General features: G+C 37.5%; 34 protein-coding genes, 3 tRNA genes and 1 pseudogene (1 of these 38 running past the window's edge). 17 read left to right on the top strand and 21 right to left on the bottom strand.

The window, feature by feature from the left end; genetic code table 11:
• The 3 genes from BP861_RS08180 to BP861_RS08170 form a co-directional block, all read left to right on the top strand.
• Positions 1-1,178, top strand: the end of a protein-coding gene (locus BP861_RS08180; RefSeq protein WP_292374286.1) for a PKD domain-containing protein. 1,774 nt of this gene lie to the left of the window's left edge; only the last 1,178 of its 2,952 coding nucleotides appear in the window; its start codon lies beyond the left edge, outside the window; it ends in the stop codon at positions 1,176-1,178.
• Positions 1,179-1,632: 454 nt separating this feature from the next.
• Positions 1,633-4,026: a PKD domain-containing protein gene (locus BP861_RS08175; RefSeq protein ID WP_292374285.1), complete on the top strand. Its 2,394-nt coding sequence runs from the start codon at positions 1,633-1,635 to the stop codon at positions 4,024-4,026.
• A 3-nt stretch (positions 4,027-4,029) separates the two neighbouring features.
• Positions 4,030-4,368 carry a PKD domain-containing protein gene (locus tag BP861_RS08170; protein WP_292374328.1) on the top strand — a complete coding sequence of 113 codons (339 nt, stop codon included), beginning with the start codon at positions 4,030-4,032 and terminating at the stop codon, positions 4,366-4,368.
• 570 nt (positions 4,369-4,938) lie between these two features.
• Here the strand turns inward: BP861_RS08170 and dgt are convergent.
• A complete protein-coding gene (gene dgt, locus BP861_RS08165; protein ID WP_292374284.1) occupies positions 4,939-6,609 on the bottom strand; it encodes a dGTP triphosphohydrolase in 1,671 nt (556 codons plus the stop codon).
• A 298-nt stretch (positions 6,610-6,907) separates the two neighbouring features.
• On the opposite strand from dgt, the pseudogene BP861_RS08160 reads away from it, so the two are divergent.
• Positions 6,908-7,171, top strand: a pseudogene (locus tag BP861_RS08160) (ISH3 family transposase); the annotation flags it as partial.
• A gap of 220 nt (positions 7,172-7,391) precedes the next feature.
• Here the strand turns inward: BP861_RS08160 and BP861_RS08155 are convergent.
• Positions 7,392-7,476 (bottom strand) — tRNA-Leu (locus BP861_RS08155).
• A gap of 93 nt (positions 7,477-7,569) precedes the next feature.
• Between BP861_RS08155 and BP861_RS08150 the strand changes: the two genes are divergently transcribed.
• Both BP861_RS08150 and BP861_RS08145 read left to right on the top strand, forming a co-directional pair.
• On the top strand, positions 7,570-8,325 hold the full coding sequence (locus tag BP861_RS08150) for an MBL fold metallo-hydrolase (protein ID WP_292374282.1): 756 nt from the start codon (positions 7,570-7,572) through the stop codon (positions 8,323-8,325).
• Positions 8,326-8,619: 294 nt separating this feature from the next.
• Positions 8,620-8,964: a hypothetical protein gene (locus tag BP861_RS08145; RefSeq protein WP_292374280.1), complete on the top strand. Its 345-nt coding sequence runs from the start codon at positions 8,620-8,622 to the stop codon at positions 8,962-8,964.
• Positions 8,965-9,074: 110 nt separating this feature from the next.
• On the opposite strand, the gene BP861_RS08140 is transcribed toward BP861_RS08145, so the two are convergent.
• The 3 genes from BP861_RS08140 to BP861_RS08130 all read right to left on the bottom strand — a co-directional run bounded on the left by BP861_RS08140 (position 9,075) and on the right by BP861_RS08130 (position 13,938).
• Positions 9,075-10,415, bottom strand: coding sequence for a glycosyltransferase (locus BP861_RS08140; RefSeq protein WP_292374279.1), 1,341 nt, complete (start codon positions 10,413-10,415; stop codon positions 9,075-9,077).
• Positions 10,416-10,508: 93 nt separating this feature from the next.
• Positions 10,509-11,543 carry a glycosidase gene (locus BP861_RS08135; RefSeq protein ID WP_292374277.1) on the bottom strand — a complete coding sequence of 345 codons (1,035 nt, stop codon included), beginning with the start codon at positions 11,541-11,543 and terminating at the stop codon, positions 10,509-10,511.
• Positions 11,544-11,550: 7 nt separating this feature from the next.
• Positions 11,551-13,938, bottom strand: a complete 2,388-nt coding sequence (locus BP861_RS08130) for a glycosyltransferase family 4 protein (RefSeq protein WP_292374275.1) — start codon at positions 13,936-13,938, stop codon at positions 11,551-11,553.
• An 867-nt stretch (positions 13,939-14,805) separates the two neighbouring features.
• On the opposite strand from BP861_RS08130, the gene BP861_RS08125 reads away from it, so the two are divergent.
• Entirely contained in the window at positions 14,806-15,435 is a 630-nt protein-coding gene (locus BP861_RS08125; protein WP_292374273.1) for a hypothetical protein, read from the top strand.
• A 248-nt stretch (positions 15,436-15,683) separates the two neighbouring features.
• Complete coding sequence (locus tag BP861_RS08120) at positions 15,684-16,922, top strand: tyrosine-type recombinase/integrase (protein WP_292374271.1); 1,239 nt, start codon at positions 15,684-15,686, stop codon at positions 16,920-16,922.
• Positions 16,923-17,045: 123 nt separating this feature from the next.
• Here BP861_RS08120 and BP861_RS08115 read toward each other — a convergent pair whose 3' ends face one another.
• Positions 17,046-17,858, bottom strand: coding sequence for a hypothetical protein (locus tag BP861_RS08115; protein ID WP_292374269.1), 813 nt, complete (start codon positions 17,856-17,858; stop codon positions 17,046-17,048).
• A 679-nt stretch (positions 17,859-18,537) separates the two neighbouring features.
• On the opposite strand from BP861_RS08115, the gene BP861_RS08110 reads away from it, so the two are divergent.
• The 5 genes from BP861_RS08110 (at position 18,538) to BP861_RS08090 (ending at position 25,680) form a co-directional block, all read left to right on the top strand.
• Positions 18,538-18,774 carry a hypothetical protein gene (locus BP861_RS08110; protein WP_292374267.1) on the top strand — a complete coding sequence of 79 codons (237 nt, stop codon included), beginning with the start codon at positions 18,538-18,540 and terminating at the stop codon, positions 18,772-18,774.
• Between the two features lie 240 nt (positions 18,775-19,014).
• Positions 19,015-21,984, top strand: a complete 2,970-nt coding sequence (locus BP861_RS08105; RefSeq protein WP_292374265.1) for a DUF927 domain-containing protein — start codon at positions 19,015-19,017, stop codon at positions 21,982-21,984.
• Between the two features lie 13 nt (positions 21,985-21,997).
• A complete protein-coding gene (locus BP861_RS08100; RefSeq protein WP_292374263.1) occupies positions 21,998-23,788 on the top strand; it encodes a DNA polymerase in 1,791 nt (596 codons plus the stop codon).
• Positions 23,789-25,011: 1,223 nt separating this feature from the next.
• Positions 25,012-25,419, top strand: a complete 408-nt coding sequence (locus BP861_RS08095; RefSeq protein WP_292374261.1) for a hypothetical protein — start codon at positions 25,012-25,014, stop codon at positions 25,417-25,419.
• Positions 25,420-25,452: 33 nt separating this feature from the next.
• Positions 25,453-25,680, top strand: coding sequence for a hypothetical protein (locus tag BP861_RS08090; RefSeq protein ID WP_292374259.1), 228 nt, complete (start codon positions 25,453-25,455; stop codon positions 25,678-25,680).
• 83 nt (positions 25,681-25,763) lie between these two features.
• On the opposite strand, the gene brxL is transcribed toward BP861_RS08090, so the two are convergent.
• From brxL to BP861_RS08075, 3 genes are all read right to left on the bottom strand, one after another.
• Positions 25,764-27,812 carry a protease Lon-related BREX system protein BrxL gene (brxL, locus tag BP861_RS08085; RefSeq protein ID WP_292374257.1) on the bottom strand — a complete coding sequence of 683 codons (2,049 nt, stop codon included), beginning with the start codon at positions 27,810-27,812 and terminating at the stop codon, positions 25,764-25,766.
• A gap of 62 nt (positions 27,813-27,874) precedes the next feature.
• Positions 27,875-30,571, bottom strand: coding sequence for a BREX-1 system phosphatase PglZ type A (gene pglZ, locus BP861_RS08080; RefSeq protein ID WP_292374255.1), 2,697 nt, complete (start codon positions 30,569-30,571; stop codon positions 27,875-27,877).
• A gap of 625 nt (positions 30,572-31,196) precedes the next feature.
• A complete protein-coding gene (locus BP861_RS08075) occupies positions 31,197-32,192 on the bottom strand; it encodes a hypothetical protein (RefSeq protein WP_292374253.1) in 996 nt (331 codons plus the stop codon).
• Between the two features lie 337 nt (positions 32,193-32,529).
• On the opposite strand from BP861_RS08075, the gene BP861_RS08070 reads away from it, so the two are divergent.
• On the top strand, positions 32,530-33,951 hold the full coding sequence (locus BP861_RS08070) for a helix-turn-helix domain-containing protein (protein ID WP_292374251.1): 1,422 nt from the start codon (positions 32,530-32,532) through the stop codon (positions 33,949-33,951).
• A gap of 51 nt (positions 33,952-34,002) precedes the next feature.
• On the opposite strand, the gene pglX is transcribed toward BP861_RS08070, so the two are convergent.
• The 7 genes from pglX to BP861_RS08035 form a co-directional block, all read right to left on the bottom strand.
• On the bottom strand, positions 34,003-37,551 hold the full coding sequence (gene pglX, locus BP861_RS08065) for a BREX-1 system adenine-specific DNA-methyltransferase PglX (protein WP_292374249.1): 3,549 nt from the start codon (positions 37,549-37,551) through the stop codon (positions 34,003-34,005).
• A 16-nt stretch (positions 37,552-37,567) separates the two neighbouring features.
• Entirely contained in the window at positions 37,568-41,176 is a 3,609-nt protein-coding gene (brxC, locus tag BP861_RS08060) for a BREX system P-loop protein BrxC (protein WP_292374247.1), read from the bottom strand.
• Positions 41,177-41,277: 101 nt separating this feature from the next.
• Positions 41,278-41,850: a DUF1788 domain-containing protein gene (locus tag BP861_RS08055; RefSeq protein ID WP_292374245.1), complete on the bottom strand. Its 573-nt coding sequence runs from the start codon at positions 41,848-41,850 to the stop codon at positions 41,278-41,280.
• Positions 41,851-42,842: 992 nt separating this feature from the next.
• Positions 42,843-42,927, bottom strand: a tRNA-Leu gene (locus BP861_RS08050).
• A 462-nt stretch (positions 42,928-43,389) separates the two neighbouring features.
• Positions 43,390-43,462: transfer RNA gene (locus BP861_RS08045), tRNA-Gln, on the bottom strand.
• A 161-nt stretch (positions 43,463-43,623) separates the two neighbouring features.
• A complete protein-coding gene (locus BP861_RS08040) occupies positions 43,624-44,025 on the bottom strand; it encodes a hypothetical protein (RefSeq protein WP_292374243.1) in 402 nt (133 codons plus the stop codon).
• Between the two features lie 35 nt (positions 44,026-44,060).
• Entirely contained in the window at positions 44,061-44,390 is a 330-nt protein-coding gene (locus BP861_RS08035) for a DUF2551 domain-containing protein (RefSeq protein ID WP_292374242.1), read from the bottom strand.
• An 875-nt stretch (positions 44,391-45,265) separates the two neighbouring features.
• Here BP861_RS08035 and BP861_RS08030 point away from each other — a divergent pair.
• Together BP861_RS08030 and pap are read left to right on the top strand one after the other, a co-directional pair.
• Complete coding sequence (locus BP861_RS08030; protein ID WP_292374240.1) at positions 45,266-45,730, top strand: hypothetical protein; 465 nt, start codon at positions 45,266-45,268, stop codon at positions 45,728-45,730.
• 2,276 nt (positions 45,731-48,006) lie between these two features.
• Positions 48,007-49,518: a polyphosphate:AMP phosphotransferase gene (gene pap, locus BP861_RS08025; protein WP_292374238.1), complete on the top strand. Its 1,512-nt coding sequence runs from the start codon at positions 48,007-48,009 to the stop codon at positions 49,516-49,518.
• A gap of 48 nt (positions 49,519-49,566) precedes the next feature.
• Here the strand turns inward: pap and BP861_RS08020 are convergent, their stop codons facing one another.
• From BP861_RS08020 to BP861_RS08005, 4 genes are all read right to left on the bottom strand, one after another.
• Complete coding sequence (locus BP861_RS08020) at positions 49,567-50,037, bottom strand: response regulator (protein ID WP_292374236.1); 471 nt, start codon at positions 50,035-50,037, stop codon at positions 49,567-49,569.
• A 705-nt stretch (positions 50,038-50,742) separates the two neighbouring features.
• Positions 50,743-51,177 (bottom strand): response regulator, encoded by a 435-nt coding sequence (locus tag BP861_RS08015; protein WP_292374234.1) that lies wholly within the window; start codon positions 51,175-51,177, stop codon positions 50,743-50,745.
• A gap of 20 nt (positions 51,178-51,197) precedes the next feature.
• Positions 51,198-53,795 (bottom strand): histidine kinase dimerization/phosphoacceptor domain -containing protein, encoded by a 2,598-nt coding sequence (locus BP861_RS08010; protein WP_292374232.1) that lies wholly within the window; start codon positions 53,793-53,795, stop codon positions 51,198-51,200.
• A 72-nt stretch (positions 53,796-53,867) separates the two neighbouring features.
• Entirely contained in the window at positions 53,868-54,653 is a 786-nt protein-coding gene (locus tag BP861_RS08005) for a helix-turn-helix transcriptional regulator (protein ID WP_292374230.1), read from the bottom strand.
• 70 nt (positions 54,654-54,723) lie between these two features.
• Between BP861_RS08005 and BP861_RS08000 the strand changes: the two genes are divergently transcribed.
• On the top strand, positions 54,724-54,918 hold the full coding sequence (locus BP861_RS08000; protein WP_292374228.1) for a hypothetical protein: 195 nt from the start codon (positions 54,724-54,726) through the stop codon (positions 54,916-54,918).
• 1,156 nt (positions 54,919-56,074) lie between these two features.
• On the opposite strand, the gene BP861_RS07995 is transcribed toward BP861_RS08000, so the two are convergent.
• Positions 56,075-57,520 (bottom strand): APC family permease, encoded by a 1,446-nt coding sequence (locus BP861_RS07995; protein WP_292374226.1) that lies wholly within the window; start codon positions 57,518-57,520, stop codon positions 56,075-56,077.
• Between the last annotated feature and the right edge of the window lie 151 nt (positions 57,521-57,671).

Here is a 57,671-nt window from a genome sequence, read left to right as displayed (position 1 = left end):
CTTCTTTTACTTCAGAAAAGGTGTCTGTTCCAAAGTCACTGACAATAGCATTTACTGATACAAGCATTGGGAAGCCTACTTCTTGGTACTGGAATTTTGGAGATGGAAATTCCTCAACCGACCAGAATCCAACCCACACATATTCTGCAGCAGGAAACTATACGGTTTCCCTGACAGCAAGTAATGATAACAGTACAAATTCAACGTTTAGAGTAATCGATGTATTCAAAACTACAGGACCGTTTGCATATGTTACTAGTGGCGACAATATCTCTGTAATCGATACAGCCACAGACAAAGTAGTAGACACAATGGAGATGGGAAGTAGTTTATTTGGACTTGCAGTCAATCCGACAGGAGCAAAGGTATATGTTACAAACAGTGGCAACAACACGGTCTCTGTAATTGATACAAACATAAGCAAGGTTATAGCCACCGTTAAAGGATTAAGTTCGCCTTATGCAATTGCAATTACTCCAGACGGAAAAAAGGCATATGTTACGAACAACAGAGGCGCTGTCTTTGAAAATGGCACAGTCTCTGTCATTGACACAGGCACTAATACTGTTACGGATACAGTTAAGGTAGGCAGCGTCCCTCATGGAGTTACAGTTAGCCCGGATGGAGCAAAGATATATGTGGCAAATGAGGACAAAACAGTCTCTGTAATTGATACAGAAACAAACAAAGTTACAGCTACGCTCAATGTAGGACAGTATCCTGATGGGATTGCGATTAGTCCGGACGGAACAAAGGTATATGCGGCCAATGGTGGCAGCGACAATGTCTCTGTAATTGATACAGAAACAAATAATGTTACAGCTACGGTACCTGTAGGAGATAATCCTGTTGGAGTTGCAATCACTCCAGATGGAACAAAGTTATATGTGACAAACTATAGGGGAAATACTACATCTGTAATTAACACAACAACCAATACCGTGATAGCCACATTGCCAGGAGATGGTCCTTACGGAGTATCAGTCACTCCGGATGGGAAAAAAGTATATGTAACAAACTTAGGCTATGATCTTTCCGGCAAAACTGTTTCTGTGATTGATACAGAGACAAATACTGCTATAGCTACAGTTAGAGTAGGAAGCTATCCTAGAGAAGTTGCAGTCGCCCCAGATGGGAAAAAGATACTTTCTGCCACAAAAACCGTAGTTCCAACATAACCAGTGATAAATCTACTCTTTTATAAAGAAGTCAAGTTGTGGAGATTGAAAAAACAACCGACTAATAACGAAAAGACAAATTGAAGTAAAAGTACTCATGGGTTTGGAATAATTTATGTGATAACTGGATTTCTTTATAACTGGATTTCTTTATAACTGGATTTCTTTACGTGTTTCTAAATAATGGAAATAAAAAACAGTGAATGTGGGGCAGAAAAATTTTGAGTTTAATGCAAGGAGTGGGATTCAAACCCATGAATACCTTCGTAAAAGGACCTTAAGTATCATTCCGTTTTGAAAACAATGGGCACGAAGAATTTGAAATATATTTAATATTAGCGTTTTTTGAATTTTAGGGGGGAAAAGAGAATAAATGAAAAATAAGCAAAAGTTGTATTCGATAGCTTTAGCTTCAGCAACCTTAATTTTTTTGTTTTCAATTTTAATCTCATCCGTGGCGTCAGCGGCACAGGTAGCGAGAATTGGTAATGGATCTGATCCTGCTATTTATGGTAACAAGGTAGTATGGACAAGTGGGGGTGTTATTCACCTCTATGATTTGACCTCGAAAACAGACACTACAGTTAGCTCTTCTGCAGCATCTCATCCAGCTATCTATGGCAATGTAGTAGTGTGGCACGATGAAAGTAATGGAATGCCAAGATTAACTGTCTACGACATTAAAACTGCTGGCAGATCTTACATTACTAAAGATGTAGACATCGGGAGCATCCCTGCTATTTACGATAACAGAATCGTTTGGAGTGCAAATTACAATGAATCAACTCATAATCACAGCATATATATGAGGGATATCTCTAATTCAACACAAACCTGGATAGCAGAAGGAGAAGGATATTCATCGGATATATACGGCACGAAAATAGTGTACTCAGCCGAAGGTAGAAGTATGAGAGACATCTTTTTGTATGATATAACTACCAAGAAAACCATAACAGTAAGCCCGTATTCAGGTTCTATTCAAATTCCACATATGTATGGCAATAAAGTAATTTGGATAGACAATTTCATAGGAAGTGGATATATTGACATGTACGACGTTGTTACTAAAAAAGCAACAAAGGTTACAAGTGACCATACAGTTAATACCTTGAATGGGTCCGAGGGTCTTGAGACTGGCTGTGATACCGGTACTCATTTTGATATAAATGGGGACAAAATCGTATATTCAAAATCTGCCGATAACCAATTTGGTTATGCGGGTGTATACGTTTATGATATTCCTTCAGCAAAAAGTACTCCAGTCTATATTTATCCAAGAGGGACTGACACAACACCTGATATCTACAACGATACTATTGTATGGGGAATAGACGGTGATCATGGCGGATATGGTGGGGTTAATGATACTGGCATCTATATTTGTGATCTTTCTGTCACGAACACCTTGCCACCTGTAGCTGAATTTACTGCAAACAGAACCTATGGAGCTGCACCTCTAGTTGTGTTATTCACCGATACCAGCACTGGTGGAGTACCGACTTCCTGGATTTGGGATTTTGGGAACTGGACTTACTCAAAACATGCCATGAATGCAACCCACACGTTTACCAAGCCAGGGAATTATACAATCAGTCTGACTGCGGGAAATAACGCCGGTAATAGTAAAGTAATGAAGCCAAATTACATAGTCGTTACTAATCCATTTCCAGTTGCAAACTTCAATAGCAGCGTTACCCATGGTTATCCTCCTCTCTCAATTCAATTTACTGACCTTTCACAAAATGCAACTGGATGGAACTGGGATTTTGGAGATGGAAGTAATTCTACACAAAGAAATCCAATTCATGAATATGCAGATCCAGGAATCTATTCAGCTAATCTGACAGCAACCAATGAAAATGGTACAGATTCAAAGTCAACTACAATAACAGTAATGCAGCTATTTGGTGTAGGTCCATATGCATATATTACAAACTCCGGCGACGACACTGTCTCAGTAATTGACACGGCTACTAACAAGGTTACAGCTATGATTCCTGTAGGAGACGATCCTGTGGGAGTTGCTGTTACACTGGATGGAAAAAAGGTATATGTCACTAACTTTTTTGACCATACTATATCTGTAATTGACGCAACAAAAAACAAAGTTACAACTACAATTCCTGTAGATGACGCTCCTCGTGGAGTTGCAGTTTCCCCTGATGGGAGAAGAGTATATATGCCACATTCCGATATGGGAAATTCCAGCAACAATACGATCCTCATTATAGACACGGCTACCAACGAGGTTACAGCCACAATTCCTGTCGGAATTAGCCCTACTGGAGTTGCTATCACACCGGATGGATCAAAGGTGTATGTGGCGAATTCAGGCAGCTATCCAAGCTACGAGGGTACTGTCTCTGTAATTGACACAGAAATAAACACTGTTATAGCCACAATTCCTGTAGGAAACTATCCTCATGGAGTTGCAATAAGTCCGGATGGGAAAAGGGTATATGTAGCGTGTAACGAAGGAAGCAATAACGGAATCTTTGTAATTGACGCAGTAAAAAACAAGGTTACAGCCACAATTCCCGTAGGAGACTCTCCTAGTGGAGTTGCTGTCACACCGGATGGAAAGAGAGTATATGTGACTAAAGGCCTTAGCAACACTGTCTCTGTAATTGACGCAGTAAAAAACAAGGTTACAGCCACAATTCCTGTAGGAGATTCTCCTAGTGGAGTTGCAGTCACACCGGATGGATCAAAGGTGTATGTGATAAACTACATCAGCAATACTATCTCTGTAATTGACACATCAACAAACAAGGTTACAGCAACTATGAGTGTAGGACATGGTCCTAATTCCTTCGGGCAGTTTATAGGTTCTCTTCAAGCATAACCAATATTTCTCTGTTGCAGACTCAATAGCAACGTTACAGAGGGTCATGCTCCCCTGATAGTAAAGTTTAATGATCTTTCCCAGAACGCAACTTCAAGGATATGGAACTTCAATGGCGATGGACAGATGGATTCCAGTGATATAAATCCAGTTTATGTATACGCAAATGCTGGAACTTATACTGTCAACCTAACTGCAAGCAACGAAAACGGAACTGACTCAAAAACTGCTGTGATAAACGTACTTACACCTAGCAGTTCAAGTGGTGGAAGTAGCCATAGTAGTTCCAATAGTGTTGAGGCGCAGGCGGTTCTCCTGAGCCTACAAAGAATGTCCAGGTAAAGGGATTTATCACAGGCTTTTATTACAAACGGAAAGCCTGTAAAAATGAAAACAGTACAGAGATAAATAACCATAAAATGAACAAAAAGAAATTCCGATTACACCAAGCTTTGGGAGATATTACAGAATAGTCAGCCTGCTTGCAGTACTCCTATATAAAAGGAAGTAAAAAGGGAAAATCCAAAGTCATATATGAAACATTTAGTGCGGGGTTATAGATTTAAGAAAAAAGCAACACTGTTTTGTAGGGATAATGCAAAACCGACTATTTTTAAAGATCGCCCTAGCCCAAAATCTACTTATTTTTATAAAATCATTTTAATAATTTAGTTCAAGTTTTTTGTAAACTAGTTTTTGCAAAGCAGATTTTTCAAAAACATTTTAATGGAGTTATAAGTGCTAAACTTAGGTTTGTAAATAGGAATAAACTTGTATGAAGTAAAAAGCAGAAACTAAAATAGATACACAATTGAATAAGTTATTGTATATTTTAATGATTACTTATTAGATAATTTTTAGGGATAAGTCTTTTAAAAAACTCTACAATTAAACTAATCATAATTTTATCATTTACTGATAAAGCTCCCTAAATTGTAATTTAGCATAACTATCAGTCATGCCTGATATATGGTAACAAATAATAGATAAAAATGCGTAGTTATTCTCTAGCAGACAGTTTGTGAAGAGATCTTTCTCGGCATATCTATCTTTTATTGCTTCTATAGAAGGCTGATTATTTCCATTTATGACATTACATTTTATATCTCTAATGTAATTAAATAATTCTACAGAATGTGCACTTTTAAGACAAACCTCTTCAAAGTCAGAAGGAGTTTGTAAGTTTCTTTTTAGATTTTCTAATCTTAGAGTCTCTATTAAAACCTTAGTTTCTTCATTATTACTAGTTTTAAAATGTATTTGATCTAACATTAATCCTTTATATTTATTATTTTCTAGTTTTATCTTATAAATAATCGAGTTTGTTTTGATGGTGTTCTCTATTTTATTCAAAACTTCTTCATGCATTTGCAGAGGATTCTCATAGTAAGCTTTGAAAAGTTGTTTAACTATATACTGAGACTTCCCATCAAACCGATTAACTTTATAAGAATTTATTATTCTATTTCTTATAAATTTTTCAATTTCTTTATTCAAGCTTCCCCCAATATCTGAGAAACAAACCACTTTTTTCTTTAGTATTGGCTCTTGATCGACCATTTCATAGTCATTTTCTGTCAAGACTTTAATGTTATACTTAGTAGTATCCAGTACATCTGTTAGAAAATATTTAGTTATATATTTTTGTAAGCAATTACTTTTATATTGAACATCTTTTGAGTTTTCTTTAGATCTTAACGTCTCATTCAATATTATCATATTTTTCACACATTTGTTAAGGTTTTGTCTCTCAGAAATCTCATTTATTGTCTCATTATAGGTTGACAATAAATCACTAGTTATCTTAATGATATTTGAGTACAATTCATCTACTTTTAACCCTAGTGATTGATCTCTCAGTCCATCATCTAAATCGTGTTGTCTCTGTGCAATTTCATCAGCTACTGCAACAATTTGTCCTTCTATTGAAACAGAATCTTTTTTATCTATATGCAAATTTTTTACTAATTCAGGATCGTTTACGAATCGTTTTATATCCCAGTCTCCATAGCTTCCAGACAATTCTTGTTCGTTTCTATGAATCCTTGTATGTTTGAATATGCCTTCAAGAACTTGCCAAGTTAAGTTAAGACCATCTTTATTTTCGTCCCTTCTTTCAACATCAGCTAAAATTCTTACACTATTATAGTTGTGTTTAAACCCGCCATAATCAAAAGAAGTCTCAATAATTTTATTTTTTCCTAGAGAGTCAGAGCCTCTCATAATTTCATCTAAGGTTCTCTCTCCTTGATGGCCAAAAGGTGTATGTCCAATATCATGGCCCAGAGCAATTGCTTCTGTTAGATCGACATTAACTTCCAATGCGTTAGAAAGAGCTCTAGCTATTTGGGTTACTTCTAATGTATGGGTTAATCTTGTTCTATAATGATCTCCTTCCTCGAAAGAATAAACCTGAACCTTATGTTGAAGTCTCCTAAAAGCCTTTGAAAAGAGTATTCGATCTCTATCCCTTGAAAATTCATTTCTTTTAATATATCTATTGAATTTACAGCTGGTCATATCTGAAATTTGAACTATTCTATCTTCTGGCTTTGGAGACTGTTTTAGATATCTACATTCCATAGTAAACCCATCATGTGCCCCACAATATCTTTCCAGTGAGACTTTTACACAAACTGGTTAACGACTCAGAACAGGTTTTTGAGGTAGAGGCAGCTAAAAAATATACCCACCCTAATTAATGAGCTTGACACCCGCAGAAGCTCATGTGCCACAGAAGTATATGCGTTGGAACTATATAACTATTTTTACAATGACTATGGTTCCGAATAACCCAAGTTCCGAATAATGAATTTGGAACATCAGTAACTAATTATAATTACCCGAAAAAAAGTTTTATTAGATCATGAATTCATTTTTAATGCCAATAAAAAACGATTCCATGACCGCAGATACAGCCAGCAAGCTGGCTGTATCCTCTGAATTGATTAGCAAATATAATATAATAACTTTGCCAGAATCTGCAAATTATGAATGTCAAGTCACTTTAAACGTATTGTTACATGCCGCAACATCTTCTACAGACTCTCTTGAATCTGCAAGTGATGATCTGCAAAGAAAGAATCATGATTTAAGAATACCTTCAGCAGATACTATTTTCAATTACATCAAAGAAAATCAAATTGCGGGCGGCCACCCCACCCTAAACAGGATGTCCGACAATTATTGGTAGTAATAAAAAGTGCTAAAAAGAAAGCAAATAAGGCCTTTAAATCAAAATAGAAGTAATTCTTTTATTACCGAAAGTAATTGTCGGACAGCTTGTAAAGGTCGGGGTATTCGTGACCCTCTGCGCTCCCTTGTAATAAATAAGGAAAAAACCAAAGTTCTATGTAAAAAGTTAGTGCGAGGGGTGGGATTCGAACCCACGAAATCCTTCGATACCGGATCTTAAGTCCGGCGCCTTTGACCTAGCTGGGCAACCCTCGCTCTTTAAAAAACATTTTGTTTTGAACCGCAAAGATTGGTTATGCGGACATGCTTTAAATAAAGTTAAATTATTTAAAGTTTATTCTTTAAAATATGGAAATTACATTTCTTGGCACTGGAGTTGCGATCCCGCAGAAGAATAGGGTACAATCCGGAATGCTTGTAAGGCTGGAAGAAAAGCCATTGCTTATTGATTGCGGAAGCGGTGTATTAAGTCATTTTCCTGAGGCTGGGATTTCCCACACCGAAGTAGACACTGTATTGCTCTCACACCTTCACCTTGACCACGTAGCTGACCTGCATCCTCTCATCAAGGCAAACTGGCTCCGAGGGAGCACTAGTATGAAGATCTACGGGCCTGAAGGAACAGAAGAATGGTTTTTAAAAGTGCTTGAAGCATACGAATACCTTCAGGAAGAAGTTGATGTAGACGTTATTGAGCTCGTCCCAGGAAAAGAATTTACTCCCGAGGGATTCGACTGTGAGATCAGCTGCGCAGCAGCCACGCACAGTGTTACGGCACTGGCTTACCGCGTGACCGGAGAAGATGGTGAATTCGTTTACTCAGGAGATACCGAACCCTCCAGGGAAATAATGGACCTTGCAGCCGAGGCTGATCTCCTGATCCACGAGTGCTCGTTTCCTCCGAGCATGAAAGTCACAAACCATACCACCCCTAATTCACTTGCCGGCATCCTTAAAGAATACAATAACGGAATCGGAAGTATCTGCCTTACACATTTTTATCCGGAAATGCGGGGGCATGAAAGAGAAGCAGTGAACTACCTGCAAGGATATTTTGAAGAAGAAGTGATTCTTGCTGAAGACCTGATGAAACTTGAATTATGATGTAGCGCAAAGTAAAATATGAGGCATAAAGTGAAGTTTGAAGCGTAAAATGATGAGAGCTACGTGGCTAAACTCCGGCTGTAAAGTAGGGCTATAATGTTAAAATGAGAAGCAACCCGAACAATAGCAAACCATTCGGCAATCCTCAGACTTTACTCTTCGAACACTTTAAATCTTCATACTCATAAGTCCAATGCGTTTAATTTGTATACAGCTATTATATATGAAATTCCAGCTGTATGCATCTGTTATCTCGAAATACAAACTTTTATACCCTTATCACTGGTGATTATCATGGCAAGACTACTATCAGAAACGGATATCGGTATTCTGAAAACTGTTGCCCCGGAGTGCGAGGGATATCTCTGTTCAGGCTCAGGAATGGCCTATCGTTCCATACTTCCTCCTCTGGCAAACCACTATGCAAAAGATGCTCAGGATTTCCTGAGGAGAATAAAACTGCTATCCCGGTATGACCTTGAATACCTTGTCAGGCTTATCTTATCAGGAGAAGAAAGTCTCGGCTGCGTACCATTCGAATACATCGAGCTTTTTATTGGAAATGTCTCTGAAAGGCTGGGTGAAGAAATGGCGGCTCAGGTAAGAAAATCTTATGAGAACTCAGAATGTCCTGCTTAATGTAGATTAAACAATATAAAAATCGAAATGTACAGGGATAGTACAAGGAAAGGATAGACTGTTTAATAATTGATATTATCATCTGTACACGTTTTATTGCTAAAAATTAGTTATACTCTCCCATATTTGTCTTCAAGTCTTTCAATATCATCTTCTCCAAGGTAGTCTCCCTGTGCAATCTCAATGAAAACAAGGTTTTCGCCGCCTATATTCTCAACTCGATGTATCTCATTTACCGGAAGATCGACCGAGTCCCCTGGGAGAACCCTGATTTCACTCCCGTTTTTAGTTACAAGCCCTTCCCCACTGATTATATACCAGTGCTCGCTTCTATGAGAATGGCGCTGGAGGGATATTTCACCCTGCGGGAGAATAGTAAGGGTTTTGACTTTATATCCTGGCTTCTGCATAAGAACTTCATAAAAACCCCAGGGCCTTTCTTCTTCACGTTTGCACTTTTTGAGGATAGTTTCATACACTTCAATATAATCATCTACCATCCTGTCAACCGAAAAACGTTTTTCCACGCTTTTCCGGCAGGTTTTGCGGGATATGGAACCAAGTTTTTGTACAGCTTCAACAGCTTCCTCAACACTATTGACCAAAAATCCGGTCTCTTTATCCCGAATAAGCTCAGGCATTGAGCCTCTGTTCATTGCAATTACCGGTGTACCGCTGGCCATAGCTTCAACTACGCCAATCCCAAAAGCCTCATCATAATTAATCATATGCAGCAAAGCATAAGCATTTGACAGGAGTTCTTTCTTAAACTCAGGATCAACATGCCCCTCATAAATAATCTGTTCATTGTCCAGATAGGGCTGTACTTCCTTTTCAAAATAAGCTTGGTCAGCAATGAAACCGGCTATTCTAAGTTTTCTGCCGGTCTTTTTTGCGACTTCGATTGCTTCCCTTACTCCCTTGTCTTTATGCAGGCGTGATAAAAAGAGAAGATAATCCTGCGGTTTTTCATTGAAATGGAAGCTTTCTATGTCAATTCCATGCCGAATCGTTGCTATATAGTCTAGATCGCGGCACCGGTAGGCGTCACTTATGGATACGTAGAAAGTTCTATTATTGTACTTTTTGTACACAGGCAAAATCTTCCTTGAGGAAATACCATGGATTGTTGTTACAACAGGCGTATCGACAAGCGCGCTGTAGGTAAGAGGAAGATAATCGAAATGATTATGGATTATATCGAATTCATTTGCTCTCTCGAAAACTTCTGATATATGCAGACCTTCATACACCTTTCTGATCATATCTTTATCTTCTTCATAGGGTCTCGGACACACGGCATGAAGTTTCGCTGCAGTATGAGAATCGGCTGTCGCAAATAAAGTAACATCAATACCCCGTTTTACCAGTCCTTCTGTTAACAAAGATACTATGGACTCCCAGGGACCATATTTTTTAGGCGGCGTGCTCCAGGCAATCGGAGACAACATTGCAATTCTTATACTAATACCCCCAAAATCACTCCCATCCCCAAACTGAATTTTGAATCCTCAATTTTAATTTAAACCCTTAATTTTATTGCTTCATTTCAATTTAAAATACCCTCTTTTCGGGTCCGTGGAACTTTCTATATCCTCTTCAAACCATCTACAATACTCATCAGGGCACTGTTTCTCAGGACACTCATGAATATACTTCAGAACATCCCGCACTTTTGCGGTAGCCAACGATACCGATGTATCCGCACTCCCGTAGTAAATACGAAGTTCATCGCCTACAAGGACCCACCCGCAGGGAAAAACAACGTCATTGACATCTCCACTGCGTTCATACATTTCACGTGGCCCAAAAATCCAGCCTTCCGACCTATGAAGCACTTTTGTAGGATCATCGGGATCAAGAAGGGCAAGTCCTAGTCTGTAACTTGCCTTAGCCGTTGTCTGGCGTACCCCGTGGTACATAATTAACCATCCGTCAGATACACGGATTGGTTGAGGGGATAAGCCTATTTTGTTTGCGTCCCACCATCCACCTTCTCTTGCATACAGAAGGACTTCATGTTCTCCCCAGTATTTCATATCCGGAGAAAAGGAAATCCAGATATTTGCCTTTGCTCCGCTTATTAAAGATACAGGCCTGTGTAACATTGCCCATCTGCCGTTAAACCTTACAGGAAAAACCGCAGCGTCCTTGTTTTCAGGGGGCATGGTAGCTCCAATTCTATCAAAATTACGAAAGTCCTCTGTAAAGGCAAGTGCAGTTAAGGGGCCCGAGTCCGAAAAAGCCGTATATGCCACAGCCCACTTTCTCATCTCATCGATATATGTTATTCGTGGGTCTTCTATACCATATATTTCTTCAGGGTAGTTTACAGGATCCGGAGCAAAGGTTGGTTCAGGATCAATTTCCCAGTCATCAACCCCATTTTTACTTCTTGCTATTGTAAAGTGAGAAAAACCCCTGTGATCTTCAACCCTGACCATCAATAGGGTTATATCGTCAACTATAGCAGCTGCAGGATTAAACACCGAGTGAGCCCGATAAGGCCAATCGTCAACAGTTAATATAGGATTCCTATTGTATCTTACGAATAGCTCCCCATGGTCTTTCCAGATCATGTTTCCCTCACTCCATATGATTTACTGACAAAAGGCTCTTTCTTTTCTGCAGAGTTTCGTTATTGACTTCGTTGCTGGATTGTAGCATTGTACTGGAAGCATTATTAAAGTGTTTATTTAAAGAGCTCAAAGCCATAAGGAAACAAATAACAGATTCTGCACCCTGGTTATAATTCATACCATCACAGTTGAGCCCGTCACAGACGGCACCTGTGGAATAGTCATACATAACAGTTTTCAAACGATTTCTTCCCAGGAAATATTCAAAGGAATATCTTGCAAGTTCCAGATACTTTTTCTCACGCAATATTTCATAAGCCGAAACATAAGCCTGAGTCAGGTAACCTGCTTCGATAGGCTGCTGGTCAAAAATCGGCTTTTTCCCGCTATAAGAGTACCAGCCTTGGTTTCCAACAATGTCAAAAAAATCGCCTTTCCACTGAATCTCAGTAAGAAAGTCCAGGGTAGCAAGTCCCACATTCCGGTAGGTTCGGTCTTTGGTATAATTATATGCCAATAAAAGAGATTCACTCAGTTTTGCATTACTATAGGTTACCGTAGGTTCGAACCAGTCCCAGTCTTCTTTGTGATTAGCCTCATATAAGTCAACCAAAGAATTCGCGTGGTTGATAAATATGGATTCAAAGATGTCTTTACTTACAAGAGAGTCTACAGATTTGATGGCATCCCTGCGGGAGTTGAAGACCGACTCGAATTCGTCGGCATCCACACCTGCTCTGAGCATTTCATACAAACCACAAATAGTATAGGCTTTTGCCCTCGGATAATTAAGCTTCTCCATCTCAGGCCTGGCTTTACTCATAAGAGTATGGGCAAGCGTACGTATATTTTTTGAAAGGTAAGGGCAGCTTACCACATGCCCAAGACCGTATATGGCACGTCCGAGAGTATCTTCACTTCCCTTCTCATCCAAAAATTCTCGTTTATAACTCATGAAGTTATGGAAGTGTCCTGTGTCGGTCTGAGCATGTTCAAGAAAGCTCATATATGTAGTAATTAACTTCCATAACTCCTCGGCTTTTTTCTGGCTATCTATCAACTGTGTCAGTGCAACAAGCGCACGGCCTACGTCATCAGTACTATACCCATGATGACGAGCCGGTACACCAAGATTGGTATGCTGAATAATGCCCACGTCGTCGGTCAATAATTTAAGGTAATCAAGTTTTACTTCAGGCAGCTGGTTTGGAAGGAAATTAAACTTGTTTGAAGTGGAATAGGTACCGTAGTTCTTTAAAGCCTTGATGAAAACCGTATTATATTGCTTACCTACATTTTTCCAAGTCATTTTTCGACCAAAATCATATGCCTTTTTGCGCATATTATCACACTCTTCTGGATTTTCTATTAAATGCAAAAGAGATTTTCTAAAGCCTTCCGTGTCTCCGAAATCTACAAGCAACCCGCGGTTATCGGAAAGCATTTCCTGGGCATACCAATATGGGGTGGAAACTATTGCTTTTCCCATGCCAATCGCATAGGTCAGAGCGCCGCTTACTATCTGCTCTTTGGAGAGGTAAGGTGATACGTAAATATCACTGGCGAGGATATAATTGCAGAGTTCTTCTTTCTCAACAAATTTGTCATGGAACACTACATTTTTCTCAAGTCCGAGTTCTGAGACCTTATTCTGGAGATATTGTCTGTATGTTTCTCCAAAGTTCTTTTTAATTATAGGATGTGTAGCACCCAGTATGAGGTAAACGAGGTCAGGATACTGGCTTACGACTTCAGGAAGAGCCTCAAGCATACTTTCGATACCCTTATTCTGGCTCAGAAGGCCAAAAGTAAGAACAAGCGGGGTTCCCTTTAAATTCAATCTCTTTTTATATTTATCACAATTGTTAAAAGGGTAGTCAGGTACTCCATGAAATATTAATTCTATTTTGTCATCAGGAGCTTTATAAACGTCTTTTAGCATCTCAACTGCAGTTTGGCTCATTACAATCAGCTTTTGGGAATACCTGATGAGTTTTTCGATGGCTATCCTGTACTCAGGTTCAGGTTCCCGGATTACAGTATGCATTGTGCTTATTACAGGCTTGTTGATTCCTGAAATAAGAGAAAAAATATAGTCTCCTGCGTTTCCCCAGAAAAGCCCGAATTCGTGCTGCAGACATACAATGTCAATATCAGATTGATTTATATAATCCGCAGCCCGGTAATAATCCTCGATCCTGTCCCTTTGTATTTGAAAAACGACTTCTTCGGGATAATTATAGGTCTCAGAAGGATCGTTCAAAGCAATTACTTCACAATGGACATTGTTATTTTCTCCAGAAACTGAATTTAATAGATCGGATGTGAATGTGGCAATCCCACATTCTTTTGGAACATAGGTTCCTATAAATAACACTTTCAGTTGCTTATTCAATTAATATCCCCCCAAACTCAAAGTAACTCAGTAGCGTTTTCGATCTTACTATATAGTTATTTGGTTACATAAGTTCATTCCCCATAATAATAGATAGTTTATATGTAAATTTATATGACACATATCGAAAAGGATTATTTCGATCTGGTAATACAGCTATATATTTACTCTTACATATTCTTCTTATAATGAAAAATATGTGGCTGAGAACTTGTGGAATATAGTTATCTGTCAGCCGTAGATTAATATCCAAGTGGTTACTAAATAGCGATAAATTTATAATACCCACCCAATCACTCACTTTGCTAAACTTCAGCAAAATGGTAATAAAATATTGATTAGATCTAATAATTGTATTCAATGCTATTTAATATTATTTATAAATATAATTGTGTGTGTTAATGGAACAAGTTAACACAATATTAAGGACAGACAGCTCCCTAGAAGCTGTGAAGGTTTTTCTATCACTTTCCTTTTCCAAATCATCACTTATTTCAACTTTGAATCTTAGCTTGTATTCACTGCTTCTTCTTTCAGAGTCTTTTTATGACAATGAATATCTAATTTTTTAATATATATTGCTTTTTTTACTCATATTTGCTTTATCAAAATCTGATATATTTAAGTATTAATAGTGAAATATAAAATAAAAGCTATGGGATGGTTTTGAGTATTTTGAATAGTAAACCCTTATTTTTAAATTATAGAGTACTGAAAGTTTAATTAGAAAAAACTTTTCAAGAAAGTCTTTCTTAAAGCTTCATGCTTATTATGGCTTTTATTATATATTATTAAACATTATGCAGAGTATAACAAGAAATAAAAACATGGGACTTGGAAAAATTAATCCATAATGCAGGTGATTGTTTGAAAGCCGTCAGAATCCTTGTCTGGCAGGACGATGGAAGTTTCTACAAATCGATACTATGTATGCTGTTATCCTTTACAATATGTGTCGGCCTGATTATCTCAAAAATTCTCGATGTTTGTGCTTTCCCTGAGTTTATGGATCATTTGTGGCAAATTGTTAAGCTTGATACACGGAGCCTTACCATAATAGAAGAACAGGAAGCTCGAAGCATATTTGGAAACAGAATTAATTACCGGAAGGTGCGTATCGACGAAACTTCACTAACTGCTTTGATGAGAGCGAAGCTAAAAGGGTGTTCAGGCATGGGGACTACAACCTTCCATACAATTAACTTCAGTAGAAAGCTTAACGCGGCTGCAGGCAGCCCGGATATGAAATGGCTTATACACGAATTAGCTCATGTCGCTCAGATGGAACACGTAGGTTCGCAATATCTTGTTGAAGCGTTTCATGCACAGGTAGGTGAAGGATATGCCTACAGGCTTGGGACAAAAAAGCATTTTCAGGAGTATAATCGCGAGCAGCAAGCCTGTATTGTTGCAGATTATTATATTGCATGTTGTTCAGGTGGCTCAACTGCAGCTTTTGAGCCTTATATTGCAGAACTAATAGCCGGAAAGTTATAAACATAAGATAGCTTTTAAGATAGCTTTTATAAAATTTGGATAAAAAGTAGATCTTAGGATTTGCTAAAAAAATTAAATGCTGGGTAACAAATCGCATAAGTTAAATTAAGAAATCCAATTCCTATGCAAGAAAAATATAAATGTTTTTATCTTAGTATCAAAAAAGCAATTTTTCAGCAAAATGAGTGTATAGCCCGGCACGAACTACATACATTATGATAATAAACCTACACAACCTATAATGTAGTATGCCAAATGTTGATGATGTCCATGGTTTTGAGATAAGATATCAGCAGGCAATAGACAAGTTACAAAAACTTGATACAAATTCACGTAACAAAGAGCTAATACAAAATTTTGTCATTGCATGTCGCAGAGAAGGAATATCCAAAAGTACTATAATAAGCTATATAGAGCACGGTAAAAGGCTCATAGAACGTTTTTCAGAAATAGGTATTGTAAAGCCCTTAGACGAGATAAGCGCATTTGATTTTGATAGAGTTCTAGTTTATTTGGAAGATGAATACTTAGGAAGGTATAGAGGTCAAAAAGGACTTTCCAGAAATTCTCTGCGAAATTATAAGAAATTTATGAAGAAGTTTCACAGGTGGTTAGGAAATGGAATTCAACCTGAGTGGGTGCAGAAGCTTCAACTTGAAGCAATTGAAACCCATGTACAACCTTCAGACTTACTAACAAAAGAAGAATTTGATAAGCTTCTTAACTCCTGTAATCACCCACGTGATAAGGCTTTAATTTCTGTTTTATGCGACTCAGGGATACGAATTGGAGCTTTAGCTTCTTGCAGAATCAAGGATGTAGTGTTTAATAAGTACGGTGCCATAATCTATATTTCTAAAAGCAGCAAGAGTAAGAAAACAACAAAGCCAAAAGGAATTCCCATTACGTGGTCTACAGGATATTTAAATCAATGGCTAGCAGTTCATCCGGAAAGAGATAACTCTGAAGCTCCCCTCTGGATCAAAAAAAGAGAAGGTGGAGCTATGAGTTATCAAAGCATACGGACAATGCTATCAAGATTGGGAGAAAATGTAGGGATTAAAAAACCAGTGAACCCGCATTCTTTCAGACACCTAGCTATCACAAATTGGATACTGGACGGTTATAATGAACAAGAAATAAAGCATAGGGCAGGCTGGTCTAAAGGATCACATCAAATGCTCAGGATATACGCAAATTACACAGATGAAGAGATTAATGATCGAATCTATGAAAAATGTGGACTGAAGACTGAAGACCGCCGACATGTAACGCTTAAAAAGTGTCCTCGATGTAATAATGTGTTAAGACCAGATGACAATTTTTGTAGTCAGTGTGCACTGGTTCTTGATCAAAAAACAGCCTTAAAATTACAAATAGATGGAGAAAAAGTAGACTTTTCGTTTGGCGAAGCCTCTAATAGAGACCCACAGATTTGGGAAAAACTAATCGAAATCAAAGAACTCTTAAATAAAGAAAATAGTTAAGGGATACCTACAGAATTTTCACCAATATTCTATTTACTCATGTTTTAATTTTTTCGTAAATGAGAATTCTTCCTCTTCAAGAAGTAATGATGAGAAATCAGAGCTTTCTAGATAAATCCTCGACTACTCAATTTGTTTTTCTGTCTCAATTTGTTCATCTGGTACTTTATTTCTCATTTGTTTTATATATTCTATTGCGTCTGTAGTCGATTTGCCATCCATTATATCTTTAATGATACATGCTTTAAAAGCTATATCGAATCCAAAATATATTTCTCGCTTTGTATCTTTGTCATCTAAACTTAAAAAATTATAATTAAGACTATTCTTTTCTTTGCAAAGTTTTGTATTTATGTTTTCGTTGAATGTTTCAGCAATTGTTTTAGTATAATGAATCAATTTATTTCTGTCATTAATAAGAACAAATTTGAAAAATTCATTAGATAACTCTAATTTTTTAGTTAGATCTTCTTTATTTATTTTAACAGCAAATTCATTAGTCTCAATTTTCTTATAATTTTCATTTAAATTATAAGTAAAATCCAAATACTCATGAAATATAGCTTCTAAAACTAAATTTTTTCTTTTCATCTTTGAAATTAAATAAGGATATTCCTCTATCATATTCCTTAAACTTTGAATACTGAAGTCAATTGAATATAGTGTTGGAGTGTTCCCCGATTTAGATTCTTTTTTTACTCTTTCACTTTTTAGATATCTTTTTTCTACGAGCCTTTTTAAATCGCTGTTGATCATATTATAACGTGCAGTACCATCTGGATTAACATAACCTAGTTCATGTGCTAATTCTGCTGTCGTCTTGGAAGAATCGAATAAGATCTCTAATATTTTTTCTTTATTTGTTTCTCTTACTTTTCCTTTGTTCATTTCTCTTACTTTTCCTTTGTTCATTTCTCTTACTTTTCCTTTGTTCATTTCTTTTTCTTATTACATAAACAATTGAAATTTTTACTAAAAATACAGATCACTTGCTAACATGTAATTTGAAATATTTTTTATTTTTATTCTTTCATTTCGTTTTTCCTATTATATAAACAGTTCAAATTTAGTTTTAGCTTATTTTATTGCCAACCTGGTTTACTTTACCTCACGCACGTCGATATAAATTTACCTAATCATCGGATAGAAAAATATATAAAGATATGACAAATATTTAGATACAGTAACTCGACTAAAGAATCGACTATCGATTTAAACTCGACTATAAATTTAATAATCGGTAGCCTTCATTCTGTATTATATACAAAGTTTTATTATAAAATAAAATATTAAAAATATATATACATTTTATATGTTTAAATTCACGCGGTCTCTGGACAGGAGGTGGTAAATATATTCAAGTTTGGTGAAAGAAAAATTGTCAAACAAGGAGGAAGTTATGTGATCTCGCTTCCAATTCAATGGATGAGGTCAATGAACCCAGAGATTAAAAATGTAACAGTAGAAATGGATGATAAAAATAGACTGAGAATTATAGCTTGTGATACCTTTCAAGATAGCACTGGCTATTCAATACCTACAGGAGATAGATGTCGATAAATTATATTTTTGCAATCAATAAAAACTATTTTTAAACAATTAAAGGAGGTAATAAATGCAGGATTTAAAACCAGAGACTATATCCAGGTTTAAAGAACTCTACAAGGAGTTCCCTGAATTAATAGACTACAGAATAAAATCTGGAAATATATATGAAAAAGCACAAGCAATGTTAATTAAAAGCGCTGTAGTCAGTGATTTACAAGTGCCCGATTGCTTGCCGGCCATGGACACTTGCAAAACATCTGTGGAATACCCACTCTTAAGAAAAATAAAGAGTGATATACCATGATTAATTTAGTTTACATATTTTATATATTTTTCTTTTTTGAATTTTATCAGGAATGGAGGCATGCATGAAAGAACAAGCTTCCACTTCCTTTTTTTGCGGGTATCCCTTCAGAAGTCACTTCTGTAAAACGTGCAGCATCCAGGGACAATGCTCGAACCGTAATAATGCACCCATCCGCCCTAAATTAATGAGATCTCAGGAATGTCTTGGAGACTCCTCCTTTCGCGGAGGGAAAAGTTGATGGTTTTTGCTCCAAAATACACAAAGGTCATACCTGAAAACATACCTCAACCCCTTAAGAACGAAAAAAGGTGGACTGTATGGAAGTCTGTAGACAGAGGTGGCGGCAAGAAACCCGGTAAAGTTCCTTACTATAATCATTACAACGAGCATACCGGGAAGTATGAAGAAAGACTTGTAGATCTCCATAACCCTAACCATCAGATGACCTTTGATGAAGCATATAAAATGCTGACTGCCAAAAAGTCACCATTTAGTGGTATGCAGTATGTTTTAGATTTCAATAAGGAGCTCGAAGACGAAGATAGGCTTATTGGAGTGGATCTAGACAACGCTTTGACTCCGGGAGGAGACATTAAGCCTGAGATCCTTGAAATAATCTCAATGTTCAACTCCTACACCGAGTTTTCCCCAAGCAGAACTGGAATAAGAATCTTTTGCTTTGGGAGGTTTCCTCTCAATGCTGGAGTTAAGAACAGTAATTTTGAAATTTACCAATGTGACAAGCTCCTGACAGTCACCGGAGACAGGATTATTACTGCTCCGGCAACCATCAACAACGCACAGGCTGCTATTGACGCTTTCAGAGAGAAGTACTTTAAGGAAGTAGATCAGATTGACGAGTCTACTCTTCCTGTTACTGATGTTAAATTTACTGATGATGAGCTCAAGAAGAAAGTAAAGGACTCTGAAAAGGGCTTAAAGTTTGACAGGCTACAGACCAAAGGAGCAGAGCCGGGTGACGATCTTAGCGGTGTTGACTATGCTTACTGTATGACTCTCGTAAAATATACTCAAGACGAGGAACAGATCGACAGGCTCTACAGGTCTTCTGCTCTTCTGCGGGACAAGTGGGACAGACCGGACGGCAGGGATCAGACCGGACCTATAACTTATGGGCAAAGGACTATCCGGAGTGCAATAAGACACAGAGGAACTGATGTCTTTACCTCCGCTTCCGAAAAGACTGCTCTTACTGATATTGAAAACTTTAACCTTACTATATACCCTTATACAGTAACTCCTGAGGGTATAACAAAAACTATGGTCTCAAAGTATGACGAGGAAAAGACCTACGAAGTGCCTGTTGCATCTGCTCCGGTAGTCATCGTAGCAATAGGCGAGATAATGGAGAATCCGAGTCAGTGCCTTGTTAAGCTCAAGATCAGGACCGTAAAAGGAAGGGACGTTTATGTATGGAAACCTCTAGACAACCTGCTCAATCATGCAGATGTTGTGAAACTCCAGAAAGAAGGCCTCCATGTCAAGGAGTCTCAGGTCAATGAACTCATAGAATACTTTGACAAGTTCATTAAAAGCAAGAAGGATGAGTTACCTTTGTATCATGTAGCCTCCTCTTGTGGGTGGAAGGACGAAAATACTGCCTTTATACTTGGCACAAGTAGGATTACCAGGGAAGATATAACTGAAATCCATCATCTCAATCCTGAGATAAGCGGACTGCTTGCCTGTCATGGTAATATTGCAGATTGGGCAAAGAGTGCAGGTCAGATCCTTGACTATCCGGCAGTAAGGTATAAATGTTACCTGTCCTGTGTCCCTCCGCTTATAAGGCCCCTGTACTTTACTTCCTATATTTCGTTTCAGGATCTTCCTACAGGTAACGCTAAAACCGTGAGCAACTGGTGCGCTGCCTCCATATGGGGAGACCCAATCGAGCAGCAGACAGGCGGAAACTCTACCTTTATGGGAGTTCAGAACTTCATTCAGTACATTAAAGGGCTTCCCTCTTTCCTTGATGAGACAACGCAGAATCCTGAAGCTGCAAAAAAGCTCATTTATGCAGTAGGTAACCTTACAACCAGAAGGAAAAGCACAAACGACAACACTGGAGGCGTAGTCAATCAGGGAACCCCTGAGACTGTTCTTATAATGACAGGTGAAGTGCCCATAATTGACGAAAAAGGCAGAGGTGGGCAGGATATGAGAGCCCAGCCACTTCCAGAAGGTATCTCTGAATTCCTTGACAATCTCGAAAGCATTGAGATAGGCTTGAGGGAAAATTATGGGTGGGTATCCAGGCTCTACATTCAGAAGATCTTCCAGTACAAGGACCAACTTAAGAGCATTTATGAGGGCTTTCTTGCAGGTCTTCCTCCTGTGAAAGGTATTGAGTCAAACAGAATGAAGAAACAGTATGCAATTGCTGCAACTGCCGGGTTTATCCTTGAGAAAGTCTTTGCGGAGATCCTTGACGAAAACGGGAAGCCTTACATTAATCCTGCCGATTCTCTCGAGATCTGCAAGCGCTATTTCGAGATGAATGTTGCAAACAAGCCTTACGTAACCGATGATATCAAGGCTCTTAAATGTGCTTATCAGTTCTACGTCACTAATCAGATTTACTTCAATGAAAATGATAAGAACCATTGTGACTTTGGTTGGGTCAGGGAAGCGAAGGGCACAAAGGAACTTCTTATTTGTTTTGACGAGGCTACACTTGCAAAATATATTAATACGGAGCTCGGAGATAGTAGATACGAGGCTGCAATTAAAGTATGGGTGCAAAAAGGTATTCCTAATGTCCGAACAGTGCCTATAAAAGATAAGGACGGAAACCTACAGTACGACAAAGACGGAAACATTAAGGTAAAGACTATCAGGACCACTCAGATAAAAGTAAGAGGTGTAAACACTACTGTAATTCAGATCCCTATCAGCAAGTTCTACAAGTACCTCAACATAAGTCCTGACGAGCAGGAGAACCACTCCGAAAATAAGTCCAGTGACACAGGAGAAAAGTCCGACGACCATGGAGATTTTAAAGGCAGCAGCGATGCTCCTGAACATTCCATTGAAGAATCTGAGATAAAGGTTCCTAAGATCAATCCAAGCACTCATCCAGCCTCTACAGCTAGTGTGCCAATGGTTATATCAAGCAACCAGGACATTATTATTGTTGCAGACAGCACTACTGATCTTCACAGCCTCCTTATGGACAGCCTCTAAGGAGATGATATTTGTGCCGATCATCTACCTTGATATAGAGACTGACAATTCAGAAGGCTACAACGGTCTTGACGTGTTTGGAGGAAGAATTGTTACTGTGCAACTCCTCCCTCCAAATGGCAATGTCATTATTATAAAAGACCCTACTCAGGAAAAAATGAGTGAAATCAAGGATATCCTTGAGAACAACCTGATAATAGGGCATAACTTGAAGTTTGATCTTAAGTTCCTTAAACAGCAGTTTGGAATCACCATCAATAACGTTTATGACACTCAGATTGCAGAGATAGTGATTTCCGGAGGGCTATATGCAGGCAAAAAAAATGTAGTCAGGCTGCAAGATCTTGTCTACCGCTACTGTGGAAAGAAGATGGATAAAAACGAGCATAAGGGCTTCCTCTTTGGAGTCCCTCTTACTATGGCTCAGAAGGAGTATGCTGCAAATGATCTTCGTTACCTGCCAATAATATTCCAGAAGCAACAGGCAAAAATCAAGCAGCTTGAGCTTGAAACTGTGATTAACATTGAAATGCAGGCTATTCCGGCTATGGTATGGCTTGAGCTTTCCGGAATTAAGGTGGACCTCAATAAGCTTGACATGTTCAGGATCAATGCTGAGAGGACAAGAGATGAGTTGCAGGCAAAACTCTACATTGCTCTTGGTGACATAAATTTAAATAGTCCTGTGCAACTCGTGAAGGCTCTTAACGGAATTGGAATCCCTCTCAAGAGCACTAAAAAGGAGGAAATGATAAAATACAATTATCCTGTCCTCGATGATCTTGAGGAGTATAAGAAGGTCTCGAAGCTCCTGAGCGCCTTCATAAACCCTTTGCCTGAGTTCGTAAACTCTCATACAAGAAGGGTCCATGCAGACTACTACCAAATTGGAGCAGTTACAGGGAGATTCTCTTGCAGATATCCGAATATCCAGCAGCAACCCTCCAAGAGTCAGAAAAATTGGCGTGAGATCTTCATTGCTGAGGAAGGAAATGTTATTGTGACTGCGGACTACTCGCAAATCGAGCTCCGGATAGTAGGGCAGGCGGCAAGGGACAAAAAGTATATTGAAGCGTACAACACTCCCGGAGTGGACCTCCATAGAAGGACAGCAGCTTCCTTATTTAATGTGCCTGAGGACCAAGTTACAAAAGCTCAAAGAAGTGTTGCAAAGTCTGTAAACTTCGGCCTGAACTACGGCATGTGGTCCTCAGGACTTGTGAAGAAGCTCAAGGCTGACGCAAATATAGAAGCCACTCGTGAGGAGGCTGTTGTATATGCAGAAAACTTCCAAAAGATGTATCCGGAGATTACTGCCTATCTCGACAAGTCCAAGAAAGAAGGACTTAGGAATAACTGTGTAAGGACTATGGCAGGCAGGCTTATAAGATTCGAGTGTATCGAATCAAGCTTGGAAGCCTCCATAAGCAAAACCAAGGAAGCATACAAGAAAAAGCATAACGGCGAAAGTATGTCAATCTTGGATGAGCAGAGGCTCAGGGTTGAATTGAAACGAGGCATCAAGGGTTCTATAGGCAGGCAAAGCAAAAACTACCCTATACAGGGCTTCTGTGCGGACCTTGTAAAAATTGCAATGGCAAGAATATACAAGATCCTTGAGCCTATGGGCGTGAAGTTCATTGCTACAGTCCATGACGAACTTGTGTTTGAGTGCAAAAAGGAACAGGCTGCCTTTATCATAGAAACTATAAGACGGGAAATGATTGCAGCGGGCGCTCCTTGGTTTATTGATATTCCTTGTGATGCTGAGGTTTTCTCAGACGAGTATTGGCATAAAGATTAAGAGTCTATCCGAAAAGTATCATGATATATTGCAACTTTTATAAATGAGCTGGTTTCAAAATCCCGACTATTCATGCTTTTGACCAAAAACAGGTATTTTCCATTTAGTCCTATTGATTCTGGTTCTCTACTCCAAAATATTGGTTCAGAGGGATTGGAATTAGTTTTGAAACAAGCTCAACTAGAACTTACACACTTAAAGTAAAAATCAATCACCATACTTATTTCCAAATATTGCTCCAAGTGTCCTAATATTATCACATTTCTGGCATATATACACGGTTCCGTGGTATGCCGTAAATAGAGGAGTATCCATGAGAATAGCAAGTGGCCAAGCAATAGATGATACGTCCTTGCCTCTCTCCTTTTTCATAAGATCATAATAACTTATGGATATGTGTTCGGTAATTTTTTTACACTTGGCACAATATATTTTCTTTACTTTGCCCGATGAATCGATAATGCTGCCTCCTAGTTTCTGTAAGTATAAACGTACATAATTTTATAGCCCGAACTTTACTATTTGTCTTAACTATAAATTATTTCTCATAGCTTCGTTTTTTATATTGAGAATTGCCAATTTTTTGCTCAAAACTGTTATTTATTTTTCGTACAGGCTCTAAGTCGATGCCGTTTTTCTCTAAGTCGATGCCGTTTTTATTTTTGACTCGAATCAATTCTGATCAGTTCTGTTTTGATTCGAGTCAAAAATTTATCCTACCCCTTATCATAAGCGTTCCTTTGGTAAGACCGTCTTACTTATAATTATCCCCGTCTTACCTAAATTTCCTGAAAAACGGCAACGTTTTAACGATGTCTTACTAATCTTACCAGTTTTACCCAAAATTAAAAGGTCTCAAAAAAATTGGAATAAAAGTTTCTGGAAAATAGAAAAAATTGATTTTTTTCTCTCGCGTAGACGGCTTTTTTCGGTAAGACTAGTAAGACTAGTAAGGCGGATAGTATGCTGATATTGATTTAGTCAAAATTTAGGTAAGACTAGAGGTAAATTTAGGTAAGACTAGGTAAGACGGAGGAAAAATGAGAAAAAGCACAGAGGAATATTACTAATACTTATTTTATTATTTATTATATTAGTATTATAGTCTACTCTTCTCAGTTTTTAGTTTTACAGTGGATAATCCACTGGCTAAACCGTTATTGAAGGACATAAAAAAACATTGCAAAGTTTTAATTATCTTGTAAACAATATAAATAAGTGAAATGTCAGATAAGAACCACATAGATATAACAACGTTCGAGAGAAACGCAGCTGAGAAACCTGATCCTGTAATAAAATTTTTTTCACGCGATGATCTTCTTCAGGCAAATGGGGAGATAATAAAACAACTTCAAACTCGAATAAGGGGAAAGCGATTTAGGGTTCAAGAAGGTGACCTTGTCAAAATTCAATATATGAAGACTTTAATTTATGCTTTGAGATGTGCCAATGAAATTTTGAAAGATATCCAGTTAGAGGAATTTGATAAAAGGTTAAAAACACTCGAAGAGGTTTATAGCACGGGATTGGTTACAGAAAGCATGCAGGCTGGAAGCCTGGCAGAAGATCAAGGCTATAATTCGGATCTTGAAAGGCTTGAGCCTGGAAGTATCCCTGAGGTTGAAGAGTAAACCGAGCTCACATAAGACTTATGAGGCCTAGAAATGGTAACAGCTGCATACATACGAAGTAAAATAGAAGCCTTGGAGCGTGGCCCTGGCGCTCAGGAAACAAAGATTTTCTTTATAGAGGAAGGTAAAGACCAGGCTTTAACAAAGACCCAGTGGGAGGCTGTCAAGTCTTGGGAGCAGGCTCACCCCTGGGGACAAGCTCATATAATTATTTTTGAAGAAGTTACGGCCCATTACTTGGACACAGAGCCAGGGGAATAAAATCGCAAAAAATAAGCAGATATTTGCAAAAAATAAGGAGAAATCATGTATCTGTGATCTTCAAGCATTACTAACTACAGAAATTAAATCAAAGCCATTGATTTATACACCGCATCAATTGGATCCTCATAAAATGAAATCTGGAACTTACTAAAAAGATCCGGTGGTACCGTCGCAATCTTACCTGCTGATGAAATTGGAATCAGAACTCTCTTCGCCCCAGCATCAAGGCAAACCTGTAAAAGACCAGCAAGGTTTTCAAGAACACCTACAGAGCCTCCGATTGTCATACTTCCCAGAATAGCAGTCTGTTCCTGCAAGGATCTTTCTATTGCTCCTGAACAGAGGCTTATGAAGACTGCAAGAGCGAGTTCACCAGACATACCAATTCCATAGAGGTCCTGGACGTGTAAAAAGTAATCTTTTTCTTTTACAGAAATGCTCTGGCTTATAGACTTTGCATTGGCCTTGAAAAAGTTAAAAGCCATCTTTATTGATTCTTTTACCTGAGAGTTTAAACCAGTGCCTGATTTTTCATATTTTCCAGATCCGGATACTATCTGGACTTCAAACTTATATATCCCGATTTTACCAGATTCAATAGCAGCAACAGCATAGGCTTCACCTGGCTTTGTGATCCCTGCGGGAATGATTTTGCTTCCACCGCTTTCAGGTACAGGAACAAAGGTCTCTTTCAGGTTCTCATTATCAATGTATGAAAAATTTACATCGAAAAACTCAATTCCTCCAATCTTTTTGAGCTGCTCTTTTACCCGTCTTCGACCTACAAGAGCATATTCGAGAATCTCCTGAGCTTCTTCTTTTGTAATATTTTCATCAGGGTATAGGAGCTTCATAAGTCCGGAGAATGTCTTTTTAATGGCAATTACATCACGTTGGTTTAGGTTATTTCCAAGCCTAAAGAATTGTGTTATATGATCAGAATAGGAACGCTTTCTCATTTCCCTGAAGAATTCGGCAATATAGTCAACTATAAACCCATATCTATCAGTGAAATGCTCAGGCCGGAATTTCGGGACTTCCCAGCCAGGAAGATAGTAATGCATCCTGTCAAAAAAGGCGGTGTCACTGTTCATGGCCTCTGGGAAGGGAGAAAAAAGGTGAGAGGTTATCATGAGAGAATCAATGCTCTGATTAACGTTTCCTACAAAGACAATTGATGAGTTTGCATTCTTCTGCTCCTTTCCTCTTGCAAAAGAGCCTGAAGCCATGTAATCTTTGAGGATCTGAATTCCGTCTTTGTCCTTGAAATGAATTCCTGCAACTTCATCAAATGCAACAACGTCCCAGAGCCCTACAAGTCCTATTTGCCGGGTAGACATATTGTAGAAGAGGTTTGCAACTGTGGTCTGTCCACCTGAGATCAGGATAGAATTAGGGGAAATTTCTTTGTAAACATGGGATTTTCCTGTGCTCCGAGGCCCCAGTTCGCAGAGGTTATAATTGTTTTCAACAAGAGGGACAAGCCTTTGCAGCATATGCCACTTGACAGGATTCGGAAGTTGGGTTGGCTCCATTCCTATGCTTCTCAAAAGGACATCTACCCATTCTTCTTTTGTGAAATATCTCCTTGCCTCAAGGATTTCCTGGATATTCATGTTTGGAATCTGGATAGGTTTTAAGCTGGAGATAATGAAAGGAGATGCTGCCGATTCAGTGGAGTACTCCATCTTTAGCATGCACCAGATCCCGCCTCCGAGCAATTTGTCGTATTTTATAACATAATCCGAGTCAATTTCGATATTAATAATCCCGAGGTTAGAAAACGATGCCTCGTAAATATCCCTTTTTTCGTTCAGCCTGACAGTAATCTTATCAATAACCGTGTAATAGCCAGTTTCCCTGATTCTCGACTTGATTTTTTCGGCTTCATCAGGTCTTACATAGTTTTGGGACAGGATATTTTTAACCTTCTGGACGCCTTCATTAATCACATCTTCATCATCATCTGCACAATAGGAGCCGAGAAGGTATTCAAGTACATAGACAGGAACATTATGCCCTACTTTCAACAGCTTTGTAAGGTCTTTTCGCACAACCCTACCGGGAAAATATTTGATTAATTTTCTATCGGTTTCAAGGATTGCTGTCTCAAGAGCTTCTTCAGTCATTTTATCCTGTCCATATTATACTCTTTTTTTACGAGAGAATCTTTACACAGTTCCCCTTTTAATTAGAAGTCATCAAAATCCCCGATCAGAAGGTCCAGTTTAAATGGAATCCGTGCAATATCTTTTATTTCAGCCGGGTCTTCGTCAATCAGCCTGAGGCAATATGTTTTGTTTTCAAGATTGTTTCCGAGTGTGAGCATGATATTATACTGCCTTTCTTCGGGCTCATCAGATTCATTATTGACAATAATGATTTTTTCATCACTGACCATTTTTTCCTGCTCACAATTAATATCCCATAGAGAAACTTTGATGGTGCGAGGTTTCATTTTATCGGTTACTTTCTCGGTCTGGAAAATCTTTACTTTAAATTTGCTGCTTGTGATCTTTCTCCGGTCGTTTATTACCGAGACGTTGACCTTACCGTACTTGATACCCTTCTTTTCAATAGCCTTTTCATTCCGCCTATGGTTATATGTCAGAACTGGAATAACAATCTCCTGAGGAGAGATTCCTCCGTGCACGAAATTGAGCCCACTTCCCTGAAGTTTGAACCTGAGATCTGCTTTAGGCACATAGGCAAAAAGGGGAGTGTGGTTCTGCCCAAGCATATAGCGCATGTCAAATCCGTGTATGTTATCCAGTGAATTATCAGTTGCAAATTCTTGGTCACTCAGAATAAATCTCTTTGTGGCATCAAGTATACGAGATTTGTTAAATAATGCAGTGTCTACCTTGTCCGCATTTTCCAGATCGTCTCTCCGGTAAAGGAACCCGTGATCGGACGTGATAATTACATTTGTGGTGTTTAGAGTATCACTCAAATGCTTGACAAGTTTCTTTAGTTCAAGAATTGTTTCTTCTACGGCACTAAACACACTGTTTTCTGAGGACTGCTTATCACCAGTTGAATCTATCTTATTGTGATAGATATAAAGGACTCTCTTTCCCTTGATGAGCTCTCTTGCTTCTTCCCTGCTGTACCGCATGAAGTCTTCATAATTAAATGCAAGCGAATCTTCGTATTTACTCTGCAGGATTTTGTTCCTTTTTTCAAGCCCTTCGGAACTTATACCATCAACAAGGATTTCTTTCCCTCTGTATTCCAGAGCATTATGAGGAAGTAAACTTGCCATTCCAAGTTTCGTGTATGAGGGCAAGGCTCCTGCCATATAATTGAGTTCAGTAAGCCCCCAAGTGTCTTTATTGAGGTTTTCAAATAGCTCAAAAGCTGCTTCATAACGCAGGGCATCAGAAATGACAACTGCAACTCTACTTCTGTCATCTTTCTGCAGAATCTTATTCACATGAAGTTTATAGAAATCCTGCTGGTTGTCGGCAAGCTCAATCTTCCATTGTCCATTGAGTTCCGAACTGATGAGACTGCTCCATTTCAATAGCAATTTTTGGAGCACTTTGGTGTAAAGCCTTTCGACTTCGGGCTTGAGACTTTTCTTCAGGATGTCCTTTTCCTGCTCTTTATCATAATAGTAGTAGAATTTTCTGTAGAAATAATCCATCTGATATTGGGTTTCGGCATATACTTTGAATAATTCGTATAAACTGCGTGTGTTTTTAAGTGCATCAATTGCTTCTGGATTATCATAGTTCTTTCTGGCAAAGCGGAAGAGCTTGACCGCATATTCAAGCGCACTGTAAATATTTTCATATTCAGAAAACCAGTGCTTTGTTCTGCGGGCGTCGATCCAAGCAAGGTAATTTTTGAACTCCTCTTCTGTTGAATCTACAGGACTACTAAGGGATTCGATTATACGAAGAATTATAGTTTTGTCAAAGGTCTCAACGGCTTCGGCTTCAAGATATTTTTTCACATCCCGATTATTAAGCGCTGTTTGCAGGCTATTTTCAAGATCCCGGTCGTTCTCTTCAAGCATGTCCCGGGTGTACTTCTCAAAAGTTTTGGAGGTTTGGGAACTGTCCATCCAGTGTTTGAGGAAGATCTGGCACTCATTTTCCTTTCGGTTCACATACTGGTCATAGCCTTGCAGGGAAATTCCAGAGCACTGTTTTATGTGCGTAACCAGGAAACTCAGGAAAAGCTTCTTTAGGGTAGGGTTCTTTACCGAAAAGCCAAAATCCTCTTCTGCCAGCTCCCATAAGTTTTCCTCCAGCCCGAACTTCGATATATGCTCCCATGTCGGATTTTCGGCTTCTTCCAGGGATTTCAGCATGGTATCCCTGATAATCAGTTTGAAATCAAGGGCCTGAGTTTTTGAAAAAACAGCCAGCATGCCCAGAATGAACTCTTTTTCCCGCCAGTCCTTCTGGTAGAGCTTTTTTAGAGGTTGGACTCTTTCTTTCTGGTTGCCAAAGAATTTTTCGTATTTTGTGAAGAGGTCGTCCAGCTCATGCCCCTCGATCTCAAATTCATTTTTGAGGTCCGAAATTCGGCTGTTTTCAAACCTGGACGAATAAAGCTGGATATCAAAAAGCCAGTTTTCTTCGTGCGTCCTTTCTTTGTCGGGGCAGTAAATTAGGTAGTTTGATTCAGGGTCCTCTATTTCAAGGAGTTTTTTGGTTTCAAAAAAGTTATTACTCAGAATATGGAATTTAATGGCATGCCCTGCCAGTATTTGTATTATCTCGTTCAGCTCTGAGCTGGGAGCCAATTTTTCATCATCCCAGGCAGTCCTGTCCTTATCATACCAGAAAACGATTTTTCTCATTTCATAATCTGCCAGTTCCGAAGGGTCAAATTTTCTGAGTATGCTTTGGCTTGTTTTTTCAACGTTAACCATGAAGACCCATATCCTACGATTAATCGGGAAAATATAAAATAATACTAAAGATTTAGATACTTTATCTATGAAATACTCTTCCATTTACAGGTTTTGCTAACCTATAGTGATGTTTTATATATTAATATATAATCTGAAGCATTAATGCATAATCTGAAGCCGAAAATAAAGTGATTACCAGAGCAATAATAAACCAAAATTTTAAAATGACCGCCATAATCAGATTGAAAACTGGCTAAAAAATCAGAAAATCTAAAAAAGAGGGTGGAAGCAGGATGGAAACAAAATGGAAAAAAGCATGAGAACAAGATGGAAAAATGAGGTTTTTTACCTCTATATTGAAAAACAAAATTTTAGTCTCAAGTAAAAATGTACAGATCCATTATCCATTACCTTTTTAAGAATTCAATAACCTCTTTCTCAGACTTTGTATATCGAGATACAGGAGGTTTGGATTTTTCATTCTTCTCAAATAGAGAATGTAACTTATTAATGGCAACAGGGTCTGATATATACAAAGTGTTTTGTTCCAGATATCTCGAAGCCATCTCTATACTCCTTATCGTTTAATCCTACTTTTTAATAACTATATGTGTTCTTATTTGATATATGTTCTTTCCCTCAATCATTCCCTATTTAAATATTTTACCAATTGCATTCTCTTTACTCCGTCCTCCTGCAGTTCGGACTGTAATTCTATAAATCCATAGTCTTTATAAAATTTCACCACTGAATCTGCTTCTTTATTTGCTTCAAGCCAAACAATGGTCCCTCCCAATAACCCAATGCAGTCATAAACAATGTTTACGGCTTCATCAAGCAGGTATTTTCCTTTAAAATTGTATTTAAATATGTCATTTTTCCCTAACTGGGCAATAAAGTATGAAGGAATACCTTCCTGTTCTCTAAGCAGGTTCATATCCTTTTTTTGCTTCTTGCTCAGCTTACTCTGGTCCACTCTTAGTATTTTCAAAGCCAGGGCGAAAAATCCAAGGACACAGAAGTTTTCATCATCGCTATTCTTTCTATCAAGTATAAGATATGACCTGCATATTGATTTGTCATCAAATTTGTCCATACTGCGCCGCACAAAATCCTGAATGTCAGGGTCCTTTGAGCAGTAGAAACTGCTCAGTGTCCTGTTTACTTTATCTTTATCAGCAAATTCTGTAAGCTGCTTATACGAAACAACAATAGGATCGAGTTCCAGCTCAAAAGAGTTAAAATAGTCCTTTATCCAGACCAGATCAATATCTTCCAGTTTGCTTTCTCCAGGTAACTGTGAATTTAAAAACTCCATGCCTTCAGAACTTATGCAAACCAGACCATCCGGCCCATCCTGAATGAACTGTATCATTTTCAGGTACTTGAAAACCCAGTAGATTTCTTCCTTGAATTCAAAGATTTCATCACCCGAGCCTTCCTGCCGAAAACCAATCTGAACTTTAAAATCCTTAACCAGTTTTGCTTCAAGGTCAGAATACCTGCACCCCTCAGACCTGCAAATATCCTTGATCATTTGGCTGATGACAGTTTCAAAACACGGCAGCTTAACGTTTTGTCCACTCAAAGTTATCAGGTCCCTGAGAATGAAGAAAATAGTGAGCAGTAAACGACCCAATGTGTATTAAATTTTGCCAGTTCCATTCAAAAATTTTCTGTCTTTGGTTCAGTACTTTCTCAATTTCGGCTTTAATGTGACTTTTGCAGCATTAGTAAGGTTAGGATCATCTTTCTTTCTGCGTTGGCAAAAGCTACAGCTGATTCTATGGTCCTGTTATCGAATTTCTCTTTGAATTCAAGGATTTCTGATTCGCCGGAATTGAGGATGGAATAAAATTTATATTATCGTGTTTTAGTTTCTTTGGAATGTTTCTTTTGAGTAATTCAAAAATGTTTATACAAATCTGCTATTTACCAAGTTGCTAAATTGAATTTATCTTTTTATATCAATAAGGATGGTTTCGATAAAAATGTCTCATTATAGGGAAAATGGAATATTAATAGAATGTAATGAATGTATTGTTAATATTCTGAAAAAAATAAAAGATAGAATGCCTTTTGAAATAAATAATTTTGAAACTAATATAAATGAAAGTCGAAAAGGGATATTGGAACTTATTATAAGTGTATATTATCGATCTCTGGATTATAATAGAGCACCTCAATTATGTAAAGATAAAGTAACCGAAGCCTTGTTAAAACATGGTCAATTTAATAAAGAAGAAATTGATGTGATATTTGCTGAATGTGCCATAAAGTCAGAGAACTATTCTGAAGAGTTCTTTGAAAATAATGAGCAGTTAATAAACGACTCGTATTGGAAGCATGCCGTAAATCCCTTTGAATATCAAAAGCCAAAAGAAATTCAATATAAGTTTCCTTGGTATTTTTGTGAAGATAAGAAAGTAGCAGGTTTTTGTACAATGGACATTGATGCCTTTACCTGTCCAGATTGCGGAAGTGAAGTTACTAACACTCCAGATAATGTAGAAAACATAGGGCTGTCTCACGATCTAATATGTTCTAATTGCTTCAACATGCAAGATATATCCGACACAAAAGGAATTGTAAAGTCTGGAGGGAACCCAGTTCATCACGGGAATTGGTCATCCCAAATACCAGAGTTTGAGTTTACAGGAACTGATTATTTTCAAGTGTTGCACCCAAATTGTAGAAAGAGTGAGCGACCAGATAAAAAGGGTGTAATGTTCGTTAATGGCATATGGATAGACTCTTTTGAAGGCTCACAATATCGAGTCGTTCTTGGTTTAGAATGCCTCAGTTGTGGTGCAAAAAATGCATTAAAGCCGTTTGTTTTTAAAGATAGAGAGATACCAGTGCTTGATGTCAATACTTCCCGTGTTTTTAAATTGATTTCAAGTGGTGAAACTGAAAAAATTGAATTTAAACCATATTTAACTGTACCACCTGAAGGATACGAAATGAATGGTGATGTGAAATACAAAATCGCAAAATCGATATCGGGATTTATGAATTCTGACGGAGGTGTGTTGCTAATTGGTGTTTCCAATTCGGGGATTGTTTTGGGAATCGATAATGAATACTCTGTCCAGAAGGATGAGTACGATATGGTTGATATAGTCAACAAAAGATTATTGTCAAGAGACTATTTTGCGCTAAAACTAATACAGATATTAGATAAATATATTGAAAAACCGTTATTAAAAAAATATGTAAGGATTTCATTCCATGAAATTTTTGGAAAAGATGTATGTTGTATTAAAGTAAAAAAAGCAGACAATCTACATAAATTTAAAGATGGGAATTTTTATGTTCGTATGTTCAATGGTACAAGGGCTCTAAATAAAAATGAAATAGACCAATATAAAAACTTATACTGGCCCAGTCAACAATAATTTATTTTAATATTGAGGGCTGGTAAAAATAATTAAAAGAATCTGCTGTACTCAAATTTTCCCGACCAGTCCTTCAAGTTTCTTATAATTCTCCACAACTCCATCATCCAGATCAATCTCAATCATCTGATCCGCTTTATTCTTAAGAAGCTCATCATACTTCACGAGCTCCTCAATCTTCTTTTTGAGCTTCGCAAGCTCAGTTTCTGCCTTCCCTCTATTTTTTGAATTTTCAGAAATCTCTTTTTCCAGAAGCGGTCTTTTAGCATCCAGCTTTGACTCAAAATCCAGTAAATAATCGATTCTCATCTTCGCCAGGGTAGTTTTATCGTACCTGTGCATATAAATGAGCGCATTGAACACTTTATCTTTTCCTGAAGTAAAGAGCCAGTAAATCGGCCTTTTCTTATACATTTTAACGTGATCGCTGTAGAAATCCTTCAGGAAATAATTCCGGATAACCTTTTCAGGAGCTTCGCCTTTTTTCGAAAGTGCCCTTGCAATAAAGTCCAGGTTTTCGGAAAGCGTCTCTGCCCCAAAAGTAAATTTCAAAAATTCCTTGAACCGACCTACAATGTCGTCCGTATAATATTCGTCATCGAGAATTGGGATTATGTTGTCTTCATCCGGCAGGAAAGAAGCATCAGGTACTTTTTCTTTAAAATCAGCCAGCTTTTCTCCCTGATTTGCAAGGATCAGCCCTTCTTTTTCTGGGTAATATCTTCCAAACATACAGCCGACAGCATAGGAAATTAATTCTTTTATGGTATCGGTCAGCAAAAGAGTTTCCAGTTCTTCTTCGGTTTTATTGTTACTATAACGATAATATGGATTGCAGGTCAGCGTGATTTCAGAAATTGGAACCTCTGGAGTTAGTTCGTCCTGCAAGCCGTAGGCTTCAATGAAAATGCGGTTGTTTTCTTCCTCCAGCCGCTGTGTTTCGAGAGTCATTTCTTTCCAGTGGGTGCGAAGTTTGATGTAAGTCTCATGAAGGGCTGGCTGGTGATATTCTGGTTTTAGTATTGGAAGAGTGGTGAAATCCCAAGAGGTTTCGTAGGAGTCCCAGTCGAATTTTGATATTCCAACTAAACTTGTTACATACTTAATTATTTCAGTGGGGGTCTCATTTTTGAGAATGTTATTAATGAAAGGAAGATTCCCAATATCTCGAGTTTGATATTCAATAGTTGGATTTAAGAATTGAAGAAAAAATCTAACTTGTTTGCTTGCTAGAAAACCAAGGACTATTTCATCTGGCAAATCATTGGGAAAACAACAAGAACCTTTCACATCAAATAAAAAGCCCTGAAAAGACTTTCTTACTCCGAAATGAGAAGAACTTGTAGCTGTCCATGTTATAGCAGGAAGAAAATAGCACTTTTCATTTGAAATCTTCCAACCCAAATTATCCCAAGACAATTGAGGATAATTAACGAGCGTATTCTCTTTTATCTCATAACCATTATTCAGCCAGTTGACTACATATTCGTTATTTCCATACCACTTTCTGAAACTTCCGCCTTTGTTATAAGGAAACCATTTCTTACCAGACTTTTCAGCATCAAGTGCATTTTCAAAATTGAAGCCAGAATTCAGATTTGAAACCTCATGCCAGAATCTTAGGAATCGATCGTTATCACCTGTGCGCATCCCAATCTTCGCAGGTGCAATTCTTGATAATTTATCTCCGTCCTCAAAAATCTCTCTCATCCTATCACTCACCCAATAAGCAATTGGACTACCCTGAATTTTCTTGAAGTCGGCGGCGGAGGCGCGAGCAAGTCTATCATTCTGCATCGGGAATTGTTTCGGTTCATTCTCTTCTGTCAAATCCTCATAGTAAACATAAGAAAAGTGGCCTTTGAAGTCAGCTTTCTTTGTTTTGTTCCAGACAGTTGCTGCCGTTCCAAAAGCAATGCCCATTACCATATTTGCCATATGAACCATACAATCAATTGTTACTTCATCCAGCAGGCGTTCTCTTAGTTTTTCGTAAGATGAAAGGAACATCCAGCTTTGCATTGTAACCATTGCATTGTATCCGTGTTCAACAATTAAATCAAATCCACGCTCGATAAACATGGCAAAAAGGTCAGACTTACTATCAGGATATTTTTCCTGAGCAAAAATTTTTAGCTCATTGTTCATGCCTTTACTACCCATATACGGTGGGTTAGTGACTATTATGTGATACTTAGAGCTAAGATATTTGGCATTTTGTAGGGCTTGCAGAACCTTCTGATGAGTAGAGTAAAGAACTATATTTTCGGGGAGACTTTTGGATTCAAGTAGATACAGTATTTCCAATATATTTGATGAAGCTGGATTAATTAGAGAACCAAAATTGTCGGCTTCAGCAAACTGGAGCAGAGTATCTTTCTGGGCGTCGGTGAAAAGGTCACTTCCAACTGCACCTATGTAAGCATTGAGCTCTCCTTCTTCAAAAATAACGCTTTCCAACATGCAGATATTGGGCTGGACCTTCTTTTTGAAAAAATGGCGGTCCTTGCTTCTTGCCTTCATGGTCAACGCAAAGCCTGCAAGTTCTCCTGCACGCTTATCTATCTCAATCCCGAAGAGATTGTGGGTCAGGATCAGTTCTGGAATTTCTGAGGGACTGTAACCTTCTTCTTCATAAATCGCATACAACAGATCAAAAGCATAAACCAACATGTGTCCCGAACCACAGGCTGGATCACATATTTTAAGTTCTTCAGGAGAACTGATTTTCAGAAAATCGATTTCCTGTTGTTCAAGTTTTATATAATACTCCATCCTATCAACAAGACTGGATTCCGGGTGGTTAAATATCCATAGACGACCAAGGGAGTTTTCTACAAGGTAACGGACAATCCAGTTAGGTGTGAAATGCTGCGTTGCAGCTGGAATATTTTCTTTACTAATTTTAATTCCCTTTTTGAGATCGGCAAAGACTTTGTTTTTCTTCGGTTCTACATAGTCTTGATAGATCCAGCCTATAATTTCAACTTCGCGCCAGTCATCGTCCGGGATAATTGAATTCAGGTCGTGCAGGACTGAGCCGGTGTGCAGGAGTTTGTCAGGGAAAAGGAGTTCAGTATAGTCCTCAATTTCTTCAAAAAGGAAAGGCATGATTTTGTGTAGATAATTGCAGAGCTTGAGGATGAGGTATTTGTAGAGCTCTTCATCTTTGTTTTCGGCCTTAAGGTCGAGGACTGAGTTCTTATCAACGTTCAAAAAGTCAAGTTTCAGGGCATTTGTTAGAAGGTCGGGTTCCGTTTTGTCAGGATCAGAGGAGGTAAAGACTCTTACCTGGTCAGGGAGGCAGCCGTTCATCTCCATAAATTTAAGAGCCACAAGCCGGTTGAACCAGATATAGGTCACTTCCTCCATGACCTGTTCGTAACCCTTATTCTTGACCTGTTTTACGAGCTGAGAACGCTGGTTTTTGATTTTAGAATTAAAGACTTTACCGTTGATTACAACCGAATCTTCATGCTCTTGTACAGCGCGGATTTCTTTAGAAGAGATTATTCCATAATAGGCTGCCTCGCTTCTTACTTCGGCATTTAACTTGTCCCGAACCTTGTTTGAAAATTCGATTATTGCTGATTTGTCCATTCCCATCCGACCCTTTTTAGACCCTTATATTCTCCTTCTTGAGAATTGTCAGCATTTTCTCCTTAAGCTGTATCAGGTACTCCTCGATATCAGCCTCGCTTTCCAGCATTTTTCCGGACTTGAAAAATGAGATCTTGTTTATTATTCTTGTAGTTCTTTGCGGCACCGGAGATAATGTCGATTTTTCTTCCTGCTCTGCGTCTGGCTTTTCTGGATTGTCAATGCCTTCCCCATAGGGTACTTTCAGCGTTTTTTCCCGAATGGTCTGCCGCCTGAGGTCGATTTTCTTGTAGGCTTCTACGCGGAGATCGTTTATCATAGAGAGCTGGCTCTGCACAAGAGCGCAGTCTTCAGCATCTTCTAGGGTTCTTTCGATCACATTGAAGAGCCCGAGCACTGTTTCCTTGAAATCGTCCGAAAACCCTTCGTCTGAGAGTTCCTTCTCAAGCTCTTTTATAACTGTATCAAGATTTTCTCTTACCTCTTTCTTCTGGGCAGAAAGAGCCTCCTGGATTGAAACTTCTATCTTCTTTTCCAAGATTGGTAGCTGGCGAATCTGTGAGTAAGGCTTTTCTAGGTTAAGGATTGAGTCAATCTCATTAATGGCTGCTTTTGTCTCTCCATCAAGGAACTGGAGGTTTCTGCAGTAATCTTTATGCTTTCTGGTAAGCCTCTTGAAGATTTCAGCCTGGGAACCGTTAAAAAAGCTCTTTACAGGTTCTGCTTCGGCGTGAAGTGCTTCAAACTCGGTTCTCCGGGAAGCGACTGCTCTGAAAAAAGTTGAGGAATCCGAATTCTCGGTCAGTTCCTTCAGGAATTTCCTGTAGGCTTCTATCTGGGGCCTGCCGGGAAAGCTTTTCTCTTCCTTATATCTACCTTTGAGATCATGCAGGTTTGAAAGCTCTTCCTGGAAGATTTCCTTTACCTTTTTGTAAAGCTCTCCTTCTTTTTCTGGCAGGTTTATTTTTTCAAAAAGATCGCTGAGGATTTGCTTTACGGCTTTGAGGTCCTCTTCTCCGGCTTTTTCCCTAATTTCTATGACCAGCTTGTCAGCATCATCTTTCCTTGTCAGGTGCTTTGCGGTAATATCTGCTGCATTGAATAGATATTCGGATTGGTAGCGGAGTTTGAGCTCTTCTCTCTGGTAAAGCGTTGCCACAAGCCCTGAAACCGTCATATCTTTCCAGCCATAGGGTTTTTTCGTGAAATGCTCCTTTAAATCACTTAGAAGAACCCTTCCATTTCTCCCGTGCTTTAGCCGGATGTAATCAAGCATCTCTTTTAAAGCCAGCCTGTTTGTCTCGCTGCCTGTAACCCCAAATTTCTCAAGGTCATCCGAACGCAGGAGCTTTAGCACTTCATTCTCGTTTTCGTAATCCTTTGTGACATATCCGGCTTTGCTGTAGACGTTTTCTATAAGGAGATCGAGCCCTTCTTTTATGCGCTCTTTCGAGCTGGTTTTTCCAGGAGGCACTTCCTTGTTATCAACAAAGACCCTTGAATCCGAGACTCCCTGGACAATCAGCTCTTCTGCTTTTGCTCTTGCGCTTTCGGCATCTTTCTCTTTTGTGAACAGAATATTCTGGATTTCCGTGTTATTCCGGTTTGAAGAGTTCTGCTTGAGGTATTTTTTGATTCTCAGGTAAGACCTGATCTGATCAATTAATTCGTCGTTGGGAATTATGAAAAGAAGGGTATCCGTGGAATCTATATTGCTTAAACTCTCGCCGCTCAGGGACCGCTGGGTGCCTTTCCTGCTATAGTACTGGTCTGAAAGAGGAGTAAGGAACTTGATTGTAAGGTCTGCACCTGATACCGCCTTTATCCTGTCATCAACCGCTTTATTAAATTTGTAATCATTATAGGAAGACGGGCAAATTCCTGATTTTTGCTCATAGAGCATCCCATGGATCTCTTCAAGGATCTGGTAATCTTCGATATCTATCCTTTTGATCTCTCTATTGATATCTTGCTCCTCATTTGTCAGGAAATAATACCTGTCTTCGGACTTGTTTATCAGGGTCTGTCTCTCGAGTTTTTGGAGGGATTCAATAATTCTCTGTTTCAGTTTGACCTTGTCTTCATCAACCGAGGAAATGGAGAGCACTATCAGGTTATCCAGGTTTGGCTCGATCTCCTTTATGTTCCTGATCATGAACAGGACTTCCAGAAGTTCGCAGTCGTTTTCATCAAGTAACTCATTTTTCCAGGCCTGGGAGATCGTCCTTGCTATAATCGGGTCAAGGAAGCCTTCAATCGTCTCATAGAAAGCATGGAAAGGAACTAGCAGCCCTACGTTTTTCTCACAGTAGTTCTCAGTTGACTCCTTGAAAGCTCCAAGGAGGGACCTTTCTCCCTTTGCCAGGTGTTTTCCTGTAAAACCTGTTTCCCTGATCTTGTCAAAGACCTTCTGCACAAGGCTGAACTGGTACGGGACAAAAGGATATACATCTACAAAATCGGCTTCGTTCCTGTAGACCTTTATTTCAGCCCTGTTTGAAAAAGCAAGCAGGTTCCTAAGTATTATCTGTTTTTCAGCATAGTAAGAGGCAAGAAAATCTCTGTATTCTTCTTTCTTCTGCAGGATTCTTTTCTTGATAACCTCATCTACATTTGCACTGGTAAGGCTCAGGCGGGTATTAAAACGCCCCTGAATCTTGGAAAAGTCATTGCCTTTAACATGTTGTTTTGTAATCGTATCAATATCAGCCTGCGAGGTTACAACAACCCAGGCTTTTCCTATTAACTTGGTCCCAAGATCTTCTACAATTGTCTGGAGATTGAGCATCAGCTCGCTGTTTTCTCCTATATACTGACCCACTTCATCCACCAGGAAAATTACCTGATGATTTTCTCCCTTTGATTTACAGTATTGATCGAGCTTATTTGCAAATTTCTCAACGCTGAAAGTATAGCTTGTCCCGTCGCTTTCAAAGAGCCTTGTAGCAGCTTCCCTGCTCATGAAACCGCAGTTTAGAAGGGCTTCTATAATATCGTCCTGCTCAAAACTGTAAGCAACTCTTCTTTCTTCCCAGGATTCTCCGTTTATACGCTTAAATTCAGCTTTAAAAGGTTTATAAAGTTTCTTTTCCTCTAGATCTTCCTCAAGATCTGCGATCCAGAAGACATCTCCCAGATATCCACGCCTATCATTAAAAGCCCTCATGAAGATATTTACAATTTGCTCTTCGCCTTTGTTTACAGTATTTGCTTTTGAATCAATATTAAAGAGAATGACATCTTTAGTGCCTGTATTAATGGCTTTTTCGATATTGGCAAGAATTGCAGGATCTTTAATTTTTTCCCTGAAAAATTCAAGTGCAGTTTTGCCCTGAACTGCTCTATTTTCCAATAAATACGACAGGATTTTGAGGAAATGTGACTTTCCAGAGCCAAAGAACCCTGAAATCCAGACTCCTATTTTATCTGTGGGCTCTTCCATGGCTGCAGTATAATTTCTAAAAAAATTATCAAAATGCTTTAGAGACTCACATGTTACCACATATTCATCAAGTTCAGTATAAACACTACTTTCATCTTCCTTATCGACCTTTATTACCCCATCGATATCTCTTCGGATATCTTTCTCAAATAGGTCTTCTATTTTTATTTCTGCAGCTGTCATGTTTAGCACTCTTACCAGATCTCAATATAATTCGGTAGAAATTTTAATGTATATCTCAAGTTCCTCAAACTTCCTCTCTAAAAGCTTTAAAAATCTCATGATTACATTGCTTCTGGCATCAAGCGGAAAGCCCTATAGTAGTTCTTGGTTTTAAATTCACCAAATAAGCTGAGGTCAAACCCACTGTATTTCCCTGGATAAAACAGTACTAGAGGCTTCTTGCCTGTAATAGAATAAAGATTATTAAGAACTGAATGAGCTCTGACCATTGGCCATGCGTTTCCTACTCCTGTCAGAAAAATAAGGTCGTAATCGACTTTGAGAATCTCGGAAATCTCTTTTTTTATAGCCTCTTGATTAATAATTAATCTTACCTTCTCAAGCAAGGCGTTTGAACCCTTTTTCTTCTCGAACTGAGTCAATTTCTCATCAGTAAGCTTATGATTCAGAACTCTGACACATAGATTATAAAGATTAATTTCAATTATCTTAATTGAGTATTTGCTTTCGAAGACTGAGATAATATTGCTTATTGTGTCTCTAACAAGAAGCTCTTTTTCAGGTTCATAATCAAAAATCCAGTATGGAATCTCGTTTCCTAACCCTTTACATTCCCGAAAATCTGTTGTTGTTATCTTTTCTTTTAAGAGTTCGAGACTCTCTTCAAGTTTCATAATTTTATCGTCCTATCAAAACTATAAATGTATTTCTATTTTAATCTATAAAATTACTACCCTATATTTTAGAATATTTGATTTTATAATATAATAGTTTCATACTTAAAGTACAAAGCTAAGCGCACTTAACATCCTGATTAGGTTCATGTTTTATACAGTTAAAGGTATAACACTGTTGACTTCTTCAGTTCAACTTACAAAATTTACAAAAAAATATATTGTGAGCTGTATATACATTAAAAATAGCTAAAATAAGATAATGAGTGGGCTATCTATTCCAAGAGAACCTTACAACGTAATAGAAACCCTTGAAGGGCTCAAGTTATAATATATACTGATTTTTTAACGAGCTCATCCCAAAACCAATTTTATTCTCAAATCAGTAAAGTTTCAGAACTATTTTTCCACGATCTAAACTCGATTGATTATTCAAAATACGGGATTTAGAGAAGCAATTTTGAGTTTTAGGATCAGCTCAACGATTAAGCAGCCATTACAATAAAGGAGCTGAGAAAATCTCGGGGCTCGCTAATATCTTTAAAATAAAGAAAGCGCGCATTAAGGAATAATTTTTTATTCTTGGGAACGGATACCGGAAACTAGCACGATTATTGGAAGAAAACGGTATTTAAGTAGATAATATATAATATACAGAGAAAAATATTTTAGACTTCAGTTGATTCTCCTTAATAAATAAAGATATATATGCTGGATAAATAAGAAAACATATTGGAGCTAGTTAAATAGCATTCATCCTGAAGTATATAACCCAAACCTCGAGAGGTATGATATATCCAAGAGTCTTCCATATTTAATTAAGAAAATAACAATAGGCTTTAAACTTAGAGTAGACTATCATAAATAAGTTTTGGACTTCACAAAAGTTAACGAATCTTAAGTCCCTCTTCTTAAATATTCATCTTGCTGCAACTCAAAATATATGTAAAAATCAGATAATAAGCAAAAATAATAGTAATAAAAAAGTTTGATGCGAGAGGTGCGATTCGAACGCACGAACTCCTACGAGAATAGGCTCTAAACCTATCGCCTTTGACCTGGCTGGGCAACTCTCGCCTTTTTCTCGAGTCTTCTTAAAACATTTAGTCCTGTATGTTAGACTCTGAACCTGGCGCCTTTGACATTGCTGGCCAATTTTTGCATATTTATGTAGAATTAAAGAACTCCTGAAGATCCAACCAATCCTCAAGAACAGGCTTTAAAAAAATCACAGTTTAATTTTTACTGAATGTATATTTACAAAGTATTTCTGTGTAATTAATCATTAAATTGGGACATTTAATAGCTACGTCCGCATATTTATATTAATTTTAACGATAAAAATGCCTTATTGTTTGAATATTTTTTAAGTTATAAATAAAGAATAGGCCGAAAACCTTTAAGATCAAAATTTGTAGAGTTTTGAGACTTCCAATCGCAGAAATAATAGAAAAATACTTGATATAAAAGTATATCCAAAAAGTGGAAAAAAGATTTTCTGTTTTATGACAGAGAATAGGTTTACTTACATATTGAGTATAGCCCGGCACGGATTCGAACCGAGGTTGCAGGATCCAGAGTCCCACATGATTGACCACTACACTACCGGGCTTCTATGATTTTTCGCTGTGGGGCGCATTTCTTTCGCCCTGAAGCGTATCTTCTAAAGGAAGATTTTGTATAAATACCTTTCGGCTGAAAGGCTCAGAAAATTTAAAAATTAAATAAAAAAGAGGAATAATTAAAAGTTAAATAAAAAGAGAAATTATACTTTTACAGGTTTTCCTCGGGCTGATTGAGAACTGCAGTCCACCACCAGCGGGCCATATCTAAAAGGTCTTTTGAAAACTGACCTGAAAGCCTGTACTCCTTATCTTTTATCGTAATTAACCCTGCTCCGAGCAGTTTGTTGCGCATTGCATAAAATGAGGCACGCCCTATCTGGAGTTCTTCCAGAAGAGTCTTCCATTCGTCAGTTCGTATTGAATTTCCTGCAGCCTGACGCTCTTCTATTATTGTCAGAAACTTTTGACCTCTAACAGCAGTAGCGTCTTCTTGAAAAATACGTCGCATAAGGGTATAGTATGGATCTCTCGAATGGCTTATGCGGGTATTGGCATCCGATCTTATGACAATAGTCGTTGCCGTTCTGGGGGCGTTTTTAACGAGTGACATTATTCATCAGACAGTTAGGTGTAGTAGTAAACTTCTCAAGTCGTAAATTCAGCAGATGTCTTGGGTGAAGTTACAATCTTCATGAGCAAGTCTATATATTCTTCTCTCAAGAGGTAAACCATTGGAGTCTTATAGGATTCTTTATGCGCCCTTAAAATTCCAAGTTTTGAATGGATATACCCGACCATAGATGCAACCGTATTCCTTGATACATTATACTTATTCGTAAGCATTTCATGCAGCTCATCAATAGTCGCTTTTTTCACCTTGATAAAAATACACAAGATTGCCCTTCGATATCCACTGGAATCAACTTCAAGAAATTTTTCTAGTCTGGATTTAATTTTAGCTCGGATGGATACCATTGATTACCACCTTTACTGATGTAGTAAAATATGTAAGTTATAGCTCTATATATAGATTTTTAAATTTATTCGTTCTGATGTGGATGGATACAAAAAATTGATATCCATTAGACAATTTCTTTTACTTCAAAACCAGTTTTTTGTATGCATATATACTCTTTCTCTGATATATTGATTTTTATATTATGCACGTGCTGGAGATATTTTAAATATTTTTTTAAAATCTTTCGTTGTAAACATTGAAACTTTACCTTTTTATTTAAAATTTTATATTTAATAATATCTTTATGCTTCTATAAATAGTAAATATTCATTTTCTGAGGAAAACTTTGAATACTTTTACAATATATTTACTTAACCACACCATTATTTTCTTGTAACAATATATGAACTTTACGTTTAATTCACTAAAACAGCTAGTTTTTACTTAAATTAAAAGTAAAAACCTCAATTTTCCGAATTTTGATTAGAGCTCTGAAATTAACAGATTAGCCGGACCATAAAATTCTTCCTAAAAGTTTAGTCGATTTATAATTTTTTTCATTTCCATATTTTTCAAATAATTACAATTTTGTTGCTGACCTTTAAATGTCTATTTTTCATAAATCTTGTGGCATCTTCTTGTAAGTATTAAAATTTCAGAACAAGACAGAAAGTCTCAGAGCCAAAAGTAAAGAGATTCTGAATAAAGATGGAAGAGATTAGATGGAAGACTGGGAGCTAAAACACAGGTCTCTTTGAAGCTGAAAGCCTTTCATAAAAAGGGATTATTATTAATAGGTTTATATCCTTTACAAAGAAAGAGAGTTAGAAATAAGGTAAGGCTAGGAAACCAATAGAGTCGACCCTCTCAACCTCATCCAGGAGCGGATAAAATGGAATACAGCTATGACTTGAAAGGGAATAATTTATACATTGGAGAAAATCAAATACATGCTTACAGCCTGGAAGAAAATGAGATAGGCAATTGTACCTGTTGTGATTCCATACTTATGAGCCTCAGCTATCATGCTGCAGAAGAAAGAACAGTGGTAGTAACAAAATGCATCTCTTGTGGAGCTTTTTATGCAAATATCTATGACTCAGAATGGAATTGGGTAGATGAAATTCAGGTCTCCCTGCTTCCAATTCCAATTCCTATAAGCAGTCAGGTAATTGACGACTGGAAAGGGCTTGAGTCAATTCCCATGAAAAAGCTTGAAGCTGTCTTCTCCAGAGGAGAAATTGAAGCTCTTTTTGCTAGGGCAAAAGATGAAACTCCCACCCGTCAGTATCTATATAGAGCCCGGAAAAAATACAAACTTTTTGAAGAAATATTTGATCTTGAACTGGCATTATAATTTAGTTACAGATTATTACCATTTCTCTAACACCTTTGAAATAACTAGGGACTTTAATTGGGGATTTGTTATACGTCACTATATAATAATACGCATAAATAAATAATATTATTTAGCCAAATATATATAATTTATATCATTTAATGAAATTTATTAAAAGATAAATAATAAATTTAGATATTATTAATATATATTTAATAATTTTTAAAATATATTACAAATTATATAACAAATGAATTGTATTTATTTATTAGCCGAAGTATAAATAAATACTTTTCACATACATTTTATATATTACCAAACTCTTCGACTAAATGAGATATATGAATATTAAATTATACATTTGAGTAAAATTTGTCAAACGATTCGCCTATATTTTTTCAGTGATATAATATATGACAAGTCTATACTAGAGAGATTAAAAAACATTTTATAAATATAGCTCCATAAAACGCAAGCAGATATTAGTATATTATATATTATAAATACCAAAAATTATAATTAAAAATATAGATTCGAAAAAGCGGAGAGATTGTCAGTTTATTTCATAAAAAATAACTTGTTCGGACAAGCTTTTACATATTGGCATGTTTTTCTTAAAATTCCTGCCCGGAAATTTTTATCTGAGTGAACAAAACATCACGTTTGTAATAAAATCGTAAAATTAAATAACCCCTGCGCATAATATAAAAAATTATTGTATTCTTTTATCTCTTGAACTTTTAAGTGGGTTCAATACATCTAAATTACAAATTTATTCTAGTATAATATAAGAATAGATTTGAGAATTTCTGCAGAATGAGATTTAGACTCCTATTTTGTCAAGTCATTTATTACAAAGACTATATGAATATGGTATATTTGGCCGACAACCGCCTTATTAAAGATATAAAGTTGTGAAAGAAAAAAGATGATGAATACAAAAAGTATTCATACATATATAATATAAGAATATATGTAGCTTTTTTCGCACCCAATATTAAAGTTGAATATTTAAATAAAAACAAGGAATTTTCTCTATTTATTAAAGCTTTAACAAATAATTATCCTCTCGACGAATTTTTACCTATGTGTTTTTGCCAAAAATTAAATTTATTAGTCTACCCAATTTGCTTAAAAAATTAGTATATAAATATAGGGCTATAAAAAGAATTTATGGGGAAATAATATCAAATATATAATATTAAATAAATATTTTTAAAAGTACTTAGAACTAAAGTGATCATTTAGGTGAATAAATTCGTTTTTGGAGTAACTGTTATTTATAGATTATTTTTTACATACATTATAAACAATAATATTTGGATGTGAATTACAAAAAGATATTGACCTGTTATATTATAAAAGATATACCATTTAATAGGAATTTATTTTTGACATTGTTAATATACATATCTAATTTAAGTATATAATATATTAGATGGCACATTTTTGATAAACTAACTGAGTACTAAATAAAATATATTTTGATAAAGAGTTCTAAGAATCTATAAAAATAGTATTAATTAATTGATAAATTGATTAACTATACAAGAAATATACAATAAAATATATTTATGAGTTAGTTTATTTTAATAGATGATATGAATGCATGTTTTATTATGAAGAATATATAAGGTATTATCTATAGTTTTTAGGATGTAACATTATAATATGCCATGACATATCACAAACACATATTATAAAAATATGGAATAAAATATATTCAATTTTGGATGTATTATTACATTAACTCCCAGAATTTAGCATATTATCTATGAAAGATAATATAACAAATAGTAGTATGAAGTATTATATAATCTATTAATCATATAGACTTTATAGATATGATAAATAAAAGTTATTAACTAATAGTATACTATTTAAAAAAATAATCAATATATCAAATGAAAAAAACTATATGTGGTATGTTAAATATCTAATTTATATATACAAATGCTCCATTAATATTTGATTATATTTATAAAATAATACTAGCTCTGCTTCATATAGACTCTCCATAATGAAAACTAGATAAAACAACTATCTCCATAATATGGAAATTGATTTCTTTATATAATTTGTTAAGCCTAAAAGTAGCCAAAATGTTATATCAAAAAACTTAAAATATAACTTAATTAAGAGTAAGTTAACTTATTCATAAAAAATGAACTAAATATAACGCAAATTACATAGTATAGTTATTTAGAAACTCATTAAATGTATGCATCATACTCATAAATTTATCAATACTACTAACAAGATAATTTTTATTATTATAAATGATGGGCTCCGTTATGCTTGAAAAAGTAGACTTCTCCAAGACAATAGCAGTTTCCGAATATAAGAAAAGCGAGAAAGTACTTAAATATAAGATCGGAGAACTGCAGCGGAAAGCCTGGGACTTAAAAATACCTGTTATTCTCGTTTTCGAAGGCTGGCACGTCTCAGGAATGGCCGAAGATATAAACCGATTTATTCTTTCGCTGGACCCCAGAGGATATAGTTTCCACACAATGATTAGACCCTGTTATGAAGAACACCTCAAGCCTTTTATTGTACGTTTCTGGTCCAGGAGTCCTGTCAAAGGAAATATTGCAATTTTTGACAGGAGTTGGTATAGCAGGTCAATAATAGAGTGCCTAGGAAAGGAAAAATCCGAGGAAGAAATGGAAAAATGCCTGGAAGAAATAAACTATTTTGAGCGGCAGCTTGCCGATGATGGCTATCTTATTATTAAATTTTTCCTTCATATAAGCGAAAAAGAACATAAAGAGCGTTTTAAAAATCTCGACAAAGATGACCTTCGATTCATATTTGAAGAATACGAGAAGGAAGCAAGACAGGATCTTGATTTTATCCATAATTATAACGAGTACCTGCCATTTGTCGAGAAGCTGCTGGAAAAGACAGACATGCCTCATGCGCCATGGACAATCGTGGAAGCTAATGACAGAAACTTTGCGACTATAAAGATCATGATGACGGCAATCCATGAAATTGAAGCCTCTATTGAACAGGCAACCAGAACCCTATCTGAAAAAACCCTTAAATATCTGGATCTAGAAGCAAAAGGAATTCTGCAGCTTAACAGTTCCATTCTGGATAACATTGACCTTTCTAAAAAAATGGATGTCGATGAGTATAAGAAATCGAAAAAGTTATACCAGCAAAAGCTTGCAGCCCTACAGTACGAGTTATTCAAGAAAAAGCGTGCCTTGGTTGTGGTCTTTGAAGGCTGGGATGCTGCCGGCAAAGGAGGAGATATCTACCGCCTTGTAGAAAATCTTAATCCCAGGCTCTATAGAGTATTTCCTGTAGGCTCACCAAATGACGTAGAAAGAACCCATCATTACCTCTGGCGCTTCTGTGAAGCAATCCCTAAAGCTGGTCATATAACAATTTTCGATCGGAGCTGGTATGGCCGTGTCATGGTAGAAAGAATTGAAGGTTTCTGCAATGAGGAAGAATGGAAAAGAGCTTACAGAGAGATTAATGAATTTGAAGAAATCCTGACACGGTCAGGAGTAATTGTACTCAAATTCTGGCTTCATATTGATAAGGAAACTCAACTGAAGCGTTTTAACAACAGGCAATTTGACCCGGAAAAAAAATGGAAAATTACAGCCGAAGACTGGAGAAACCGGGGCCGATGGGATGATTATAAAATAGCAGCTGAAGAGATGCTCCAGAAAACAAGTACAACAAATGCCCAGTGGATTATTGTAGAATCAAACGACAAACGATACTCTAGAATCAAAGTCCTGAAAAGTGCTACTGAGGCCCTTGAAAAGGAGCTGAAAAAATAATATTATATTAACATGTGTTACTTATATTAACATATGATACTCAAAATTTTACTTTGAATCTTCAAGGTCAGATAGAGAACCTGAAGCAGACTTGAGTCTTTCCGAATTGTTTTGAAGCTTTAGAGGACTTTTTATAACATTCTTCTCCAACCTATGCCGAGAAAGAACGATCTCAATGTCCCTTTCCAGATCCATTTCGTCGAAAGGTTTCACAATACATCCATATCCCGTATTCCAGATCTGTTCGAGAATTTTACGGTCTGAGCAAGCTGTAAGATAAAGAACTGGAATATCAAGCCGGGTTATTATCTCTTTTGATGCTTCTATACCATTCAGATTACCTTTTAACATAATATCCATAAGCACAAGGTCAGGTCGAGTGCTTTCAGCCTTGCTAATGGCCTCCTCCCCGGATGAAGCTATACCTGTAACAGCATATCCTAAATTCTTCAGCATTATCCGTATTCCCATTGAAACAATATGTTCGTCCTCAACAACCAGAATTCTTCCTTTTACCATTATTATTACACCTTTGTTCATCCTCAAAGAGCAGGTTTGAAACAGGTTTCTTCTTCATATAAAGCTTAAATTCCTCCAATCTGTCAATGAAGTTACAGGCTAGAAGCAATTGAATATATTTTGCCCTGAGTATTTGACCCTAAGTATATTTGATCCTTAAATAAGAAAATTAAATTCAATAGTTATTTTATAGTTGTTGTATTTCAATGGTAATTTTCAAATCCAATAGAGAAGGCAATTTTCTATGATGCGTTCCTCACAGAACCCTATATAAATTAAGATATATAACCCACGCCATATGGTGCTTACAAAAGAATAGGAAATTAAAGCTGACACTGTCCATGACAAAAGGGAAGAACTTTGTCCTGGCGTAAGGGATATTTTGATTCAATTGAAAATTTCAACCGCACTGTCAAAAAAATAATTCGCTAAATATTCATTGAAATACCCTGATCTTAACCTCAGTAAAATCAAACAGGGATGAATAAATTAGTATGTGGAAAAAAAGGCTGGTAATAAATAATTAGGAAAAGGAACAGGAATAATAAGGGGTTTCTTGTACCTCGTAAAGAAAAAGAGGTAAACTTTGGCGTTCTGGATAATTTTCAGGGTTTTTTGAAAATATCTTGGAAAACAATTTTCTCCTGAAAAGATCTGAAGCTTTTTCTTCTGACCCTTCTTGCTTTCCTTTTTCTTTTCTTCTGATCATTCTGGATTTTCGTTTTCCCTGAGTGATTCCGATTTTTCTTTTCTGTACCTTTGCAGGGCTACCTCAATGCTGCTATACAGATCTTTCTCATCAAAGGGTTTTATAATATAACCAAAAGGTTCGGTTCTCTTAGCTCTCTCAAGAATCTTGCTATCAGAATAAGCGGTCAGGTAAACAACCGGAATATTAAACATTTCCTTTATTCCCATTGCAGCTTCTACGCCGTCCATATCACCTTTTAACATGATATCCATAAGCACGACATCAGGGAAAGTACTCTCTGCCTTGCTTATAGCATCTTCTCCGGATGAAGCTATACCGGTAACCGTGTACCCCAAACTCTTTAACATTTTCTTTATTCCCATTGCAACAATATGCTCATCCTCAACAACCAGAATTCTGCCTTCTGCCTTTTTTCTTCCTTCCGCCATTTTCGCACCTTATTTATTTTTCATCTCCTGAAAAAACTAATCTCGAATCCTGTTCCCCTGCTTCGGTCAAGTTTAATTTCTCCTTCAATCTGATCCACAAGTGTTGTCACCAGCTGTAGTCCCAGGGAAGTTGTATTCCAAATATCCAGTTTCTCAGGGAATCCCTTACCATTATCTTTTACTATAAGGGTTAACCTCTCTTCTTTATTCCGATCTGTACCATTAAGGTCATTACTTTCATTATTTTGGTGGCTGACTTTTCCATTTTCAGAAGTAACAGCGTCCTTTCCCTGCCACATAAAGTATTCTTTACTTCTGCGTAGCTCAATATAAATTTCTCCTTCCCTTTCTCCGTCGGTAAAGGCGTGTTTCAGGGAATTTGAGACTAGCTCATTGACAATTATTCCCAAGGGAACGGCCGTATCCATTCCCAAGAAAACCTTTTCGACATCCAGCTTCAAGCTCACTTTTTCGCTATCCAGAGAGTAAGAATGAAACAGATAATCTGCAAGATTCTTAATGTAATCCGCAAAGTCCACACTTACCATATCCTCGGACTGGTAAAGTTTTTCGTGGACAAGAGCCATTGATTTGACCCTGTTCTGGCTGTTCCTGAAAGCCTCAATCACATCCCTGTCCGTAAAATTTCCAGACTCAAGATATAAAAGCATGGAAATTACCTGTAAATTATTCTTGATGCGGTGGTGGATTTCTTTTTTGCGAATTTCCTCCATCTGGAGAAGCGCATCCTCGGCTTTTTTATGTTCGGTTATGTCCAGAATAATGCCCTGAAGATGGATTTCCCCATTCTCATTGCGCTGGATAACTGTCCTTTCGTCAACCCAGCGGACTTCTCCGGATTTTGTGAGAATCCGATATTCTGAGGTATAATCCGTGCAGCCAGCCTCAACATTCATCTTAAGTTCGGCAGCCATCTTTTCCACGTCTTCGGGGTGCACAATATTTCCGTAAAGAAGCCTATTAGAAGTAAAATCCTCCACTTCGTAACCCAATCGAGTAATATTTTCCGAAACAAATTCGGCAGGCCACATGGGCTGATATTTCCATAAAAAAACGATTACAGGACTTGTATTGACAACCCTTTCCATATCCTCTTTAAGCCTGTTAGATCGCTCAAGTTCTTTTGCATAGTCCAGAAGGGCTTTTTCCGCCTCTTTACGCTGGGTTGTAATCATATCAAGAGCCTGGCGCGTCTCTTCAATCCCATCCGTAAGCAGCTTGAAATCGCCTTTCCCATGGATACTGATCTGCTGCTTAAAATTGTTCTGTTGAAATGCAGTAAGAACTGCGTTTGAATCATCGATAATACTATTCAAAGTTTCGGAGAATTTGTCAAGGGTATTTCCGAGTTCTCTGAACTCCCCCTGTACGTTCACATTGACTCTGGCTTTTAATTCTCCTTCTGCAAGCGCATTGGTTACTCGTATAGTTTCTCTTACAGGCACAATTACAGCTTTAAGGATTTCATTCAGGCCAGTAGGGATTTCCCTGAAGTCTCTTTCCACATCCGTATCTGCCCTGACATCAAGCTTCCCTTTAACTGCATTCTGGGCAATATTCTTGAAATCCTGAACGATTTCATCTATTGGTCTTGTGATAGAAAGGGCAATCATATATGCAAGGCCAGCCATGAAGAGAATTGAAATTGCAGAAATGACCAGAAGCTTGGTCCGAAGATCAACAACGCCTGCAAGCATTTCTTCTTTCGGAATTACGAGCACAAAGGCAAGATTCCCGGTTTGCACAGGTTCATAGAACATTACAACAGGTTTGCCTGTGGTAGGGTCCCTGACCTCGATATATCCACCGGTTCCATTTTTTACATCATTTGCTGCTCTGACTATCTCTTTCGAGTTAAAGTCATAGAGGCTTTTTTTCCCAATCCATTCCTTGTGTGTAGGGTGAGAAAGCAAGACGCCTGTGTTGCTTACCATGAAGGCATATCCAGTATCAAAAGCCTTGACCTTACCCACTACTTCATCCATATACTCCAGAGGAACATCAACTCCCCCTATCCCTACGAACTTCCCGTCCTTGAAAATCGGGGAAACGTGGCTGACTATAAATATGCCTTCATAAAAATAAGGCTCTGTTAAGACGTCTTCTCCTCTGGCTTTGGGCAGCTGGTAATAATCCGAAGAATCATAACGAAGAAGGGATTCAACTTTAACATTGCCTTCGATCTTATTACAATAAGGGACGAATCTGCCTGTTGCATCGTGCCCGGAGGTATTGACATATTCCGCATCTCTGCCGTCAAAAGCATTTGGCTCGTATCCGACATAAACCCCAATCAGGTTCGGATTTTTTTCAAGGATGTTCTCAATGATGCCGATCACTTCAGTCCTGTTAGAAGCCTCATAGTTTTCCATCGTAAGGGCAAGAGTCTTTGCAATTGCACTGTTAGCTTTCATATCGGCATCAAACTGGTTTGCATAATTGCTTGCCATTTCAATTGATTTCTGGTAAGCCAGCTTTTCTTCCTGGGAAGTGACCGTACTGATGATCACAGCCGTAGAGACTGCAAGAACAAGAAAAACCCCAACAACGATATAGATAACTAGCTTTGATTTCAGGGGAAAGTCTTTAAATCTCATAGTATACTCCAGCCAGTTATAAAAGAGAGGTAGGAAGCCTATTCCTTTTTTGCCTTAAAATACTAGCAGGCTTCAGATTTTAATTATTTCTTGAGATAATTTTTTATAGTGCATGAAGAGCTCCCTGCCCCAGTGAAGAGCGCTTACATCGAAACTCATTACTTTCCTATGGTCATATTTTCCATGCTTGTCAAAAAGGCAGAGATACATGAACTTTTCAGTAACAGCAATTGTCGGCAGCTGCATATTTTCCTCGCAGACCTTAAAAACTGTGTTCTCGGAATTGAGCAGGATTTCGAGTTCATCCTTGCAATCGTTTTTGAGTCTCTCAAATACAGCTTTTGTAAGCACGATTTCCATTTCAACTCCGTTTTTTGCAAGCCTTGAGTAAAGTGATGGATAAAGAGGATGATAATAAGAAAGTGAACTCAGAATGCATCTGGATTTTAGAAGGTTCTCAGTAAACTCCCTTGGGAGGTCGAACAGGTGGTTCAGGTCAGGTTCGATTACCATGCATTCCCCCAGTTCTCCAAGCCTCATAAAATGTTCATGCGGTATGACACTTGTATCCCGGCTTGCCCAGTATTCCTTATTTTCCTCGAGAACCTCAAGTGTGTTCAGGAGAGGAAGCATATTTCCAACGACAAGCTTTCCAATCTCCGAAAGCATATAAGTGTCCTCTTCCTGGAGGATCAAGCCCTGTTTTTTAAGGATTTTAATCTGAGGCATCATTGCCTTTGAGGTCACATTAAGAGAAGTTTTTATTTGCTCAATGTTCCTCGAACCTTCCATAAGCAAGAGAAGGAGATTTTTCCTTTTTTCAGAAAGCCAGATGGTGTCACATAAAGATGAACTCATTGCTATTTCATATTTATTGGAAATACTTTTATTAAAAGATTATGTTTGATAACAAATATATTTAAGAATCTTGATATTAGAAAAAGTTTTGAGCCTTGGTAAATCCCGAATGAAAATTTTTAATGGCATTAAAAAATCACTTTACTTTAGAACCTGCATACAGCTCTTTCTTTTGCCTGAAACTTTTGCAAGAGCCACGCGGATCGGGCTATATATTATTGAAGCCATTGATAAATCACTTACCAGTAAAGTAAATCCAATATAAGAAAATTGCCTGAAAGAATAACAGATATTTCTGAGAAGGCAAATAACCGAGTAAAAATGGCGTGAAAAATTGGTTAAAGTGGCCGCTAAAATAATTAAAAATGGCGCGAAAAAACTGGTAAATGTGGCCACTAAAATAATTAAAAGATAGAAACAAAAATGGCACAAAAAAGAACTAAAAAGCAAAAATGTTAAAGACTATTTGCATCCTCCATAAAAAATTAAGGAGCATTACGTGAGGTAAGTCAGTTGTATATAAAAATATGATTGGAACTCACGGGACCTGAAAAAACTAAAAAGGAAAAACTTCAGGCTTAATACCTGGAAATTTTCTCTGCTCCGAACCCCAGCAAATGCATTAAAAAGGTACCAGAGCTGTGGCATGTGGGAAATGCCATAGCTTTTGGGTGCCTCCGAAACCAGATTTCGTTTTCACAAGATTAATAGAAATTTTTTCAATACTTTAGATTTTTTCCTTATATTTTAATCTCTCTTTTGGTAAACCCAACCTGCAGATAACTTAAAATTCAAAGATTTACCAAGAAAGGAAACATGTTAGTTTTGAAGTTTTCATAACCTTCCATCAATAAGAAAAACAAAAATAAGAAACCCTAATTTAAAAATGCTAAATATAAACAACAATTCTCAGGCAGGGTTATCGTCTCTAATATGACTCTACAATTGTTTTATTTTACGAAAATTGCCTACTTGATAAGCTATTTTTTCTCCTAACGCCGACCGTAAAAAATATAGTAAAAAATATAATAGCTGTCGAAGCTACAAGGATCAGAAGCACCAAGCACAATATAGAAAATTACTTTGGTTCTCATAGAGTATTATCGCAAATTGTTATATCTCATATCCGGCTAGGTAAGATCTAGCCACGTAAGGTTATTTTTTCGTAGAATAGAAAGTAGTAAAATGGTTTTAGTTCATTGAGAATAAAAATAGATATGAGGCCACAGGATTGCTGTATCTCGATATATCATCCTGTAGTCTCACATTTCCTGCGAACCCTTTTTGCACCCTAATATGAACTCGTGATTTGAAAATATTGATTGACTCACAGACTGATCAGGGTTTCAATAAAGGGAAACAGCATAAATTTACGCGAACTTAAATTAGTACATTTAACATAGGTCTTTAACTCAAAACTATTATATTATGGATTCGTTTGATAAGGAATTGTCCATCTCTAAAGCTGCCCTTCTCTCGTTCTGAGAATAATACCACAGTGGAACATAAAGGGCAAGCACTACGAAACCAACTATTGTTGAAGTCCAGCCTACTTCAAGACTGTTCAGGTATACTATTCCAATAAGACATAGAGGCAGGTTAAATAACCCAAAGAAAAGGGCTACATATTGCCAGCCTCTAGGAGCTTTGAACGGTCTTTCAAGTTTTGAGAACTTTGGATCAACTTTTGCCTTCGCATATGCAAGCAAACTTATCCCGTTAGCGCAGACATAACCTATTGCTGATGCAGCAAGTATAGCTGAAGGGGTTCCCAGGAAGATGAAGCCCGTATTCAAGAGTGCAATGAAAATCATTGCATTGATAGGAGTTCCATGCTCATTCATTTTTCCAAAGAACTTTGGCAGATTTCCTTCTTCAGCCATGGAGTACATAGCCCTTGAAGCTCCGAGAAAGCCAGTCTGGATAATGAGGACCATTGCCGCAATTAACATGAAGATTGTGAGAGCACCACCTATGGGACCAAGGGTCATCCGAGCCATAGGCAGCATAGGAGAGAAGGGTTCGGCCAGTATTCCTGTAATTCCAAGGGTTCCGGTACAAGCTGACTGGACAAGAATAAAGGTTATGAGGCAGATAGTACCGCAGATAAAGAGGGCTTTTGGGACATCTGATTTAGGCTGCTTATATTCAGGCCCGTAAATTGCTGCAGTTTCCCAAGCGCAGGCACTCCACTGAGCCATTGCAAAAAGCCCGAGCAGGATCAGGATATGGTGTAGATCCCAGCTCCAATCTGTGGGAAGCCAGGCGCCGGTAATATTGCTAATCTCAAAATGCCCGGTTACAAAGGGAGCCAGAGAAATTATAATAAGCGGGGCAAGGGAAATTACTGCAAGGATATACCCGAGCGTTGCTCCGTTCGAAAGCCCACGATAATTGACCATAATAAGAAGCACGACTACAACTGCACCAGACGCGAGATAAATTGCGATGTCAGGCACGCCTGCAAATGCAGGAACCAGACTTTTAAGATAGCTTCCGATCAGGATTGAATAAATTGCAAGAACCGGATTCCAAGCAAACCAGTAGCTCCAGGCGCTGAAACCTCCAAGCAATTTGCTCAGATCATATCGTTTATTTTTATCGCTGCCTCCAAAAACACTCTGAGCATACCCGGGAAGGCCGGACGCTTTCGGGAACATTGTAGCAAGCTCCCCGTAGGCAAAATTTTGCATGAAACCCTGAAAGACAGATAACGCCCAGATAATAATTGCAGCAGCCCATACATAATTTGCAAAGTAACCTATGGACGGGAGTATAAGCATGGGGACACCAAGGGCAATCGCAAGTCCCTGCTTCCAATCAATTGTTCGCTGGAGCCCTCCGTTTTCACTGTTTTCGTTGCTCACTTTAAAGCACACTCCTATAATTAATATAAAATGATAATTGACGATTCGCACAGCTCTTACAACACAAATCGATCCATAAAAGCCTGCAAACGGAAAAAGCGGGAAAAATTCGAACAAAATCTAGCTCATTCTCAGAATATTTTCAAGAAAT

Source organism: Methanosarcina sp. UBA411, from assembly GCF_002495725.1.
In the GTDB taxonomy this organism is placed as follows: domain Archaea; phylum Halobacteriota; class Methanosarcinia; order Methanosarcinales; family Methanosarcinaceae; genus Methanosarcina.
The sequence above is the reverse complement of the archived record's forward strand: the minus strand, read 5'-3'. Positions and strand labels throughout refer to the sequence as shown.

Bases quoted from the DNA above. Each gene is read 5' to 3' on its own strand.
- BP861_RS08105 (WP_292374265.1), top strand. From the start codon at position 19,015: ATGGTTTTTGCTCCAAAATACACAAAGGTCATACCTGAAAACATACCT.
- BP861_RS08135 (WP_292374277.1), bottom strand. From the start codon at position 11,543: ATGATCTGGAAAGACCATGGGGAGCTATTCGTAAGATACAATAGGAAT.
- brxC (WP_292374247.1), bottom strand. From the start codon at position 41,176: ATGACAGCTGCAGAAATAAAAATAGAAGACCTATTTGAGAAAGATATC.
- pap (WP_292374238.1), top strand. From the start codon at position 48,007: ATGCTTGAAAAAGTAGACTTCTCCAAGACAATAGCAGTTTCCGAATAT.
- BP861_RS08090 (WP_292374259.1), top strand. From the start codon at position 25,453: ATGGTAACAGCTGCATACATACGAAGTAAAATAGAAGCCTTGGAGCGT.
- BP861_RS08145 (WP_292374280.1), top strand. From the start codon at position 8,620: ATGGCAAGACTACTATCAGAAACGGATATCGGTATTCTGAAAACTGTT.
- BP861_RS08150 (WP_292374282.1), top strand. From the start codon at position 7,570: ATGGAAATTACATTTCTTGGCACTGGAGTTGCGATCCCGCAGAAGAAT.
- dgt (WP_292374284.1), bottom strand. From the start codon at position 6,609: ATGGAATGTAGATATCTAAAACAGTCTCCAAAGCCAGAAGATAGAATA.
- BP861_RS08095 (WP_292374261.1), top strand. From the start codon at position 25,012: ATGTCAGATAAGAACCACATAGATATAACAACGTTCGAGAGAAACGCA.
- BP861_RS08120 (WP_292374271.1), top strand. From the start codon at position 15,684: ATGCCAAATGTTGATGATGTCCATGGTTTTGAGATAAGATATCAGCAG.
- BP861_RS08140 (WP_292374279.1), bottom strand. From the start codon at position 10,415: ATGTTGTCTCCGATTGCCTGGAGCACGCCGCCTAAAAAATATGGTCCC.
- pglZ (WP_292374255.1), bottom strand. From the start codon at position 30,571: ATGGTTAACGTTGAAAAAACAAGCCAAAGCATACTCAGAAAATTTGAC.
- BP861_RS08115 (WP_292374269.1), bottom strand. From the start codon at position 17,858: ATGAACAAAGGAAAAGTAAGAGAAATGAACAAAGGAAAAGTAAGAGAA.
- BP861_RS08010 (WP_292374232.1), bottom strand. From the start codon at position 53,795: ATGAGATTTAAAGACTTTCCCCTGAAATCAAAGCTAGTTATCTATATC.
- BP861_RS08040 (WP_292374243.1), bottom strand. From the start codon at position 44,025: ATGTCACTCGTTAAAAACGCCCCCAGAACGGCAACGACTATTGTCATA.
- pglX (WP_292374249.1), bottom strand. From the start codon at position 37,551: ATGGACAAATCAGCAATAATCGAATTTTCAAACAAGGTTCGGGACAAG.
- BP861_RS08015 (WP_292374234.1), bottom strand. From the start codon at position 51,177: ATGGCGGAAGGAAGAAAAAAGGCAGAAGGCAGAATTCTGGTTGTTGAG.
- BP861_RS08030 (WP_292374240.1), top strand. From the start codon at position 45,266: ATGGAATACAGCTATGACTTGAAAGGGAATAATTTATACATTGGAGAA.
- BP861_RS08055 (WP_292374245.1), bottom strand. From the start codon at position 41,850: ATGAAACTTGAAGAGAGTCTCGAACTCTTAAAAGAAAAGATAACAACA.
- BP861_RS08035 (WP_292374242.1), bottom strand. From the start codon at position 44,390: ATGGTATCCATCCGAGCTAAAATTAAATCCAGACTAGAAAAATTTCTT.
- BP861_RS08070 (WP_292374251.1), top strand. From the start codon at position 32,530: ATGGTTTCGATAAAAATGTCTCATTATAGGGAAAATGGAATATTAATA.
- brxL (WP_292374257.1), bottom strand. From the start codon at position 27,812: ATGACTGAAGAAGCTCTTGAGACAGCAATCCTTGAAACCGATAGAAAA.
- BP861_RS08110 (WP_292374267.1), top strand. From the start codon at position 18,538: ATGCAGGATTTAAAACCAGAGACTATATCCAGGTTTAAAGAACTCTAC.
- BP861_RS08005 (WP_292374230.1), bottom strand. From the start codon at position 54,653: ATGAGTTCATCTTTATGTGACACCATCTGGCTTTCTGAAAAAAGGAAA.
- BP861_RS08020 (WP_292374236.1), bottom strand. From the start codon at position 50,037: ATGGTAAAAGGAAGAATTCTGGTTGTTGAGGACGAACATATTGTTTCA.